A 57,671-nucleotide genomic window follows, 5' to 3' on the forward strand; every position below is an offset into this window, starting at 1 on the left:
TTTTAATCATAAAATCTGCAAGTTTTCTGCTATGAAGATAAGAAAACTTGCAGATTTAGCAAAGATATTCGCAAACTAATTTGCTGAATATCAGAAATTAAAACGAATTTTAAGGGACGACTATATAAGACGATTATGAAGCGTTTTTTAGTGGCACTATTCTTGCTGGCAGTGACAGGTTCGTTCAGCATGAGTGCCCAGTCGCTGACCGTATTCCTCGGCAATGGGGGGACTCTGTCGGCAGATCTGGCAAATGCGAAGATCACGTTTGGCAGCAATAGCACGATGACCCTGTGGAATGGGACCTCGGAGTCGACCGTATCTATCAACAATGTGACAAAAATCACATTCGATCTCACAACTTCGATGCCCACTGTGGCGAATTTCGGAGCCAATCAGCTGAGCATTTTCCCCAATCCGGCGGAAGATGTTATCAGGTTCCAAGGTTTGCCGATGGGCGTATCGGTAGTTTCGATTTACCGTTTGGACGGTATGCTTGTATTTTCCGGTGAGGTGGATGCCAAGTCGCCAATGCTCAATGTAGGTGGTTTGGCCGCAGGCTCCTATTTGGTGCGCGCCAATGGTCTAACGTCTAAACTCGTGAAGCGATGAAAAAGCTCTTTTCTATCTTGTTGGCATCGGTCTTAGTTGGTCTGGTGTCTTTTATGTTTGCCCAAGACTATCTGAGGATTCACAAGTCTGATGGCACGCAGGATGTGGTGGACGTATCCGTGATAGACAATATCACTTTCTCGGCAGACGGTGCTACCATGCACCTGAACAAGCTGGACGGCTCCGTCGTGGACTATGCGACCAATACAGTGGATAGCCTTTCTTTCCTGCAAGTGACTTCGACAGAGGTGTCGGTGATTTACGATGGCAACACGGTAACGGTAGTCAATCCCTTTGAAACCAAAGGTGTTACCGTGACGGTAAATGGTGCTGATGTAGTCGTGAATTCTACTCTCACAGACGAGTCACTCGTGTGCCGGCTCTCGGGAAGTACGGCCGATGGCTCGTTCAAGATCTACAGCAGCAGCCTCTTCAATCTCTATCTCGATGGTGTATCCATTACGAACGGTGATGGCCCGGCTATCAACTCTCAGTCTGATGTGGAGTGTATTGTCAATTTGGTAAACGGAACGGCCAATACGCTTACTGACGGTGCCACTTATGCTACCAGCACAGAGGATCAGAAGGGAACTTTCTTCAGTGAAGGAGAGATTATCTTAGTCGGGTCCGGAAGTCTGACAGTACAAGGCAATAATAATCATGCCGTTTGTTCTGATACGGCTGTTGAAATCTCGGATGGTACGCTTATTGTGTCAGGTGCTACCAACGATGCCATCCATACTGTTTATTACTATCAAGGAGGAGGCTCCGTGACGCTCAGTTCTACGGCAGATGGGATTGATGCCGATGAGACTGTGGAGGTTAGTGGCGGTATGCTCAAGGTAAACGCTCCCTCGCACGATGTCAAGGGCGTTAAGGCGGGTACTGACATTAAGATTACTTCCGGTACGATAGATGTGACCGTGACAGGCAATCAGTCCAAAGGATTCAAATCAGGTCAGGCTACAACGATCTCCGGAGGAACCATTACATTTACAACTTCGGGTGGTGTAGTCTTGGAGGCGGATGGATCTGGTTACGATCCTTCATACTGTACTGCCATCAAAGCAGACACAGATGTTACCATTTCAGGAGGTAAAGTTACGATCATCTCTACGGGTGTTGCCGGTAAGGGTATCTCTCCTGATGGAAGTTTCACGATGACAGGTGGTGAGCTTGGTATCACCCTCTCGGGCGGTGGTTCTACCTATACGGATCCCGACGGCGTACTCGATTCGTACTCTGCCACCGGTATTTCGCCTGATGGAAACTGCTACCTATACGGCGGTACGATTACGGTGAGCAGCTCTGGCGCTGCCGGTAAGTGTATCTCGGTAGATGGCGATCTTATAATCGGCGAATCCGTTAGCTCGACCGGTCCTACGATTAATGCCAGTACGACAGGTGATCAGTTTTATGTATCCGGCTCCGGAAACAATACCGACTATGCCAATGCTAAGGCAATCAAGAGTGATGCCAATGTGACCGTCAATAGCGGCACCATCGTTATCACCACTACCAAAGAAGGTGGTGAGGGGCTCGAGAGTAAGGCCGTAATGACTATAAATGGTGGTAACCTCGATATCCAAACCTATGATGACTGCATCAATGCCTCTTCGTCAGTCGTAATCACAGGTGGACGCATTTATTGTTATGCATCGAACAACGATGCCATCGATTCGAATGGTACGATCAGTATCAGTGGTGGTCTCATTGTTGCTTCCGGTGCAGGTGCACCAGAGGCAGGTATCGACTGTGACAACAATCAGTTTACCATCACAGGTGGCACTATCATAGGCATAGGAGGTGCCACGAGCAGTCCAACTGCCAGCGTGAGCACACAGCGATCAGTTGTCTACAAGGGTACGGCTTCCAATGGTCAGCTTGTTGCGGTGCTTAACTCTTCGGGGCAGCCCGTCCTTGTTTATAAGATCCCTCGTGCCTACAGCAATGTCGTTCTCCTCTTTAGCAATCCCAGTCTCGCCAATGGTTCTTATGCCCTCTATAAGGGTGGCACAATCACGGGAGCTACCGATGAATTCAACGGATGGTACGAGGGAGGTACCTATAGTGGTGGTACGCAGGCTACCACCTTCACAATCAATGGTATGGTAACCACTGTCGGCAATACCGGCGGTGGTGGTTGGTAATCACCATTTATTCGCATCATGGCTAAGAGGGGTGTCTGAACGTAGGTGTTCCGGCACTCCCTCTTTTTCGTATGCAATTGCGCGGATTGGCTTTTCTATAGATATTTCTTTATAAAGGATACTTCTGTCCTCAATAAAGGACATTTGTGTCCGCAGTAGAGGACAGAAATGTCCTTAGTAAAGGATAGCCCTTTTCTTTCAAACAAAGCCAAAGAGACTGTATCGAAATATCCGTTTCGATACAGTCTCTTATCATTTAAGAGCAGATGATTCTATTGATTGTGGATTCTGTTTTTGGTTATCGTGCTTAAAGAGAGATGATGCATTTGCGCGGGTAGATTGGTCTGTCCGGACGTTGGATCCAGACCACAATCATATAGGTGCCACTCTTGAGATCGAGAGCTTGCCTTAGAGGTTTACCATCTAAGAAGTGGCGGCACCATCGTTTCGTGGCATTGCCATTGATATACTTGACGGCATGTCCCGATAGCAGATATAGGACGCTACCGCAAAGAGACCCCTGGGGAAGAGCGTTTATTTCGGTTGCTATTCTCTTGGGATCTAAATAGCTGGGGCCGTTACCTTCGGCTTCTTCAGCAGGGGGCACTTCCAGTTGGGTCGTGTCAGCGTTAGTTGATTGCGAATTGATATAGCCTGGTGTGGCATATCCCGCGGATTGGAGCCCTCCTGCCCAGTTAGTCGAGTCCGACGCCGGTTGCTCGAAAGAGATGCGTTCAAGTGCTACGCCTCGTCTGGTCACATTGCCTGTCCCCAGCATTTGGGGCGTGTACACTACTTCTTCGAGAGGCTGCGTGTCATTGATAGCAAACAAACCGATGGTAAAACCTTTATTTGCCAATTGCGGGAGGTTCTCCATTGTCACTACATTCTGGGCTTGAGGATAGAAATCTGTTACGCCTGCTGCGGTTTTGGTCAGAACGATATATTCGCCCGGTCGGAGTGTATCAACTGCCGTCGGTAGGGGGATAATGGAGGGGTATTGACCATTCATGCGTAGACCGATGGCGAATTTGCTGAGCACGACAGGTTGGTCAGAGGGGTTGTACAATTCAATGTATTCACTGGCATCGACCAATGGGTTTGCCATCAACTCGTTGAGGGTGGGTTGTCCCAACAAGGTAGGATCCTCTTCTTCTTCCTCTTCTGTGGGAGGATTGGCACCGGGCATAACGCTGAGGTTATCGAATGTGAAGGCTTTGGCGCGGCTCTTGGTGTAAAAACAGTCAATGCCCAGCCCGCCAAGTTCGAAGGGAGATTCTTTGTCGAATGCGGACTGACCAATGTGGACTATCTGATCAGCGGTTTCTTCTTCTCCGCGGAGCCATAGATTCCAGCCCTTCCCCGTCTCATAGGTGGTGTGGAAAGTTATCTTGGATTTCTGCCCCAATGGATATGCGCTTCCGTCAATGAGGAGGTCAGCACGGACTATCTGGCTTGCACCTGACGGCAAAATGGTGAGGCGTACATCCACGAGATCCACACCCTTGGAGCCACTTCCCCAGCGCAGTGCTACGTAGTCGAACTCTGTGTCGCTCACTTCGTTATAGCAGTAGAGGTAACAGTAGAGATAATTATTGGCCGTGGGGCGGAAATCCAATTTGACATATCCACGCCAAGTCATGCTCTGCGAATATGGGACGGAGACAGCTATTCGCGATTCGTTCACATCTTCGGGGTTTTCGACGTAAAGCCTGAGTTGTTTTTTGAGGATGGTGAAGTCCTCTATTTGTCCTCGCCAAGGTGGCGAAGTGAGTTGGGTAATCTCGTCAAAGTCCTCACTCCATTGAGCCAAAAGGGGTGGACATATCACGCTCAACAGGCATATCCATACGAATAGTCGTCGTATCATGTATTACTGGATGATGTATTATTTATCTTAAGTGTGGTTTTTCCGTACTTTTGTACGTTGTTATTGCGCGATATGCATATTGTGCCATCGTGCTTGCGGCGGACAAAGGTAATGAGTTAAAGAATGAGGTGCAGAGAGTTTTCCTTTTGTTTCTAATTTTTTTGCTTGCCGAAAACCGAGAAGACGTTGCAAATGTTCAATAGAAAACAATAGACAGCAAAAATGAAAATAGCGATTGTAGGTGCGAGTGGAGCTGTAGGACAAGAGTTCCTACGAGTATTGTCGCAGAGAGACTTCCCCGTGGATGAGCTATACCTCTTCGGTTCTTCTCGGAGTGCAGGTACTTCCTATTCTTTCAAGGGGAAGGAGTACGTAGTCCGCAAGCTGAAGGACAACGATGATTTCAAGGGTATAGATATTGCTTTCTGTTCGGCCGGCGGTGATACTTCCATCTCATTTGCCGATACCATTACGCGTCATGGTACGCTGATGATAGACAATTCCAGTGCATTCCGTATGGAGGAGGATGTGCCTCTTGTCGTTCCTGAGGTCAATGGTGATGATGCGCTTGTTCACCCTCGCAATATCATCTCCAATCCCAATTGTACTACGATCCAGCTTGTCGTAGCTCTCCAGCCAATAGAGAAGTTATCCCACATCAAGCGTGTACATGTGGCTACCTACCAAGCAGCCAGTGGAGCGGGTGCGTTGGGAATGGCCGAATTGGAACAGCAGGCTGCTCAGTTGGCACATGGCGAGAATCCTACGGTCGATAAGTTTGCTTATCAATTGATGTATAATCTGATTCCTCAGATCGATGTCTTTATGGACAACGACTATACCAAGGAGGAGATGAAGATGCATCGTGAGACCAAGCGCATCATGCATAGCGATGTGTTGGTGAGCGCCACTTGTGTGCGAGTACCTGTCATGAGGGCACATTCGGAGGCTGTGTGGGTAGAGACCGAGCGACCGATCAGCCCGCAGGAGGCACGGAAAGCTTTTGCCAATGCCTCGGGAGTCTTACTCTGTGATGAGCCTGCAAAGCGACAGTATCCAATGCCTTTGTATGGAACAGAGCAGGATCCAGTAATCGTGGGACGCATCAGAGAGGATCTGGCCAATCCCAATGGCTTGACTTTCTGGTGTGTGTCGGATCAGATCCGTAAAGGTGCAGCACTCAATGCTGTTCAGATAGCCGAGTATCTCATCGCTAAAGGACATTTCGACCGCTAATAGCAGTAAGTCACACAAAGCATTATAAAAAGCGAACGAGACTGTGTCACGGAACTTAGCGTCCGAGCACAGTCTCGTTTCTTTTTATATGTTGAAAACGGTTAATTGCTTAATAGATGTCCTTCAGAAAGAGAAAAGGCTGCCATCCGAGAAAATACGGAAGAGGCAGCCTCGTAGGTTCTTTTCTATAGTAAATAGTCCTTAGGTATTGAGAAGATCTTTCGGCTTACCGGACGCAAAAGTCGGACAAAACCGACACACTACCAAGTAAATAAACATGTTGTTCAACAATGTTTACTATCCCCAGATAGCCGAAACAAACTCTCAATCCTCCGGCTTTATAATCTGAAAGAGACACCAACCAAAACAAAAGGTGTAGCCCAACCGGCAGAGACCTCTGAGAACAGTGCAAAATCGCGCTGTATGTAGAAACGAGCTCCGAGATGAAGACCATAGACAAAGCCCGTGTCATTGCCGAAATATCCTCCGAGTGTCTGACCGATGTAACCGTCAACACTTGATGCCAATTGGTAGTGGAAATCAAGCTTTGTAGCCAAAATCACTGCCGATAAGTTGTACTCTGTACCATAATAGCCTAAGCGACCTCCTGTGGTGAAGGCTCCTTTGCCACCGGCGATACCGGTCAAAATTCCGGCTTCCAAATCAGCCGTGGGCATAAAAGCCGCCGAGCCATGGTGAGAACCGATACCCATGCCGATATTAACCAATAAATCTCCTTTGCGAATAGCACTCTGTGCATTCATTGTGAAGATGCCGGCCAAAATGATGACCATGCTGAGAATTACCTTTTTCATACTGTTTTCGTTTTTAGTCGTTTGACAGTTTCCTCTAATTTTTTTATTTGTTTATCCTGATTTTTGATTGTAGTCAGTAGGGCTTTCAACTCTTCGTTCTCAATGGTGGAGGGGTAGCGCGCCTCCACTCGAAGCAGAAAGTCACTGAGTACATTCATGTAATTATTGAAAGCATCGTAGGGCGTATCGTATGGGCTGAAATTACCTGCATCGCCTCCACGCGTCTTCATGTAGTAGAAGTGGTCGGCACTCTGCAGATAGAGCCAGTCTTGCAGCAGACGTTGGTCGTCTATCATACGTACTCGCTCGCCCCATTGTTCGAGTTTGTCGCGTGCCCCCTGTTGCAGCACATTGCCAAGCCATGTAGCCACGTCTTTCTCTTCACCGGTCCAGCTGATAGGATAGACGGCAGAGAATTTGGCCACAGGTTGATAGGTGTCTATCAATTCCGATGGAGTGGCGAAGCTCACAATTTCGCTCTTGGCTGCCAGTACGGGGAGTGCGCGGAAGAAGTCGAATATCCCTGTCTCCTGCGGATGCAGCGAACCGAGAACTTCGTAGTTCATGAAGAGATTGAATATCTGCTCCTCTTCGGGAGTCTCGCCTATCCAGCGTATCATCTTGTCAGCCGTCAGCGGGAATTCGTTCCAGTCGTAGCGCGAGAATAAGGCACTAATGGCATCGCTTAGACGGGGATTGCGCAGCAGCAAAGTCAAGTCCGGAGCGGATGCCGCTTTGTACAGATAGTTCGGACTCTTCCAACCGAGGATGTGCTTGGCACCCTCCGTCAGCATAACACGGAAACCCATCTCGGCTACTTGGGTAGCGATCTCATCGGAGAATATCAGTTCTGTGTTGCGTAATACTCTCGGCTTAAGGCCGAAGAGTTCCTCCATGCGACGACTGTGTATCATCGTTTGGTTGTAAAACTCCTCTACATCATATAGCGATGACAGAGAGTGGGCATAGGTTTCGGCCAGAAACTCTACTTGTCCTGTCGCTGCCAAGTCGCGGAATGAATCCAGAACTTCCGGTGAATAGGATTCGAGCTGTTCGAGAGCCGTGCCTGAAATGGAGAATGAGACCCTGAATGAGGGATGCTCCGCAATGATTTCTTTCATCAGACGGTTGGCCGGCAGATAGCACTTTTGCGTTATCTGCCTCATGATCTCCTCATTGCGGAAATCATCGTAGTAGTAGTGATCATTCCCGATGTCGAAGAATCGGTATCGCTTCAGCCTGAATGGCTGATGTAGCTGGAAGTATAGGCAGATATGTTTCATCGTTCTGTTATTTTATTATATATGTCACGTACCTTCTGTCCTGCAGTTTCCCATTTGATGTTGTTCACCTCACGCAGTCCCTCGTCGCGTAGGAAAGTATGGAGTTCGGGATAGGCGATGAGGGCATACATGGCGTCGGCCAAGGCATCGATGTCCCAATAGTCCACTTTGATAGCATAGTCGAGAATCTCCGCGCAACCACTTTGCTTAGAGATAATGGATGGCACTCCGCACTGCATGGCCTCCAAAGGAGAGATGCCGAAAGGCTCCGATACCGAGGGCATCACATAGACATCGCTGGCCTTGAATACTTCGTACACTTGATTGCCTTTCATAAATCCGGTGAAGTGGAAACGGTGAGCAATTTTATGTCGTGCTGCCAACCTGATCATCTCGTTCATCATATCTCCGTTGCCGGCCATGACGAAGCGGATATTCTCGGTGTGTTTCAACACCTTGGCAGCAGCCTCGACGAAGTATTCGGGACCCTTCTGCATGGTGATGCGTCCGAGGAAAGTGATCACTTTCTCTTTTACGCCACGCCGATCCGGGAGTGCCAAGATGGCAGGAGCCAAAGGTTCTACAGCATTGTGTACGGTCGTGACCTTGTCCGGGTTTTGTCCATACTTCTCAATGACGGTACGCCGTGTCAGATTGCTTACTGTGATGATATGGTCTGCATGATTCATGCCGTCCTTCTCAATGGCGAATACTTGCGGATTGACGTTACCACGGCTGCGGTCGAAGTCAGTGGCATGTACGTGTATGACGAGGGGTTTGCCTGTGATGGTTTTGGCATGTATGCCGGCGGGGTAGGTGAGCCAGTCGTGTGAATGGATGACGTCGCAGGGGATCGTTCGAGCGATGACGCCGGCGACGATGGAGTAGTTGTTGATTTCTTCGAGCAGATTGTCTGGATAGCGCCCCGAGAACTCTATACAGCCCAGCGCATCTGTATGCTTGTGACTGAAGTCGGCATATATATGGTTGCGTAGCTCGTTGTATGTCTGTCGGCCCATACGATTACCCAGTAGTTGCTCCACCTCTCCTTCGTTTACCGACTTGTAGACCACCGGTGTGCAGTTGGCACCGATGATGTGGAGGAAACTTTGATCTTCGTCGCCCCAAGGCTTGGGGATGACGAAGGTAATGTCCATGTCCGGCTGCATAGCCATACCCCTTGTGAGGCCGTAGCTCGCCGTACCCAATCCTCCGAGAATGTGTGGGGGAAACTCCCATCCGAACATCAATGCCTTCATATTTTCCACTTCGTATAGCTGTACATATGATGAGTATCTGGGTGCATGCCGTGTTCGGTCTGGTTGAGTAGCTCTTTGGCTCTCAGTATTTCTCCCACGCTCATGGCGAAAGATATGGCTCCACGACCTGTGAACGGCGGATTGCCGTCGAACAGCTCCGAGATAGTGCCTACACCATGCATCTGCAACTCTTCTTCCATCCCGATGAGCATCCTTTCCAAGAATGCCACTCCGCTGTTCCCGTATAGTCGCAGGTAGGCTTCTGTGTATTGACCTAAGAGCCAGGGCCAAGCCGACCCATTATAATAAGCCAATTCACGATCCTCTTGTTTGCCTTGACAGTGGGGCTGGTAGCCCTCGCTTTTGGGACTTAGAGTGCGAATGCCCTTAGGGGTGAGGAGTTCGCGGGTGGTAATCTCCAAAACATGCAACTGCTGGCGTCTCTGTAGTGGTGTGTAGGGTAGAGAGGCTGCAAAGAGCATATTGGGGCGGACGCTCCAGTCTTGTGGCTTGCCGTCCTGTACGTAGTCGAAGAGATAATTGTAGCAGTTGAGGAAAACATCGGGGAATGATTGCTCTATGCGGGAGATCAGGCTGTCTGTCTCTGGTCTTGCTCCGTTGAGTTCGCGATCGAAGCAGAGCGCATTGTACCATAGCGCATTCAGCTCCACAAGATAGCCTTCGCGAGGGATAACGGCACGTCCGTTCAGCTTCGCATCCATCCAACCCAGAGGTTCGCCATTGCCGGTGGCATACAGTAATCCGTTCTCACGAACGCGTACCGTTGGGTGTTGATTGGAGAGATAGTAGTCTGCCACCTCTCGAACGAATGCTCCGAACCTACGCGCTTCCTCTATACCGTTTCTGCGGGCATACTGTTGCACCACCCATATAGCCCAAGAACCTATGTCCTGTTCGTGTAGCCCTTGTATCGTGCCACAATGCTCCTGCTCCTGCATGAAGCGTTGCATAACAGGTACTATCGTGTTCATGATGCGCTCGAATCGCTCGGGAGCATCTACGCATAGTGTACATCCGGGTAGTGCAACGAGTAAGTCGCGAGCACGCACACCAAACCACGGATAGCCTGCAAGCAGGTAGCCGTCTTCAGGGGTGGGGCGATAGTAAAGCTGGTGAGCTGCATTCCTGAGACAACTGAAGAAGTCTTCCCTGGGAATACGCTCTTTCACCTCCTTGGCAAAGGTCGTTCGCAGCGTGTTGGGATTGGCTTCTTCAAGACCGGCAGCAAAGTAGAGAGATTCACCTTTCTTAATAGGTATCTCGAATATCCCCGGCATATACAGATCTTCCGTGCACTCGTATCCTCTTTCCCTTTCTTTGGCGTATTCAAAATCCTTGTACCAGCATCCCCCTTCAATGTATTGCGGTTCCTTACTGAACTGCATGAAGAGGTGAGGATAACCGTTGTATAAGCTGACGCCAATGCCGTTGCGAGCAGGGACATGATCGCGATTGATCTGACCGTTCTCATGCGTCAGAGCACGTACACTCCTAAAAGCCAACAGTGGGCGGAAGCGAAGCAGCGTATCGCTATTGGCTTCTATCAGGGTATATTTGATGATGGCGCGGTTGATGTAGTGGCAGAATACCTGCTCGCGTTTGAGGATGACGCCACCAACGCGGAATACCGTCGCAGGCACTACATCTACATTGTGTTCGCGTATGTATTTGTGCCCGTTCGGGCTGATGACGCCCCCTTTGTAGTGGTGGACAGCTACGTTGAATTCAGCTCCGTGTTGAACGATGGTCAGGTCTAACGAAGAGAGCAATACACGATTCTGATCGCCCAGTTCGGGGATGGGCACGACCAATAGGCCATGATACTTGCGTGTATTGCAGCCTACTATAGTCGAACTTGCATAAGCTCCTTTTCGGTTGGTGCGGATGTATTCACGCTGTAGCGATTCGTCCAGATTCGCCAAGAGCGTTTTGTCGAATTTGAGATAACTCATCGTCTCTACTTTCTCTCCTCTACGGACTGTTGTTTTCGCTAATGTAGCAATAAATCTGAGACATGATGCCGTATCCGTTACTATAATGACATCGTTTACATGCGGTTCATGTGGTAGAATCGCTTCTCCAAAGAGGAAGCTTGGGGACGGGATTAGTCGATGAGGAGGATGTTGTTTCGGTTGAGACGGATGCGTCCTTCGTTTTCGAGGGCTTTGAGAAGGCGGGAGACAACTACGCGAGAGCTGTTCAGATCGTTGGCGATCTCCTGATGCGTCTGGGTAATGGTCTTGGATCCGTTTATCTTGCTTTTCTCCAAGAGATAATTGTATAGTCGCTCGTCCATTTTGAGGAATGCGATGCTGTCGATGGCGGTGAGCATCTCCTGCAGGCGATTGTTGTAGCTCTCGAAGACAAAGGCTCGCCACGACTTATAACGCCCCAACCATTCCTCCATCTTGCCTATAGGGATCATCGCCACGAGTCCGTCGTTCTCTGCCACGGCACGTATCTGGCTCTTCTTGTAGCCCATGCAGCAGGCCAGTGTCATCGCACAAGTGTCGCCTTTCTCCAAGAAATAGAGGAGCAGTTCGCCTGCATCGAAGTCTTCGCGCATGATCCGTATGGCTCCGCTTATCAGCAGGGGCATTGTCTTGATGTACTTACCTATGTCGATGAGGATATCGCCTTCGTGAAATTCTACGAGTTGGGCTGTCGAGGCTATTTCCTCCACGAGCGCTTTTTCGAATATACCGCCATAGGTCTTATAGATGAGTTCTTCCATGCGTGAATCTCTTCTGTTATCTAATGTAAATGTAGGGCGAATAATCCGTTTTTCCTCGTTCGCCTATCTGAACAGAAAGAGGGGAAGCCCGAAATTTCATTCCGGCTTCCCCTCTCTTGTCGTTTGTTGATTGGTCTCTGTCGAGATCCGATGTTACTTCATGATCTTCAAAGAATGTCTGCTGCCATTGCCCTCTACAAGGAGGATATAGGCTCCGGATGCAAGAGCATATACGTCCATAGAGAAGACAGAGGTGCCGGCTACCGCCTGCTTGGCTGTGGCTGCTACTTCTTCGCCTGCTACGTTGTACAACTTTACTTGGTATTGTCCGGAAACGGGTACGCTCAGTGAGATAGCCAGTTCAGAGTGGTTGGCATTGAACCATGCACGCAGCGGTTGGGCTTCAGCAGCAATGGCTTCGATACCGGTCTCGTGCATGCAAGTGAATTTGAACGGATCGGGTTCGCCGATGAACGGATAAGTTTCTTTGCGGCCGCTGTTGTCAGCAGCCGAGATGTAGTACTCCACTTTGTCGTTCTTGTTCAGACCGGTGAAGCTATAGGTGTAATGACCGGCACTCTCAAGCGTCATATCTGCAGCTACAAAACTGCCTGCACCGTTGATGCGGTAGTAGCATTGTACGGGAGAGATGGTCGCTCCGGCGCAAGAGATCACATCGGCTTCGATCTTGAAGTTGGGGCCTGCTTGTTCGCCGAGCATGGGGTAATGCTTGATGTAGAGGAGACCTTTGTCAGCTACTTCGTGCGTGCGGCAGTGCAGGGCATCTGTGCCGAGCCAGGGAGTTGCCGATGCACCTTTGACACCAATGATTTCGTAGCCGGGCATTGCCTTCTTGTACACTTCGAGGGCGGCGTTGTCCACCGTTGTGTTACCGCTGATGGGTACGAATACGCGTCCGTTGAGGATGAGCGAGTTGGTGTACGGCTGCTCGTTGGTCACTTCCGAGCGATACACTTCGTACTTCGTGCCCCAGGGAGAAGTCTTGGCGGCAAAGTAGGCAGCCATATCCTCTACGGCCTGGTACTGTGCGTGAGAAGTGGGCACCTTGCGGATCAAGATCTTGTTCGGAGCCAAATACTTGCCCCAGCAGTCCACGTGATCGATATAGGTGTTGTTGGGGTCTTGTACTACGTCGTGATTCGTGATGCCGAGGTAGTCTTTCATCTTCTGATTGACCTGAGCTTCTGACAGAGAAGAGTTCTCTGTGTAGGCGATGTGCGATTGCACTGCTGTGCCATAGCCGTCTGTCATATAGTTACCACCTGTTTGGTTGAGCTTCATACCGAACATTTCGATGCCGAGATACTGAGCTTCGTATTTGGGGAAGTCATCGTCTTGAGGACGGGGGCGGTTGTAAATGAAGTCCACGAGCCCTACTTTGTTGGTGTCATACATCATGAACCAGCCGGTGTAGTCGCGCGTCCAGTAGGAGTTGGTGGGAGCGATGATGAAGTCGCAGTTGCTCAGGTTTACACCGTTCTGTGTGTACTGGTTGGTCACTGTGGTCTTCTGAGTTTCGTTGGCCACGATGGTAATTACCTTGTCTTTCTTGGCCAATTCTTTGATCAGATCCATGGGGATACCAAACGGATATCGTACCAAGACAGCCTCAGCACGTTCGTATTCGGCGATGGCACGGACCGGACCTGCCGGCGGGTTGGTTTCCTGGAAAGCGCGTTGCATTTCTTCCGTTGCAAGCATGACGGTCTTCCCATTTACCTGGGTCTGAGTCTGGGCGATTACGGGCAGTTGGAGTAGTCCCAATGCCAGCATCATTGCTTTAGCTTGTAAGAGCTTTTTCATTGTGATACGTATTATATTATGTGTTAGAACATTTTTTTTCGTAGCGATGACCCTGGGTCAGGCCTTCCGCTTTGGCCATTTTTTATGATACGAAGGGGAAAGCTGCGCGTAAAATTATAAGAAATCATGAGACGGTATTATCGGAGGTGCTATTTTTTCGCGGGCATGAGGTAGTCTCGCTTCAGAGTCTCCCCTCGTCGGCAAAGCTGTAGTAGGCCCCGTCGTCGCCTATGATGAGGTGGTCGTTGAGCCGGAAGCCGATCAATTGTGCTGCCTGCTCCACTCTGCGGGTGAGCGCAATGTCCTGCTCGCTCGGCTGTAAGGAGCCGGAAGGGTGGTTGTGAGCCAAGATGATGGCCGATGCCAGATGTGAGATGGCTTTGTGCATGATGAGTCGCACATCCACCGAGGTCTCCGATATGCCTCCGCGACTGAGGTTTTCTGTGGCTATTACTCTGCCTGCCTGATTGAGTAGCAGCACCCACATCTCTTCCTGTGGCAGGTCGGTGAGGTAGGGACTGATGGCGCGGTAGGCTGCGCGGCTGCTATTTACTATCTCTTTGCGTGGCATTTCGCGGGCAGGTGTCCTGCGAGCGAGTTCCATGGCTGCCATGATGGTGACAGCCTTGGCGGGTCCCATGCCTCGGAATGGCTGGGTCAGCTCGTGGAGTTCGCATTTGGCCAAGCGTGGCAAGCTATGGTCCATTCGTGCCAATATCTCTTGTGCAAGCTGGACTGCTGTTTGTCTGTCGTTGCCCGAACCGATAAGGATGGCGAGTAGCTCGGCATCCGACAGGCTGCGAGCACCAAGCCGCATCATCTTTTCGCGCGGTCGGTCGGCTTCGTCCAGTTCTTTGATGGTCATTTTCTTCATATAGGTAGTCGTGTCAATAGCTCTCGGACAGAGGGCAAAAATACTTGTTTTGGCTTCTGTGCAAAATATCCATCTCCACAATAAACGGACAAAAAATAGCTACTCTTGCCAATGATATTCTTGCAGGGCGCTGTTGTTATGGATAGCCTTTGAGACTGATACTGTATAGATAGTTGTGATAAACCTTCTTCCAGAAACTAGGTTTGCAAGTCTTGATAGCCTTTGAGACTGATACTGTATAGATAGCCCGCTCAAACGAGCAGGTGCAGAATGAATGGGTGAGGTCTTGATAGCCTTTGAGACTGATACTGTATAGATAGACCCTCAGGGAGGGGATGTGGGCGAGAGAGGAACTACAGGTCTTGATAGCCTTTGAGACTGATACTGTATAGATAGGGAAATAAAGGCCTATTTTTCACCGCTGGTGAAGTTGTCTTGATAGCCTTTGAGACTGATACTGTATAGATAGTACAGACAGATGACTCTTGAAGAATGCTCTGAGTTGTCTTGATAGCCTTTGAGACTGATACTGTATAGATAGATTTGTAGAGATAAGCAAACGAGTGCTACACTCTGTCTTGATAGCCTTTGAGACTGATACTGTATAGATAGTTTAATAATATGATATCCGGTTTCCAGAAGAAATACGGTCTTGATAGCCTTTGAGACTGATACTGTATAGATAGGAGTTGATTATCAATAAGTTAAAGAGCGCCTGATTGGGCAACTGACTGATAACAAGCCTATTGGTTTTCTTCGAAAATGGAGGGGTAAAAATGTTCATGTATGAACGTTCAGCCTCTCCCGACAGGCTTTATCTCATTCTGTGACAAAGATATATAAAGTTTTTGATCATTCGAAAAAAGAGAAAATAAAATTGCCAAATTCTCGATTTTCGAATTATGCGAAAAATGCCCCTTGATTATCAAGGAGTTACAATGATCTAAAAGGTCGTTTCTTCGAAAATGACAGGCAAAAACAACCAATTCTCCATATTTCGAAAAACAGACAAAAGCATGTGAGGCAGTAACTGCCTGATAATCAATAAATAGAGTGGCAGGAAGCCTTTCGAGATTATTCGAAAATGAAAACAGGGTGTAGGTGATGTCTTTAGAGTGTTTTCTGATGTTCGTTTCTTCGCTTTTTGTGTGCCAAAAAAAGTTTTCAACAACGAAGACTTCTTTAGATTCATTCTAATTAAGCAGCCTTTTGGGGACTCTGTCGATGGGCGAAACGGAGATGAACAATGAGCCTTTTTGCTTTTGATGATGACCTTTAGGCTTCTCAGATGTCATCTTTATAATTCCTACATTCAATCTTTATAAAGATCACCATGTAAACTTTACGTTATTGGAAATGATAATTATAAAGGTTACATCTCAAAAACCTAATTATTACAGGTCTCAAAAGCCGTATCGGGGCGTAAGAAAATAAGAAGCACCCGTTGAGTTCGCAGCAGAACTCAATGGGTGCTTGATGCTAATTGCTATGACTTGGGAGGGTTTGCTACGTCCTATTCGTCATCTGAAAAACAACGAATAATGGGAGATCGAAAGAAAAAGGAGAGGGACACAGCCATAGCTGCTGTTCTTGAGATTGCGATTCATCGTTGCTTCCATTTACTACGTATTGTTTTTCGATCTTACTCGTCGGTGCGCCTTGATATTCAGTTGTTTATGTGTAGTGGCACGGTCGATCGGTGCACAAAAGTAGCAAAAAGGAAGCACTTCTCCTCCTCCTCGCTGATTAGGGGCATATCACAGAGCCTGTAGGCGTTTCCGTACGATCACGAACAAATAAGTGCTATTTTTGTCGTGCTTTCGCCGTTGGAGGTCTTCTCTTGCGCTGAAAGCTCCTTTTATGGAAAAAATCACAACAATAAAAAAAACAGGTCGCATCGCTCTCGGCTCTTTCTCTCTCTCATGTGAGAAACCGTTGGTTTCGTGTCGGAGGGATAGCTTTGGGGGTGCGTGGTGGCATCATAACTATAGAATGATATGCAGTGGCTGAATGAATTGCTATTCGGTACGGGGGTGGGACACTCCATTCTCTTGGTGGCCGTTACCATTGCCTTGGGTATTTGGTTGGGCAAGGTCAAGATCTTCGGGGTTTCTCTCGGTGTTACTTTCGTCCTTTTCGTCGGGATCATTCTGGGGCATTTCGGCATGCATCTGAATCACGATGTACAGCATTTTTTCAAGGAGTTTGGTCTCATCCTCTTTGTCTATTCCGTGGGTATGCAGGTGGGGCCCGGCTTCTTCTCTTCGCTCCGTAAGGGCGGGCTCATGCTCAATATGCTGGCGGTGGGAGTGGTGTCGTTGGGAGTCGTTACGTCCATTGTGCTGCATTTCGTGACGGGGCTCCCCATGTCCACGATGGTGGGCATCCTCTCGGGTGCCGTGACCAATACGCCGGGCCTCGGCGCTGCCGAGCAGACCCTTCACGACTTGACGGGGGCAAGCGATCCGACGATCACCCTCGGCTATGCTGTGGCTTATCCTCTGGGGGTGGTGGGCATCATCACTTCCATGCTGATCATCCGTGCGATCTTCCGTATCAATATGGACCGCGAGAAAGAGGTGCTGGACCATCTGGAGCAAGAGGATGAGACGCAGGCCATGGCGCTGTCGCTGGTGGTGAAGAATCCGGCTGTCTTCTCCAAGACGCTGGGCGAAGTGCATCAGCTGCTCAAGAAACACGACTACGTGATCTCGCGCACGATGGACTCACGCACGAACAATATCTCACCGGCTCATTCCGATACCGTGCTCCACGAAGACGACCGCATCTTTGTCATTACCAATCCACAGAATGCTCCGATGATCATCAACTTCATCGGGACGGAGGTGCAGATGGATCGCAAGCAGTGGATCCCGAACGAAACCAACCTGATCAGTCGCCGATTCATCGTCACAAAGTCCGAACTGAACGGGCGCAAGCTCGGCTCCTTGCAGCTACGCAAGCTGCACGGCATGAATGTGACGCGTGTGAACCGTGCCGGCGTGGAGATGGTGGCTTCTGCTTCCCTGCCCTTGCAGGTGGGCGACCGCATCACCGTAGTCGGTAGCGAAGTGGGCATGCAGAAGGTGGAGGAACTGATCGGTAACTCGGTGAAGCGTCTGAACGAACCGAATCTGATCGCCATATTTGTTGGAATAGGACTGGGTATCCTCTTGGGTTCCATTCCCATCATCTTGCCCGGCATACCACAGCCGGTGAAGTTAGGTTTGGCAGGCGGCCCCCTCGTGGTGGCTATCCTGCTCAGTCGCTTCGGCTATCGCTATAAGTTGGTTACTTATACGACACCGAGCGCCAACCTGATGCTCAGAGAGGTCGGTATCGCCATCTTCCTTGCCTGTGTAGGCATCGGAGCGGGTGACGGTTTCGTGGATACAATAGTCAATAAAGGCGGTTTTACATGGGTGGGCTATGGTATCCTGATCACCCTGCTGCCACTACTCATTATCGGATTTACAGCTCGTAAGGGATGCAAGGTGAACTTCCTCACCCTCATGGGATTGATGGCCGGTAGTATGACCGACCCACCCGCACTCGCCTATGCCACCAATACGGGCAATCATGATAGCTCCGCCGTGGGCTATGCCACGGTCTATCCGCTTACGATGTTTCTGAGGGTACTCACAGCCCAGTTGCTCATCCTCTTCTTCTGCTCGTGACGAGGGTGATTTAAGTCGATAGCTATGGAGGCAAACAGCTTGCGGGAAGAGGAGCTCATCGTATTCGGCGAGCACAATGTGCGTGCCGGGGGGCTGACCATCGGTCGATTGGTCGCTCATTTCGATTGGACGGACTACTTCGCAGCCGTGGGCATCATCGGCACTTATCCTGCCATCCTCTATACCCATGAGGAGGCCGATGTCTTGTACGAGTCTGTCACGGCGCTTCTTGGCGGATGGATAGCTGCTGCCGATCCGACGATCGACTTCTCTCTGCTCTTCGAGGACGGTGCTGACGGTAAGCCGGTGGGCGATCTGGAGATCGTTCTTACAACGCAGTGGAGCGATGCGGATGCTGCTCCATCCCGCTTGTCGATGTATAGATTAGGCTGTCGTCTGCTCAAAGCCGGTGCCACTTGGTTGGCCGAGCAGGAAGCCTACGGCAGTCGTGTCGTATGTGACGAAAAAGAAATCAGCCGCCAACCTTCGGGAGAAGGCTTGCGGCTGACAGGACGTTGGACGCTACGGGTCGAGGAGTCCGAGGCTTAGCAGCTTTCCATCCCGCAGGAACAGCCCTCGGGATCCAGTTCGATAGTAGCGTGACGTATGCCGTGCGCGCTGCATTTCTCCCTAACGGATTCTTTCATTTCGAAGACAGCCATCGGCGAAGCAAAGTCTTCGGGGCAGTAAACGATGTGTATGGTCATCACGTGCGTTTGGCCGTCGAGCGTCCACAGATGGATGTCGTGCACGCTCCGTATGCGGGGTAGTGCCAATATCTCTTTCTTCAGCCCTTCCATATCGATTTCGTCCGGTACTCCTTGTAGTAGTACTCTGAAGGTGTCGCGCAGATTGCCATATACATTATATAGTATCCATGCCGTGATGCAGAGCGAGAGAATGGGGTCGAGGATGGGCAGATCGACAAATAGCATGACGATGCTGACCACGAGGACGGCTGCCCAACCGAGCACGTCTTCCATGAGATGGAGCATGACGGCTCGTTCGTTCAGCGAGGAGCTGCCTTTGAGCCTGAGAGCTGCGATGCCATTGACCGCCAGCCCGAATATGGCGAGCAGTAGCATGCCGCCTGCTTTGGGTTCGCCAGGGTCGGAAAGGCGTTGTACGGCAGCCATGATGACGAAGACGGAGCCGACAAGGAGAATGAGTGAGATCAGCAAGGCTCCGAGGAGAGAGAAGCGTTTGTAGCCATAGCTGAAAGAGGCGTCGCGTCCTTTCTCCGACAGCTTCTGCAGGCGCCATGCGACACCGAGCGAAATGGAGTCGCCGAAGTCATGCAGCGCATCGGACAGGATGGCAACGCTGCCGGTGAAGAGACCGCCTACCAACTCTACGATGGCAAAGAAGAGGTTCATGGCGAAAGCAAAGAGTAAATTGCCTCCGCTGTCCCTGTGATGGTGGTGATGGTGCCCGTGTCCATGGTGATGTCCGTGGTGCTTGTGATCCGAATGGCAAGCATGGGCATGTGTTAGTGTTTCCATAACTACTGTTTGTTTTTTGATCTGATGTCTTTGATAGCTTCATGGATGAAAGCTGATGATTGCAAAGGTCTTCTTTTGTCGTCATTTATGCAAAAATCAGTATATTCACCGAGGTATTTTATCAAACTTCTTATTATGATGCGACGCAAAGACAGAGAGAAGAGTCGTGAGTTTGGTCTGGCTGTGATCGACAGCACCGCATACGGCGTCCTCACCGTTGTGGGGACTGATCAGGAACCCTATGCCATACCGCTTTCCATCGTTCGGGACGGAGACAACCTCTATTTTCATTCAGCCCGTGCGGGGCAGAAGGTGGATTTGTTTGCACCGGAACCACTCGTTTGCATTGCGTTTGTCGGTAGGGTAGAAGTGCCGGATCGGTACAACCAAGCACAATTGGACGATCTCTCGGCAGGACCTTTGTCCGGTTCTATGCTCAGCCGCATCTTCACAACAGAGTTTGAGAGTGCTATCGTGCGAGGCCATGTGGTACGTGTCGTAAACGTAGAAGAACAGATCTATGCGCTGCGTCTGATCTGTGAGAAATATACTCCGACGAAGATGTCTCTGTTCGATGCCGCCATTCAGAGCGGACTGCCTCATACAGCTATCTACCGCGTCCCGATAGAAACGATCACAGCCAAGCAAAAGCTCGTCCACGCGGACTGATGCCCTATTGTCTATCTGACGCTTTTCCCCTGCGCTGCGCTTGCGTCAGGAATCTAAATGGCTTGATTCTTTTGCAAAATGACAGACCTAATTGATTTGTTTCTTATATTTGAGGCGGCCAATTTTTTGACCAGTGTTTAAGGAAAGAAGACATGCCACTCGGGCATGTCTTTGTTTACCATCCAATATCTATTATCGCATCAAAATGGTTTTGTCAGAAAAAGCAAAGTATCACGTTGACCTTGAGCATCGCTATGGTGCTCACAACTATCATCCGCTTGAGGTCGTTCTATCCCGTGGGCAAGGAGCCTATGTATGGGATGTTGACGGAAAGCGTTATTTCGATTTCCTTTCGGCTTATAGTGCCGTCAATCAAGGACACTGCCACCCTAAGATCGTAACAGCTCTGAAGGAGCAGGCCGAGAAGATCTGCCTCACTTCGCGTGCATTCTACAATGATTGTTTGGGTGAATATGAAGAGTTCATGCACCACTACTTCGGTTACGACAAGATGTTGCCGATGAACTCCGGTGCCGAAGCTGTGGAGACAGCCCTCAAGCTGGCTCGCCGCTGGGGCTATCGCGTCAAAGGTATTCCCGAGGGAAAAGCTGTTATCATCGTCTGTGATGGCAACTTCCATGGCCGCACCATCAGTATCGTATCTATGAGCTCAGATCCGGACAGCTACACGGACTATGGTCCTTATACGCCCGGCTTTGTGCGCATTCCTTATAATGATATCCCCGCCTTGGAGAAAGCGTTGCAAGAGCACAAAGATCATGTGGCCGCTTTCATGGCCGAGCCTATCCAAGGTGAGGCCGGCGTCTTTGTTCCCGATGACGGATATATCGGCCGTGCGGCAGAGCTGTGTCGTCAGTACAATGTGCTCTTCGTAGCCGATGAGGTGCAGACCGGTATCGCCCGTACAGGACGTATGCTCTGCTGCGACCATGACAATGTGCGCCCCGATATTGTAGTCCTCGGTAAGGCTATATCCGGTGGTGTGCTGCCGGTGAGCTGCGTATTGGCCGATGACGAGATCATGCTCACCATCAAGCCGGGTGAGCACGGCTCCACATTCGGTGGTTTTCCCCTTGCTTGTAAGGTGGCCATCGCAGCCCTCACAGTGGTGAAGGAAGAGCGTCTGGCAGAGAAAGCCGAAGAGTTGGGGCAGTATTTCCGTGGAGAACTGCTCAAGATCCAAAGCCCGCTCTTGAAGTTGGTGCGCGGACGTGGTATGCTCAATGCCATTGTCATCGAGCCGCACAATGGACATGAAGCATGGGACGTATGCGAAGCGATGGCCGCGCGCGGTCTGCTGGCCAAGCCCACGCATCGCCATATCATCCGCTTGGCACCGCCTCTATGCATCACGCGTGAGGAGCTGGCCGAAGCAGTGGAGATCATCAAAGAGTCAATCAAGATTCTGGAATAATCCTATGGCATTGATTCGCAAACAGGCTACCAATCGCGTCCTCATGGTGCGTCCGGCTCTCTTCGGCTACAATGCGGAGACAGCCACGAACAACAGTTTCCAGAAGGAGACGGGAGTCCCCGAAGCGGTAGCGCGTGAGGCTAAGAAAGAGTTTGACAGCTACGTGAATCTCTTACGCGACCACGGCGTGGATGTCTGGGTCATTCAGGACTCGAAGACGCCGCATACGCCGGACTCCATATTTCCGAACAATTGGTTCAGTACACATATCACCGGAGAGTTGGTGTTGTATCCCATGTACGCCCCCAACCGCCAGCAGGAGCGCAAGCTGCCTATTCTGGCCACTGTGGGTGAGATGGAAGGTGTGGAACGCATCATCAATCTATCAGGCTACGAGCGAGACAACTGCTTCCTCGAAGGAACGGGCAGTATGGTCTTGGACAGGGTGAATCGCATCGCTTATTGCTGTGTATCCGAACGTACCCATATGAAAGTGCTGGAAGAGTTCTGTTCGGAACTTGATTACCGAGGGCTGATGTTCTCCGCCACGGATGCTGCCGGCGCCCCCATCTATCATACCAATGTGATGATGTGCGTGGCCACGGATTATGCAGTTATCTGTCTGGAGTGCATCCGCGACGAGGAAGAGCGCCGTGCAGTGGAGGAGAGCCTGACCACGACGGGACACCGCATCGTCGCTATTACCAACGAGCAGGTGGAGCACTTCGCCGGTAATATGTTGGAGCTGCGAAGCGAAGCCGGAGAATCGCTGCTGATCATGAGTGCCGAGGCTCGCCGCTCACTGACCGAGGAACAGGTGGCTCTCATCGAACAGTACAGCACGATCGTGGCCCCCGAGCTATCTGTTATAGAAAAGAATGGAGGCGGATCGGCTCGCTGCATGCTGGCCGAGATCTTTTTGCCCCAAGCTGAGTAAGCGTGTCTGGCAGTCTTTTGCTCGATACATTACTAATCATACATAAACAAAGAAAAAGATGAATAATTCACATTTCAGTTTTGCCAAGCCGGCCAATGAACCGGTTTATAGCTATGCACCTGGTACGCCGGAAAGAAAAAAACTCAAGGAAGAGCTCCAACGTCAGCTCTCCACACCCATAGAAATTCCCATCATAATCGGAGGCAAAGAAATCCGCACGGGAGACATAGGCTCCGTCGTGATGCCACACAATCATGGCGTGCAGATCGCCACCTATCACAAGGTAGGAGAGAAGGAAGTGCTGCAGGCCATCGAAGCTGCCGAGAAGGCTCGTCAGGACTGGAGTCGTCTGCCTTGGACGGAGCGTGCTTCGGTGATGTTGCGCATAGCCGAGCTGGTAGCAACTAAGTATCGCTACGAGCTGGCCGCCTCGGTTATGCTCGGGCAGAGTAAAAATCCCATGCAGGCCGAGATTGATGCTCCTTGCGAGCTGATCGACTTCTTGCGCTTCGGTGCTTACTACGCCGGACAGATCTATGCCGACCAGCCCATCAGCGACAAAGGCATCCTCAATCGTGTCGAATATCGCTCTCTGGAGGGATTCATTTTGGCCGTCACGCCTTTCAACTTCACCAGTATTGCATCTAATCTCAACCTTGCGCCGGCCATGATGGGTAATACATCCATCTGGAAGCCTTCTACGACTGCTCTTCACAGCAACTACCTCTTGATGAAGATTTTCAAAGAGGCAGGTTTGCCCGACGGAGTCGTAAACTTCCTGCCCGGACAAGGCAGTCTGATCGGCCGTGTGGCTACTGCCAGCGAACATTTGGCCGGCTTCCATTTCACGGGTTCGACCGGTACTTTCAATACGCTGTGGAAGAGTATCGCCGGCAATATCGACCGCTATCGCAACTATCCTCGCATCGTCGGTGAGACCGGTGGCAAGAACTTCGTCATGGTTCACCCCTCTGCCGAGGCTCGCGAAGTGGCTACGGCTCTGGTGCGCGGTGCATTCGAATACCAAGGCCAGAAGTGCTCTGCAGCCAGCCGTGCCTATATCCCGCGCTCTCTCTGGGGCAGTGTCAAGGAGATCATGGGCGACATGCTTGACAAGATCAAGATGGGGGATGTGATGCAGTTCGACAACTTCGTCAATGCTGTTATTGACGAGACTTCTTTCGACAACATCATGAAGTACGTAGATGCTGCCAAGCGCGATGCCGATGCACGGATCGTATTCGGTGGTGAGGGCGATAAGAGTGTGGGCTACTTCATCCGGCCGACCGTTATTGAGACGACCAATCCCCGCTATGCTACTATGACCGACGAACTCTTCGGCCCCGTGCTGACGGTGTACGTTTACGAAGACAAGGACTTTGCCGATACACTGCGTCTGTGCGACGGCACGAGCCAGTATGCGCTCACCGGCTCCATCTTCTCGCACGACCGCTATGCCATCGAGCAGGCACTGGATGCACTGCGCTTCTCGGCGGGCAACTTCTACATCAACGACAAACCCACCGGAGCAGTCGTGGGGCAGCAGCCTTTCGGCGGTGCGCGTGCCAGCGGCACGAACGACAAGGCCGGCGGTCCGCTCAACCTGATGCGCTGGTGCAATCCCCGCACGATCAAGGAAACCTTCGTGCCTCCCACGGACTATCCTTATCCGTTCTTGGCTGAGGACTAAAGCTCACTCTTAGGAAAGAGTTGTACATTACGTTTCCAATGGCCGAGGGGCTGTGTCATAACTTCGGTTATGCCATGGCCCCTTTTCTTTTTGATAATAGGGCAAATCATCCTTTCTTTGCTCATACTCAATCTTTAATAATGATGACAACGAACAGAAAGAAGTGGCTCGCAATGCTCATCCTCTTGCTGACGATGGCGGGAGGAACTGTGTCCGCACAGACCGTTTATGAACGTGAGCAGTACATCACCGAGGTCAAAGACCAAGTGGTCACATACCGAGTGGCTAAGACTCACATCCCGCTTTCGGGCGAGGTCAAGCTCATCGAGAATGCGCGCAAGTACATCATCGTCACTTTTCGGGACGGAATTATGGACGGGCCGTATCGGGAGTATCTCCACGGAGAGCTCGTCGCCAAAGCCACGTACCGTGAGGGACGCAAGAAGGGGCTGTACGAAGAATACTACGGCGGTAGCAAAGGTGGCATTCGCAAGCGGGCCACTTATGCCAATGGTGAGATGAACGGCAAGGTCACTACCTTCTTCTCCAATGGCCGCACGGAGCGCGAGAGCAATTACATCAAAGGAAAAAAGGAGGGCGAAGAGCGGGTCTATTCGCCCGAAGGCAGGGAAATAGCCATCAAGCACTACAAAGGCGACGAACTCCACGGCTCGTATGAGGAGACGGCCGACGAGGGCAACGGCATGAACGTTCGCATTCGCCGCACATACGACAGGGGCAAAATCCACGGCATGGAAATCACCGAAATCATCGACGCCCAAGGCAAGTTGCAATACCGAATCGAATGCCGCTACGAGCAGGGCAAAATGAAAGACCGCAAGCAAATCCCCATGACGAAGAGCTGATCGTCGTCTGGTATACAAAGCGGAATATCCTTCTCTTTGTGCCGAGATAAAGGCGAATAGTGTTATGCGCCGAATGCATCTCACGTATGGTGTCAAAAAACGAGGCGCCAAAAGTTTTTCGATTATGCGCCAATTCTCCCAAAAATATGCACCAAAAAGAAAAAGAAATGGCGCCATTTTTCACGGATTTTGGTGCATGTTTTCATCGTTTTCTTACACGTAAATTGAAAATAATGAAACGATTCGCTGGTTGATTTTACTCGTAACCATTAACTACAGAGGTTATTATGCCCTCAATGATTATGTATTGTCTTCCTTGTGTATGACGCTTGATGGAGGTAGTCTCGTCTCTATCCACATGAAATGACAAGGGAAATTCTCATTCTTTCAACGTCCTCTCCCTTTGTCTTTTATCATAGTGAGGCTGAAGTAGGCGGAGAAATGCGGGTGGCTTCGTTTTTAGGATTGGAGGTTTTTTACGTACTTTGGCTGTGTTTTCGAACCAGTATTACTCGGATTGATATGCAACTAAAGAATTTTTACCGGAAGCATCCCATCATCAGCACGCTGTTGCTCGTGATCGCGGCCTCCATTTTCATCTTTGTGGGGACGATGTTTGCTTTGGACATTTATACGAGGCACAATAGTTCTATCATCATGCCCGAATTGCGAGGCAAGGGGCTGAAAGAGGCTGAGCGACTCCTCGCGGAGCACGACCTCCGCTACGAGATCGTGGACTCTGTCTATGATGCTTCCTTGGCGCCCGGGGTCGTGGTGGAGATGGTGCCGAGCAGTGGCAATACCGTCAAGCCCGGGCGCATTATCTTCCTCTCTATTACTGCACGCGATGCCCGCAAGGGTATCATCCCCGATCTCAAGGATATGTCCGGTCGTCAGGCCATGGCCGTTCTGAAGGGGTTGGGATTCGAACGCATCACCGAGCGATATGTGTCGGGCGATTACGTCAATCTGGCCGACGGCGTAGAGCTGGCCGATGGCCGCAGCGTTCCGGCCGGCACGCGTCTGCCGATCACCACGCCGCTGGTACTGCGCATCGTCAATGGCTATGGCCCGCTGCTGGGTGATTCGCTCTTAATAGACGAATCCACTCCCTATGGCGCACAGGCCGACAGTCTGGGCGAAAAGAACGAGGATGAGCATAGCGAATCGTGGTGGTAATCTAAGGAGGAGGACTCTGGCATGAGCGACGAGCTGCGCTATCAGATGACCGAGGAGATGGCCGAGCTATTCGAAGAGGATGGGCTCGAAGACATCTCGGATGGCGGAATAGAGCTGGACGAAGACCGCTACGAGCACTTCCGTACGGTAGCCGACCCGGGGCAGACGCTTATCCGCATCGACAAATTTCTTGTCGATCGGATGAACAACGCCACTCGCAGCCGTATCCAACAAGCAGCCGAGGCGGGAGCCATCTTTGTCAACGGGCTGCCCGTCCGAAGCAATTACCGCATCAAACCCGGCGACGTGGTGACGCTGGAGCTTCTGCGCCCCCGTCGCGAGTTGGAGATCATACCCGAAGATATTCCCCTCGATATTGTGTACGAGGACGATGTCCTGCTCGTCGTCAATAAGCCTGCCGGCCTTGTCGTGCATCCCGGTCATGGCAACTACACGGGTACGCTCGTCAATGCCTTGGCTTACTATCTGCGCGACGATCCCGAATACGACCCCATGGACCCGCGACTGGGACTGGTGCACCGCATTGACAAGGACACGAGCGGTCTGCTCGTCGTGGCCAAACGGGAAGAAGCCAAGTCCGATCTCTGCAAGCAATTCTACTACAAGACTACGCATCGCTCCTACCGCGCATTGGTATGGGGGCGCTTTGACTATCCCATCGGCACGGTCACGGGCAATATTGGACGTGACCTGAAAGATCGTTTGCAGATGGCAGTTTTTCCTCCCGACGGGGACATAGGCAAGCCTGCCGTCACGCACTACGAGGTGCTGGAAGAGTTGGCCTACGTGAGCTGGATAGAGTGTCGGCTGGAGACGGGGCGTACGCATCAGATCCGTGCACACATGAAGCATATCGGCCACACGCTCTTTGCGGATGAACGATATGGCGGCGACCAAATCCTGCGAGGCAACAACACGGCCAATTACCGCCGATTCGTGCAGAACTGTCTCGCCACTTGTCCGCGTCAGGCTCTCCATGCCAAGACGCTCGGCTTCCGTCATCCCATTACGGGAGAGGAGATGCGGTTCGACTCCGACCTGCCTGCCGATCTCACGGCTTTGCTTGAGCGCTGGCGCACGTACATCACTTATGCGTCCGAAGGACGTGAATACTATTGACGAGCGCCCTTGCGCTGCTCCCATTACCTCATCTATCAAACAAGAATTTCTCCATACAGTATTAAATATATAGCATGATGAAAAAACCTTTTGTCGCTGTCGTAGCAGGCGGCTATTCGGGAGAACACTCCGTCTCGCTCAAGAGCGCAGCCGGCATTCTCTCATGGCTCGGACAAGATCCCTTCGCCACTTTTCTCGTACTCATCGAGCAAGAAGGGTGGTCGGTGCAGATAGCCGATGGCAAGCGAGTCCCTTTGGATAAGAATGATTTCAGCTTCGAAAACGAAGGAGAGCGCATCCGATTCGACTATGCATACATTACTATACACGGCACACCCGGGGAGAACGGGCTCTTGCAGGGCTATCTGGATATGATAGGCATCCCTTATAGCACGGGTGACACGCTTGTCGAGTCCCTAACCTTTAATAAATATGTGTGCAATCGCTTCTTGTCCGGCTTCGGCATCCGCATTGCGGACTCTGTGCGTCTGACCGAGAGTGCCGTCTTGCCCGATGCGGAAGGGCTGATCGTGCGCTTGGGACTGCCACTTTTCGTCAAGCCTAATGTGGGCGGCTCCAGCATTGCCACGACTAAGGTGGCTCAGCCCGACAAACTCCTGCCGGCTATTGCACAGGCCTTTGTCGAGGGTAAAGAGGTGATGGTGGAGCGTCTGATCATCGGGACGGAAGTGACCTGCGGAGCTTTCCGCCGAGAGGGCAAGATCGTGGCACTTCCGGTAACGGAGGTGGTGGCGTACAACGAATTCTTCGACTTCGACGCCAAGTACAACGGTGCTGTCGAGGAAATCACGCCCGCGCGCATCAGTGATGATCTGACCGTCGCGATACAGCGACTCACGACAGCGATATATGAGCACCTCAACGCCTGCGGCATTATCCGCGTGGACTACATCATCGAAGCCGACGGAGTGCCCACGCTCTTGGAGGTGAATACCACCCCGGGCATGACGCCCACGAGCTTTATCCCGCAGCAGGTGCGAGCTGCAGGAATGGAGATGAAAGAGGTTCTTTGTTCTATCATTCAGGAGGGATTGTCCCACTGATAACAAACGATCAACAGCATGACAATGACAGATACGACAGCTTTCAACGATATAAGACCCTATCTCAATGAAGAGATCCCTGCCGTAGTGGAGCGCTTGCTCTCCTCAGATGAGTTTCGCCACACCTTTGGTAAAATAATGCGGGATTATAAACCCGAAGCATTAGAGCAGATGATGCGGCAGAGTACTACCATCGAGGAGTTCAAGAGTTCATTCGGTTATTCGGCTGTGCAGGCAGTGGCCAAGGCTTCGACTTTCAGTCTTTCGCTCAGCGGCAGGAGCAGGATACCCGAGAATAAGGCTTATACTTTTATCTCCAATCACCGTGACATCGTTTTGGATTCTGCCTTTCTCAATGTCCTACTTGCCGATATCCAATACAAGATGCCGCAAGTAGCCATCGGCGACAACTTGCTGTCACGTCCCTGGGTGGAGGACTTTGTGCGCCTCAATGGTAGTTTCATTGTTCGTCGCGGTGTGAATATGCGCGAACTGATCGCTCAGTCCCAAAAGCTTTCGGCCTACATCCGCCACACGATAACGACCACGGGCGACTCCATCTGGATAGCCCAGCGCGAAGGACGTGCCAAGGATGCCGACGACAGGACGCAGAGCAGTGTGCTCAAGATGCTGGCCATGAGTGGCGGCAACTGGGGAGCACAGAGCCTCGCAGAGCTGCAGATCGTGCCGCTTTCGCTCAGTTACGAATACGATCCTTGCGACTATCTGAAGGCTCGTGAGATGCTTCGCAAGAAACGCAACCCCGGCTATAAAAAAGCTCCCGGGGAAGATATGCTCAACATGCAGACCGGTATATTCGGCTACAAGGGGCGTGTGCATTTTACAATAGGTACGCCGCTTGCCGATTTGATCGGCTCCGTTTCGCCTGATCTGCCACAAGTGCAGCAGTTTGCAGAGGTGGCACGTCTGATCGATCTGGAGATTCATCGTCGCTATCGTCTCTATCCGGGCAATTATGTAGCGTGGGATATGCTTGACGGCGTGGATCATGCCGGAACGCATTACAGCCCAGAAGAGCGAGAAACTTTCTTGAACTATCTGTCGGGACAAGTCGAAAAGATAGAAATGGAAGATAAGGATGTGGACACACTGACGCGACTCATCCTCACCATGTACGCCAATCCTGCTAAAGCATACTACGCTGCTCAGGCCGTTTAGTCGGTTTGCTTGGATGCTGTAGGAGCCGTCGTTTTATATTTGAGGGCTGTGCCACACCTTGTCGAATGCCTCGACGGGGTGGGGCACAGCTTTTATTTTTCTCCTGTTCTTAGCGCAGCGAGGAGATTGTAAAGCCTTTTCTTATTTGAATTTTGAGGTGGTGAATTTGTGTATCTTTATATAAAAACCTATATTTGGGGTAAATAAGTTTTTCCAACGGGAAATCTCTTGTGGTTTCCCATAGTTCTCATTTAAAAACAAAGAAAGTATGAAGAAGTATTTCGCAGAGCTTTTGGGCACGATGGTGCTCGTCCTGATGGGTTGCGGTAGTGCAGTCATAGCAGGTGGAGCCGCAGGAGCAGTTGGCACAGGAGTTGGTACGCTCGGTGTAGCCCTTGCTTTTGGTTTGTCTGTAGTGGCCATGGCTTATGCCATCGGTGGAATCTCCGGCTGCCATATCAATCCCGCCATCACATTGGGTATGTTCTTGTCCGGCAGAATGAATGGCAAGGACGCCGGTATGTACATGCTTTTCCAATTTATTGGAGCCGTTGTCGGTTCGGCCATTCTCTATGCCATCGCTTCGCCTATGGGGCTGACTGCTACGGGTTCCAACGGATTTGATCCCGCTTTGATGCTGCCCGCCTTTATAGCAGAGTTGGTGTTCACTTGTATTTTTGTTCTTGTTGTATTGGGTGCAACCTCTCGCAGTGGCAATAGTACAGTAGCCGGATTGGCCATCGGTCTCACACTGGTGCTCATTCACATTGTCTGCATCCCCATCACGGGAACGTCTGTTAACCCGGCACGTAGTTTCGGACCCGCCCTCTTTGCAGGTGCCGAGGCTCTGAGCCAGTTGTGGCTCTTCATCGTAGCTCCGTTCGTGGGAGCAGCTTGTGCTGCTTTCATTTGGAATGCTATCAGCACGCCGGAACAGCGATAAGCCGAGACGAGCGAATTGTTTTCTCTGAGATAGAAGAGGGCATGTCGAAATAAAAATTTTGGCATGCCCTCTTTCTCTGTTTGTAAGGAAAAGTGAAATGCAAAGGAGGCGTATTGGCCGATGGTAATCTTACGCCAATCTTGGCACAGAAGGAGGTGTTCTCACACCATGATGCAACCTTTGGGGAACTCCTTTCTCGGAGCTTCAACAAGATGTTATAAACACTTTCTCAGACTTTATTGGGAGGGGGAGGAAGATTTATCAGAAAAGGTTTGAAAGTTCCAAACGCATTACCTACTTTTGTCGGAGTAATCTCTTACTATTATTTTTAGTGTTCTCTATGAAGACCCAAGAAATTATGGCAATGCTGGAGGCTAAACACCCCGGCGAAAGCGAATTCCTCCAAGCAGTGAAGGAAGTTCTTCTCTCAGTAGAAGAAGTGTACAACCAACATCCCGAGTTCGAAAAGAACGGTATCATTGAGCGTATCGTAGAGCCGGACCGCGTATTCACCTTCCGAGTACCCTGGGTAGACGACCAAGGTAAGGTACAGGTAAACATCGGTTATCGCGTTCAGTTCAATAACGCCATCGGCCCGTACAAGGGAGGTATCCGTTTCCATCCTTCTGTGAATCTTTCAATCTTGAAGTTCCTCGGTTTCGAGCAGATGTTCAAGAACGCACTTACTACACTCCCCATGGGTGGTGGTAAGGGTGGTGCTGACTTCGCACCCAAGGGCAAGAGCGAAGGCGAAATCATGCGTTTCTGCCAGAGCTTCATGACCGAATTGTGGCGCAACATCGGCCCCGACACAGATATCCCCGCAGGTGATATCGGCGTAGGTGGTCGCGAAGTAGGCTACATGTTCGGTATGTACAAGAAGCTTGCTCGTGAGCATACGGGAACGCTTACCGGTAAGGGCTTTGAGTTCGGCGGTTCTCGCCTGCGTCCCGAGTCTACTGGTTTCGGTGCTGTTTACTTCGTACAGAACATGTGTCGTCAGAACGGCGTAGACTATAAGGGCAAGACTTTGGCTATCTCCGGTTTCGGTAACGTAGCATGGGGTGTTGCTCAGAAGGCTACCGAGCTGGGCATGAAGGTAGTTACTATCTCAGGTCCTGACGGATACGTTTACGACCCCGATGGTATCAACACGCCCGAAAAGTTCCAGTGCATGCTCGACCTGCGTGACAGTGGCAACGACGTTGTTTCTGACTACGTGAAGAGATTCCCCAATGCACAGTTCTTCGCCGGTAAGAAACCTTGGGAGCAGAAGGTAGACTTCGCTATGCCTTGCGCTACACAGAACGAAATGAACCTCGAAGATGCCAAGATGCTGCATAAGAACGGTGTGATCCTTGTAGCCGAAACTTCTAACATGGGTTGTACGGCCGAAGCAGGCGAATATTATGTAGAGCAGAAGATTCTCTTCGGTCCCGGTAAGGCTGTAAACGCAGGTGGTGTTTCTTGTTCAGGTCTCGAAATGACGCAGAACGCTATGCACCTCGTTTGGACTAACGAAGAAGTGGATAAGTGGCTGCACCAGATCATGAACGACATCCACGAACAGTGCGTTACTTACGGTAAGGAAGGCGACTACATCAACTACGTGAAGGGTGCTAATATCGCTGGCTTCATGAAGGTTGCCAAGGCTATGGTAGCTCAGGGCGTATGCTAATCCTTTGCTAATCGGCATCCGGTCGCTCGCTATGAGCGTTCCGGTTACCAACCGAGAAGGTGTGCCAAAACGTAGATTTTGGCGCACCTTCTTTTTTATACCTATACGGAATCGGCCTAAGTCTCTCTTGTCAATTGCGACCTGAAGTGGTGCAAAGGCGCAACTCCAAACAGAGAATACTACGACCACTATGCTCAGTTCGCTTGGTCAAGGCCCAAAGGCCTGATCGCCAACGCTAATACCATAAAGAACAGAAGTGTCCTTCACTGAGGACATTTCTGTCTTTCTCGAAGGATGTTTTTATCCTTTATTGTGGACACATTCGATTGCAGGGCCGTTCCTCTTGCAAACCTCGTCTCACTATCGTCCTTTGATCTCCCTCTCACCCTCCTCAATGCTTTGCTTCATCAAACTATATACGATGGTAGCACCTTTCTTTATACTTGGCGTTACTCTGCCTCTTCTTCGAGGGGGAGAAAGTCGTATATTTGTGTATTGACACGTATTCTAAACAGCCTCATAAATGGATATTGAAGAATTAAAAAGCAGACTTGAAACCAATGGATTAGGGCATTGTTTTGATAAATTGAAACTACACGTACGTAATTCAATCAGACTGCATCTGAATGCAACAGACGAAAACTGTATGGCAGTTGGTCGGACCAAAATAGTTGGAAGACCGGACTTGCCAAAAGATATACCATGAGTGACAGAAACAAACATCAAAGTGAGCCGAGAAAAGAAATATTTCTTTTTCTATAGCAAGAAAAAGGAAACGATTACCAAACCTCTCTCTTTTATCGCGCAAATCAATCTTTCCGAAGTGTCTCCTTTCGATCAAGACGGTTTATTGCCCCAAACGGGTATTTTATATTTCTTCTACACCTCAGAACAAGATGCATGGGGCTACAGTCATAAAGATAAAAATAGGTTCAAGATTATTTATTGGGATGGCGATTTTTCAGAGCTTAGAAGGATAGATTTCCCTAAAGACTTACCGGTCTATTCTCGTTTCAATCCATGTTCTGTAGACGTTAAGTCCGAAATCAGTCTTCCCTCCCATGAACATGAGATTTATAACAGCCTTTCTGATGTAGACAAAGATATATTTTGGGAGAAAATTAAGGGTGATGACGAGCTAATAAACAAGCTATTAGGCTATTCGGATAATATCCAAGGCGAAATGGAAATAGATTGTGAGCACTTATACAATTGGCCTGGAAATAACATTGTAAACTATAATGCCAAAAAGGCAGCCATCTTTAGATCGGAAGCAGCCAAGTGGCGACTTCTTTTGCAGATTGACAGTGATGAGACCAGTGAAATGATGTGGGGAGACTGTGGACGACTTTATTTTTGGGTTAAGAAAGAGGCAATGCTAAACAAACAATTTGATAAAACCTGGTTCTTTTTACAGTGCTACTAAAAGCTGATCCTTGAATTTTATCTCTTGGAAGGAAATTGTTTATATTTGTGCATGCTGTAGCGTGGTTTGGAGTGTTCTCTATAATAACTAATAATAGAAAAGAAATATGATACCAGATTTTCAGACTTTGATGCTTCCGTTTCTGAAATGCGTTTCAGATGGGAAGGAATACAAAGTTAGAGATGTCCTTGAGCGTTTGGCGACGGAATTTGCAGTTACTAACGAAGAACGGAAAGAGCTTTTGTCCAGTGGCACTCAGGCAATCTTTGACAATCGTGTCGGTTGGGCAAAAACATATCTAAAGAAAGCGGGCTTGCTCGATTCCCCCAGTCGAGCCATCGTAGTAATAACGGATCTTGGTAGGCAAGTCCTTTCGGAAGGAATTAGCCGAATTGACACAAGATATTTGAGGCGATTCCCATCGTACTTAGAGTTTCAGAAGGCGTCTCGAAAAGATAATGAAACTGAAGAAGAGGCTACCGATGCAGAAAATAATATGCAGACTCCTGAAGAAAATCTCGACAAGGCATATCAGAGGATTAGAAGATCGCTTGCCTCCGAACTACTTAATAGGGTCATCGAACTGTCGCCTGCTTTTTTTGAAAGACTTGTTGTCGAGCTCTTAGTCAGAATGGGGTATGGCGGTTCGATCAAAGAAGCTGGAAAAGCAGTGGGGAAAAGTGGAGATGAAGGAATAGACGGAACCATCAAAGAAGATAAATTGGGTCTCGATATTATCTATATCCAAGCCAAACGCTGGAAGCCGGGGAATGTCGTCGGCAGGCCCGAACTTCAGCGCTTTGTAGGAGCTCTTGCCGGACAAGGTGCTAAAAAAGGAATTTTCATAACGACTTCAAGTTTTACCAAAGAGGCGTTGGGCTATATACCGAAAAATGAAACAAAGATTGTTTTGATCGATGGTGAACAGTTGGCCCAACTGATGATCGATTATAATCTTGGTTGCACTACTCAGCAGATTTACGAATTGAAAAAGCTTGATAGTGATTACTTCGGTGAGGAATGATCGCCCAATCTTTTCTACGTGATTTTGCTCTCCGCCTATATTTCTGGTGAAAATTGGTATATTTGTATGTTGCTGGTCGGTCAGTAATGTTGAAATTGAATAATAACCCTCGGTTTAAAATGCGATGACGAAAATAGACATTGTTGCAAAAAATATTAAAGAAATACTTCCCTTAATGGATGACACTTTTACGTCACATGATGTAATTAAGGCGCTTATTACAAAAGACAAGGTAAAATGGGATGAGTTTGTTGAGGCCTATGCGAAAAGCGGAAGAGAAAAGAAACAAAAAGAACAAATTGCCGTTCAGCAAATCGGATGTTATTTAGGACGGAATGCAAAGAATTTGAATCTTTCCAATGAGGGGAAAGAGAAAAATCATAAAATACCAGGATTAGAAGGACATAATCCGCGAGAAGCAACCAAATGGTCTAAGCAGAAAGGAGATAAATGAACAACTATTCTAAGCAATTGCATACCATGTAATGCTTATTGCGATAAGGGCTGCCGATTGTGGCGGCCCTTCTTTTTTCTCTTTGTCTGTATTTGCTTGTGTTTTGGTGCGATGTCTTTATCTTTGTTACGATCGGAAAGCGGCACTACTCCCCGCTACGGGGCTGCGGCTTTCTGGTCGATACACAACTAAAGAGCTTGCATTATGGAACAAAAGATTTGTCAGAGCTGCGGCATGCCGCTCAAGAAAGACCCCAATCTCGGTGGAACGAACGCTGACGGTACGCTGAGTAAGCTTTATTGTAGCTTTTGCTATCAGAACGGAGCGTTTACAGATAACTGTACTGATGTCAAAGAATTCCAAGAAAAGTGCCGCCGGATCATGATCTCGCATGGCCATTCGCGCTTTACGGCTTGGCTCTTTACCCGTGGTATGAAGCGTCTCAGTCGTTGGAAAAAATAGAAAGAGTCCGACGAAAAGCCCCATGTTCTCCATTGTCTAATAATCCCTTTGATATAATCCTTTTGCAATATGAAGAAAAGACAACAGTTGATGCTGGCATTGGCTTGGTCGCTGGCCATGCTCCCCGCGGGAATGCAGATGGCATATGCGCAGAGCCAAGCAGCAACTTCGGTAGAAAACACCCAAAACATCAATCCGATGCAAAAACGTGCAGCTTTCAGGCAAGAAATGCTAAGTGAACTGACCGATAAGTTGGTTGAGCGCTATGGCGAAAGTGTGCGTCTCCGTGCCGAAAGAGGCGTATCGCAAGTGGGAGCCCTCTGGCGAGTGGGGGATGGTGATATAGAGGCTTTCCGCACATTTGTCATGGACAACTTTGTGCCCACCCTCGAAGGACAACGCCGTATGTATCGCACGCTGGAGCGCAATCTGGAGATACTCCACGGCTATTACAACAAGATCGATCTTTCCCTCAAAGAGCCTCTCCACCTCAAAGGGCCTGAGATCACCCCCCTGGATATGATATTCGGAGGGTACAGCCCTTCGGCACATTTGAGCGATGACCTCTATGCCAATAAGGTGGGACTCATCGCTGCACTGAATTTCCCTTATTATCCCTTAGCCGAGAAGATGGAGTTCGGAAGCAAGTGGAGTAGGGAAGAATGGGCCTTTGCCCGTATGGGTGACCGCTTTACGTCGCGAGTGCCTGCCGAGGTGTTGCAGCATGTGTCCGAAACGATGACGCGTGGCGATGCTTACATATCCGACTATAATATATGTATGGGCTATCTGCAGCGTGCCGATGGTTCCACGCTCTTCCCCCGTGATATGAAGCTGATCACGCACTGGGGGTTGCGCGACGAGATCAAGAGTAACTATGCCGATGCACAGAACGGACAGGAGAAGCAGCGGATGATCTATGCTGTCATGAAGCGGATTATCGACCAGAGCATCCCGATCGAAGTGATCAACAAGAACGACTATCAATGGGATCCGCACTCCAATACGCTCTACAGAGCCGATGGTACGACGCTGAAGGGGCATGCCGAACCCGATACGCGATACGGGCATCTCTTGGCCAATTTCCATGCGATGAAGGCCTTGGATGAATATATGCCGCAGCTGCCCGATCAGATTCTCCGTGCATTCGAAGGCGATATGGAGATCCCGCAGCAGGATGTTAAGCAGTTATTCGAATCCTTATTATCCTCGCCGCAGGTGAAGAAAGTAGCCGCTCTCATCAGTAAACGATTAGGACGTCAGTTGGAGCCTTACGATATCTGGTACAATGGTTTTCGTGCTCAATCCGGGATGCCCGAGAGCGAATTGGACAAGATCACCGCGGCCAAGTATCCCACACCCGAAGCGCTGAAAGCCGACTTGCCTAATATCTTGCGTAAACTTGGTTTCGATAGTGCTGATGCCGAGCGCATAGCTTCGTTGGTGATGGTGGATCCGTCGCGTGGTGCCGGTCATGCCGCGGGTTCGATGATGCGTAACGACTACGCACATCTGCGCACCCGCATTGCCGATACGGGGATGGACTATAAGGGCTACAACATTGCCGTACACGAGTTTGGACACAATACGGAGCAGACCATCACGATGAACGATGTGGACTACTATATGCTCACCGGTGTGCCCAATACATCCTTTACCGAAGCCATCGCTTTTCTTTTCCAAGCGCGCGACTTGGAATTGCTCGGAGTCAGCAAGCCCGATGCGCAACAGGTGTACAACCAGGCATTGACCAACTTCTGGAATTCGTATGAAATCATGGGTGTAGCACTTGTGGATATGGCCGTGTGGGAGTGGATGTATGCACATCCCACTGCTACTGCCGGCGAGCTCAAGCAAGCAGTCATACAAGCGGCACGTGAGGTGTGGAATAAGTATTACGCCGGCATCTTGGGCGGTAAGGACGAGACTATTTTGGGCATTTATTCCCACATGATCGACTATCCGCTCTATCTCCCCAACTATCCGATGGGGCATATTATCGACTTCCAGATCGGTCAACATATCGCCGATAAATCCTTGGCAGCAGAGATCAAGCGTATGCTTACACAGGGACGCATCATACCGCAGCTATGGATGCAGAATGCTGTAGGCTCGCCGATCTCAGTCACTCCTCTCCTTAAAGCTGTGGACGAAGCCCTCGCGCATATCAAGTAAACCCTCTTGTCTCTCAACAGCTGAGAGACGAATCAGCAAACACCCGTGTAGAGAGGAGCAGTTCGCTGCTCCTCTCTACACGGGTGTTTGCTGTTAATGAAAAGACAAAGAAGTGAGTAGACGCATCATTTTTCTGTAGCAGGGAGTGGATATCGCTCAGCCTATCTGCATCATAGGTCTTTTATCCGCTTTTGTATCTCTATTGCCTTTTGTTTCGCCATGTTAGCTTCCTCATTTTTCCCTTCTGCATCTAATAGTGGATGACGAGCCTCAAGAGCATCGAGCCATTTCTCCCATGCAGCTTTGTGTTCCGGATTATCATCCGTTACGGCTCTAAATATAGCGCAAGCATCATATAGCAAATCAATTTTCTCCTGACCTCCTTTCATCTTTTTTGCGAATTCCAAGAAAGCACACCCTCGATAGAATTTTAGATTTATTTCCTTCTTCTCTTCTAACGCCACCTTCGCCTGATTGTTCACGTCTTGCTGCGATTGATATATACCCTTTTTATCTGCGTTGGTTTCTTGTTCTATTAAAGCATCCAATATCTTATCCCACAGAATATATGTATCAACATCAGTAATTCCATTTTGTAGTCCCAATAGTTTTTCATGGACATTCTCTAAGTCATCAATAGCCTTATCGTTTTCGTATCTGCTATACCCGATAGCTACATATAGACGGCAAATCTTTTCTCTATCTATTCCCTGAATAACATCGTTTTCCAAAAAAAACTCGTATATATCACGAAGCACTCCCAATACCTTTGTCTTGTCATCTGGCTTTAAATTGCCAAAGGCAGTCTGGCCTAATTGGCTGTTTATTTCGTCCAAAATACCATTAGATTTGAATAGTCTCCTAAGCACTTCTTTGTTAGTAATAAGCTCTTGAATATCCTTTAACAGATGAGCTAAATTGGTATTATATATTTTCGAATTGTTATTGCGAGACACCTCTATCATAAGTTTTTCAAACTTGGCACGTTCTTCATGAGTAAGATTCAAATACATGTTGTTTTTGGAGTACAACGATGCCATTGTTTCGAAAAAAACAATCTTATCTTCCCACTCCTTTTTATATTTGGAGAAGTCTATTCCCGATTCTTCTTTTTCATAGAGTTTTTGGTATAGTTCATGCATAAACATATCAGCTCCGTTACTATATTGGCATTGTCTCAACCCATTTAGTTCGCCTTTTTCGAAGGCCTCTTTTACCTTGTCCGGTAGCTGATCATGGGTGACCCAGTATAGCCCACTATTGAAAGTTGAAATATTACGCATTCGTTCGAGAATTGGATCGTCACCACTATATCCAATAACGATCCATGGTCTATCCGAAATAATACGTCCAAAGATAATATTTACAGAAGTTTTAACCCTCTCCATTTGGTCTTTTGTGTGAAGATGGTAGAGGCCGTGTCTCTGTCCATGAAAATAGAAAATAGAACCCGTTTCAAACCCAGAGGTACCTAAATCTTCTTCATGTATTAAGGTCATATCGTATGTCGGAGGAAATTTATTCAGCACAGCCAATGCCTGAAGAATAAGATCATCGAAGTTCGTAGTTAAAATAAAGTCAATATACTCATCTGCATACAATTTTGCCAAATACATATGGGCGGTATTGATCCAAGAGTTATCAATATAGTCCTTAAACAAACGTCTTCTTTGATCATCAGTGAGGACACTCATCAAAGCAGGATATTCGACAGATTTATCCTTATGATGTGGATATATCTTTTTAACATCTTCTACGACACCTTTTGCAAGGGGGATACCTCCGGAGACAGAAAAGCCTGCTCCGATGAGAAAAATCGGCTTTTTCCCATTGTCCTTACACTCCTTAAGTCTGTGAGCCAATTCTTCAAGCGTAAAAGTGTCGACATTGGTTGATCCTTGCGATTTATCCTCCGCCATCTTCGTCGAGTTGTTAAATTTCTGCACAAATATACGACAAGTTGCAAATGGGAAGTTACAAGGCATGATTTTACCGACCTAATCTCTGGAATAGCATGAAGAGAGTTCCCCTTTACTGTTATCGTGCGCCTTGATAGCCTTTGAGACTGATACTGTATAGATAGTTAACAAATTGTGCGACGAGCGGCCCCCATACAAGTCTTGATAGCCTTTGAGACTGATACTGTATAGATAGATATTCCCTGATGACACAATGTCATCAGAGGAAAAGGTCTTGATAGCCTTTGAGACTGATACTGTATAGATAGATTGAGTGTATGATTGCTGTTTGATATTCAGGTGGTTATAAGATAGCCTTTGAGACTGATACTGTATAGATAGATTGAGGCAGTGACGAAATCACTGCTTCCTGCTCAGGTCTTGATAGCCTTTGAGACTGATACTGTATAGATAGACCATTTTGACTATTTAGATAGTGATATATTACTATCTAGTCTTGATAGCCTTTGAGACTGATACTGTATAGATAGTGAGGACCTCCTATTCGTTTGCAAGGACTCAAACGGTCTTGATAGCCTTTGAGACTGATACTGTATAGATAGTTATTATTAAGACCAAGCAACCCTACACCGAGTTTATGTCTTGATAGCCTTTGAGACTGATACTGTATAGATAGCGCTGTAGGGACTGCGGAGAATGGGCCCTGTACGGCGTCTTGATAGCCTTTGAGACTGATACTGTATAGATAGATTAAATATGGCAATAGCACAAGGAAAAACTATTTGTCTTGATAGCCTTTGAGACTGATACTGTATAGATAGAATTTTTTACGGTCGATGACCGTAGAGCAATTTAAGTGTCTTGATAGCCTTTGAGACTGATACTGTATAGATAGAGCAGTTTAAGTCCAACTTTGACTGCTCAAAAATTAGGTCTTGATAGCCTTTGAGACTGATACTGTATAGATAGACGTTGATTATCAATAAGTTAAAGAGCACCTGAGTGGGCAACTGACTGATAACAAACCTATTGGTTTTCTTCGAAAATCGAGGGGTCAAAATGTTCATGCACGAACATTTATCCACTCGCAATAGGCCTTATCTCATTCTGTGACAAAGATATACAAAGTTTCTAAACATTCGAAAGAAATGAAAAAAAGTTTCCATTTTCTCAATTTTCGAATTCTGCGAAAACTGCCCATTGATAATCAGGCAGTTACAAATGCCTAAAAGGCTGTTTATTCGAAAATAATGAAGCCGACAGGGATTTTTCTCGTATTTCGAAAAACAGCAAAAAGGGAGAAAAGCAGTAATGCGTTGAAAATCAAAGAGTAAAGTCTTGCAAGGTCTTTCGACATTATTCGAAAATGAAAACTCGGCTCCGCGCGTTCTTCGTGCCGGTATTTTACTGAAGCAATTCGAGTGAGCCGATCGGGGCTGTCGGAGCAGTCCGATCGGTCGGAACCATCTTTTCGCATGACTGTCGACCGATGGTATCTTCTCCCCGCAAACAGCCGGCGATGCGACGTAGATGAACGAAGAGTCGAAACAATCCGAATCTGACTTTCCAAAGAGTTTCGATGAGCGCTAAAAATGCCGATTCTGCCTATCGTACGTGTACGAAAGCTCGAGAAACACTGTTTCGAGCTCTACGTACGAGTACGCGAACATGAAAACTGCGTTTTTGGGCTTTGCGTACAAGTACGCGAATATGAAAACGTCGTTTTTTACCTCTGCGTACAAGTATGAAAGCGCGAAAAATCTTGTTTTTGGCTCTTCGTACTAAGTGTTTGTCGATGAATCGGAGCAATCGGATTCATCGTAACAATTTTGAGAACAGGGCGAAAGCAGAAGTTTCCCGACAATCGGAGTCATCATAATAATCATGTGTGAGAAGGCTGTCCTGCCCAATGGGTGTGTGCACCTGGCTATCCCCGCATTTACGGATTCGATCACTGATATGTGTGAGAAGGTTGTCCTGCCCAATGGGTGTGTGCATAAGAGTTTTTACATGTTTTGTATATAGTTTTTGTTTATATTTGCTACCGGGTGGTATTCGGAAGACTCCATCCGCGTTTACGTTCGTTTTTGCGGGCAAAATATGACGAAGTATTGTAGCAGAATCCGATAGTTATATGATAAAGGTTTTCTTGGATACTGAGTTTGCCAATCTGCACGATCAGGCCACACTCCTCTCTCTCGCACTGGTGGATGAGAGGGGAGATGCTTTCTATTCTATATTGCCATCGGCAGAAGGCGAGGCCCTTTCTCCTTTTGTCCGTGAACATGTGCTCCCTGTTCTGGAGAAATTGCCTCAGATGAATGAAGGGAGGCTGACATCATTTCGTGGTAGTAGGCAAGAAGTCGTGGTACCACTTACCAGTTGGTTGGAAAATCGAGGCGATGTAGTACAAGTGTGGGCGGACGTAGCTTACCATGATTGGCAACAATTTTGTTCGCTTTTCGGGGGAGTACAGTCGCTGCCAACTTGTATTCATTACATACCGATGGATCTGGCTACACTTTTGTGGGTGCGAGGAGTGAATCCCGACAGCGTACGCAGTAGTCTGATTGCACAGGAATTTCTTCCTGAAGGTTATGTACCGCATAATGCTCTTTCTGATGCATACCTTGGTATGCTTATTCTAAAAAAATACCAATCTGATGTGTGATAAAAATAGCAGCTGCCATATTTTCATATTCCCGTTTCAGTGGGATTATATCGGTCGCAAAGTGTCCCCAAAGGAACACATTCCCTACAATGATAGAGCGGATATACGAGCCTTTGACCGATTATACTCGGAAGTAAGCCCCCTGAAGCGTAGCTATTTCAAAATAGGACAATCGGCAAAATACTACAACGAATATGTTTACTTTCATCCTTTCGCCCGTAAAGCGCTCTACGGGACGGAGGAGAATGAGTCAGTCTATTACTACGAGCTGGATGCTGCAGATGGGGTGTACTCAATAAATATTCGCACGGCTAAATTCTCCAAGACTTATGATCTGACGTTGGACCGTGTGTCTGTCCATGTATTCGATACCGGTGTCGGCATTGTTTCATTCTCTCTGAAGAACACCAAGTACACGGATGAAGAAGATATTCTCCGCATCAATGATTTTGGGCGTCGTCTATATCCTCAGTTTTTAACAGAAGATAATCGTTTGGGTGCCAAGAATCGTTTTTTGGCCGATTCTATTTCGGGACATATCGGGTCGCTCAATTTCTATGAGGATTTTCGACAATATGAGGAGAGCATTGAGCATCGAAGTGCATTCTTATCTCCCGATCATATCCGTCAAGTTTTTGGATACAGCCCCACGGATCAGGTAGGCGACCCATGGTGCAAGTTTGTCTTTAGAGATGAAGACGAACGTGCAGGTACCATCCGTATATCGCCCATAATGGATGATCGGATGTATTTTTTGAGTTACTATTACAATAAGGAATTGTCAGATAAAATAAAAGAATGCAAGCGATCCCGAAGTTTCAGAGACCGAATTGGCAGTTTATGCCGAGGAGGCAACCAACCTAAGTATGCCTACGAAGTAGGATCTAAGAAGGACTTTTGGTCACGCTATATGTTTGGAGACGGTCTGGACCTTGGCATCGCTAACGGAGATATGCAGTTGTCGGAAACGCAAAGATGTACTTATGCTCGATGGGTAGAGTCGGGGACTCTGATTGGTATCACTCGAGATTCATCCGTTTATCTCACCAATTGGGATCTAATTGAAACACACTTTACCAGTATGTACTATCAGATGGCTATTCTTTGTTTGGTGCAGCGAGCAAGCGTATTGCGCTTCAGCGGAGAAATAGCCAATCTGACAGAGGAGATTTTGGGGAAGAAAAAGAAGGTCGGAAAGCATATCAAGGGGTTGTATGAAAATTATATCCGCTTCCTCAATCAAATCTTTTTCAGGGAAGTAACGTCTCAGATACAGGGAATAGAAATGTATGAGATGTTTCAGAGGAATATGAACATAGAGCGAGATGTAAAGGCCTTGGATGAAGAGATGGCAGAGCTCTTCAACTATTTGGAGATTGATGAGCAGGGAAAACTGAACAAGGTGGCGAATGTGTATCTGCCACTCGCTTTGCTGACGGGGCTGTTCGGGATCAATACGTTTGCAGATGACGGCTGGTTCAAATGGCTTTTTGCTTTCGGAGGAAATGGAATGACATGGAGTATAGGGGATACATTCACGACAGTCATCATAGCGATGTGTTTGTACTTCCCCATTAGATATCATATAAAAAACAGAAAATAAAAAAGGAGGTCATTTATGTGTGTGGTAAGTAGCGTTTGCAGCTGTGTGTGTAGCTGTTGCTGTATATGCATATGCTGTTGTATTTTCATTATTGCTGTTGCCGTCATTCTAATTGTGTTCTTTGATCGGTGTATTAAGCTGAAAATGACGGATTTGGAATGGAATAAAAGATTAGAGCTGGAAAAATTGCGTTCCGAGAATTCTCGCAAAAAAGGTAGTACATCCGACGACAAGGAAGCAGGTCCGGATAAAAATAAAACGACAAATGAAGAGAATTGAATTTAAGCTGAGGCAGCATACCCCTATAATCCACTTTCAGGCAAAGGATAACGGGGCTACGTTGAGGGCTTCGGAAGTAAAGTCGAAGTTGGATAGATATATCATTTCGAAGATAGGATCTGGCAAGGTTGAGCAAAAGGGATGGCATATCCCCGGACAAAAGTCTGCTCTACACTACAAACTATCTTTTCATGTTGAAGGAAGTATCAAGTATTTCCTGCCGATGAATAATGTAGCTGAAAAGTTCCGAAATGCTTTCCTGGTAGAAGCAAATAAAAAATTGTCTCTACCGATCGAAATGCTTTCTCCTTCTCCCTATTTTGCCAATGAAGATAAACTGAAAAAACCTGGATCCGGGGATAATAAATGGGATGAAGTGCGTTTGGCAACTCAAATAGAAGGTGATATTTATGGGGAGATCTTATGCCAAAACGAGGAGTTGAGCAAAATGATAGAATCGCATTTGCAATCTTTCTTCTTGCTGCACAACTTTGGAGCAAGGCAAAGCAAAGGTTTTGGTAGCTATACGGTGCGTTTGTTGAATGACAAACCCATAAATGAGGACAAAAAAAGTATTGCTCAGAAGATGTACGATCTGCGTGTGGACAACTGTTTGAAAAGCCGCGTAGATGTTCACCACCAATTAAGCCAAATACAGCGGTTTCATCATAAACTTAAGACTGCTGCTAATGGACAGTATTCCGAATTGCGACAATACTTCCATGAAAAGGCGATAGAGTGGGAAAAACCATTGGTACGTGAGATGGTTGGATTAGGAAAGGAGAAAGGAACCAAATCCTATATCACTATGTATGTCCGTGCCTTATTGGGGCTTCATGGGCAATTTGAATTTCCTCAGCTGAATCGCCGAGTCAAAGTTTCGAATCAAGTGGCTAACCCTCCGATTGAGCGTTTTGCTTCTCCTATTATTTATAAGCCAATAGGAGACATCATATACCTGATTTTGAAAGATATTCCGGATGAAATGTTCGATATGGAGTTTGTCCTCTCTACGGAAATGCGGGAGAAACGAGTGCGAACGCCGAAAAAGGCGACTTTCGACTTCGAAGATTTTATGGCATATGTTCAAGATAAAAACATAAAAAACACCGAAGAATTGTTATGACAACATACACAGCCATTACCATAGGACCGATCTACAGAACCATTATGAAAGCTCGTAGTACAAAAGCATTTTGGACTGCCAGCTATATGTTTTCTTGGATCATGAAACGCTTGGTAGAAGAACTATCAAAAAAGAATATTTCTATTATTTCTCCGTATGCCGATACCTCGAAAACAATCAAAAAGGTCGGACTATATCCCGATCGGCTTTTTGCAGTGGGAAAGGTAGACAACATCAAGGATATCATTTCCAAAATTGAAGATGAACTTGTCAAGAAGTTCATGAAAATCCCGGACACCGAATGGGAAGAACACGAGATAAAAGAGTTCTTATCGAGCTACATCAAGGTGTCGTCGATCACAATAGATTCGGATAAAAAAGAAGGGCTACTCTTAGAACTCAATAAGTATTTAGATACCCAAGAATTGAATCAAGTAGCTGTGTCTTTTTCTTCAAATGACTACTTGACAAAATTTTTGGAGTCAAAAAACAATCCATTTATTGTGGGGGATTTTGGTAAAGAGGAACGGGCTTTTGAGTCGATTTCAGAAATAGCTGTCTCCGGTTACTTAAGTGATGAGGAAGTGCGTAGCTACCTGAATGAGACGCAAGAAGTTAATTATCCAAAATTATCGGCCGAAAGAGAAGACTTCCTCAACTGCTATAAGTATATGGCTATTGTGAAAGCTGATGGAGATAACTTCGGAAAATATATCAGCAAGCTCGACACGGTAGAAAAAATGCAGAGTTTTTCCAAGCATTTCTTCGATTTTTCTGAAGAAGCAGCGAAGAAGTTGTTTACGATGAGGGCTAAACCCATCTACATCGGTGGCGATGATCTCTTCTTCTTTACACCGGTGAGAATGCCTTTGTTAGAAAAAGATATTTTCGATTTGATCGAGACAGTGGAGCAATCCTTCCATGGTTTTCGTGAAAAATTAGGAGAGAATAGTCTTTCCATGTCGTATGGTGTCAGCATCCTCTACTACAAGAGTCCTATGTCTGAGGCAATGGAAGTAGCCGATGCCATGTTGAGAAAGGCGAAAGATGGTGAAAACAAGGATCGTGTGGCTGTCTCTATCCAAAAGCATAGTGGGCAGAAGATAGAGTTTCTTCTACCCTGTAAGCATACCGTAAGTGTTGCATCCGGGCAACAAACGCTGTATAATGCAGCCCGCGATCTCATGAAGCGCACTGTAAGTAATCCCTCTATGATCAAAGGGCTTATCTATTGGATAGATGAAATGTACGAACCCATCATCTCCAAAGTTGCCGGAGATGCAGAGCGGTTGAAAGCCGTCTTTGAGAACTTTTTCGATGAGGATGTGCACAAGGACAATTGTTTTCTCGATGATGTCAGAGAGTTTATAGTCTGTATGCATAGCTCAGGAGAAGTTTCTGATGTGAAAGTACAGAAGGAGCTACTGCACGGAATCTTGCGTTATTGTCAGTTTGTAAATGCTAAAGACGAGAAGTAATATGCCTACTTATTTAGTCAAACTTACGCCCATAGACAAGTTCTTCTTTGGGCAGAAAAATACTTTCGAGAAAGACAACGTCAATTATTTTGTCCGTTCCTCTCACTTCCCACAGCAGACGGCTTTGCTCGGATTGCTGCGTTATCAACTTTTGTGTCATGCAGATAAAAGCGTATTCGACAATAATAAGATTGTAAATAGTAAGGCTGCGAAGGAATTGATTGGAGAAAAGAGTTTTTCTCCTGAGGAGCCCTCTGTGGATAACTTTGGACTGATCGAATCTCTTTCTCCTGTGTTTTTGATGGATAAGGAGACCGGAGAGATGTACCTCCCTGCCGGTTTGCGGTATCAAGAAAAAGAAAAAGAAAAGGGTAAATACGAACCTTTACATCTCAAAAAGGAGGGCAGTGTAGTCTTACTTGAGGACTATGACACTAAGAAAGGAGTTTATAGCCGTTGGATTTCGGATCGAATACAGAGTGATACCATTGCTGAGGATGATTTCTTTAAGGAAGATACTCGTGTCGGTATTCGCAAGAACTACACAGGCGGAACAGAGGATGATGCTTTCTTCTGCGAAACTTTCTACCATTTCGCCAATTATGTTGGAGGAGATCTGAAAGAGGGGAACGAAGGCACTGCCCATAGTAATTGCGAGAAAGAATTGAAGAAGGTGCATGATTATTGCTTTGCATTCCGATTTCGGGCTAAAGAAGAAGTCCGTTTTGAAAAGAGCAAGATAGTGCATTTGGGAGGAGAGCGCCAGCCTTTCCTCATGGAAGTAACAAAGGAAGAGAATACAGATCTGCTACCTCTTAAGGATTTTTCTTTTGCGAAAGACAGATCTCTGTATATGGTTTTGCTGCTGTCAGATGCATGCATTCCTTCTGAAATAGCAAAAGAAGCGCTCTTTGCGATTACCGAAGTAAAGGATTTTGCTTGTCTCTTAACTCAAACAGATGGAGACCGTCGTTTCTATAATCGATTCGGAAAAAGGGTAAAAGGACACAAGGAGGTCAAGACGAAAGATGTGCATTTGACCCACGAAAGGGAGCTATACATAGCCGGATCGCTCTTCTACTTCGAAGACTATGAAGCCGCAGACAAATTCTGCCAGAGAGTAATCTCTTCTCATTTTCATACAATCGGCTATAACTACACAACAATCATCGAACCAGACAACAAACAAAAAACAAGATAGTATATGAAAACAGCTGCTTATCTAATTCGCTGCCTTACCAATCTCCACGTAGGTAAGGGAGGTGCCAACTACGATGTCGTAGACAATAGTGTACAACGAGATGTGACAACGGGATTGCCGTGCATTTTCTCATCCAGCCTTAAAGGAGCACTCAGACAGTTCTGCGCCTCAAACGATCTGCTAAAGGAGGATCTTGATTACATCTTTGGTCCTCGGACAGAAACTAAAAAGCCAGAGAACAAAAAGAAAAATGAAGGGCAGGATGATAAAAAGGAAGACAAGAATAATGACAAGGAAAAAGACAACGGAATAGGGCATTTCTCCTTTTTTCAAGCTAATCTGTGGGCTTTTCCCATTCGATCGGATAAAGAGGCGAGAGGTTACACTTTGGCGACAAATGCCAATTTGCAAGAAACAATCACCTCACTTGCAAATGCACTAAAAGTAAAACCGGACTATCCCAAGGCAGGAGTTTCTCCCGAAGCTAAAGAAAAAGAAGTTGTCGAAGAAGTGAAACAATTACCCGTGATAGCCCGTAATTGCTTGGAAAACGGCGAAAGCAAAAATCTTTGGTACGAAGAAGTAGTACCGTCTGAGTCATGCTTTGTGTTCTTTGTTTCTTACGATGATGAGAAAAAGTTTGAAACGTTCGATAAGATTATTCAGTCAAAGCCAGTGCAGATAGGAGCTAATGGATCTATCGGATATGGTTTCTGTTCAATCAAAAATATCTCGAAGTATGATGAGCAATAAAGATGTTCAGAGACATATCCCCAAAGCAATGGACGCAATTGAAAAAGTCGGCATTGCTAAAGGGAATAGGATAGAAAAGGTGCACGAGGGGTATATCAACTCTTTGGGTGCGAACATTATTCAGTCGGGGCTTCTTCCCACTCTCATATTTTACAACAAGGAAAAAAGAGAGCTTTGGTTGAAAGCTCTGTACTATATGTGGTGCGAATCTGAACCGCAAGATTTGAGTAATCCCACGGCGATTATCCGAGAGATCATTGGCAAAAAAGGGGGCAAGTTGAGCGAGATAAAACTCAACCCTTCCGATGAAAGAAAGATTCTCGAGTATGCCGTTGCGCTTAAATTGGCAGCACGGACATTTGTTTTCGTAGAGCCTGATAAGAGTAAGGAAGGAGGTGAATGATGAACTACGGACTGTGGTATTATCGTCGTTATTTTGATACGTTGGAGTTGGACAACAATGGAGAATTGAAAGATACTTCCCAATTCAATGCAGGTGGAGCTGACCAGTTGAAAAATGTGCGTACCCTTCCATCTCTTGATGACCCTTTTGAGAAGGTGTTTGATGCGACTTCATCTCAGGTACAGGCTTTTGATTTTGAGTTGAAGACGACCTATCCAGGGCTATTGTGCGGAGTGGGTTACCATCATGAAATCAATAAAAAGGAAGGTTCAAAAGCTTCCGATAGAGAAGAGAAAAAGGAGTCGGGAGAGTTTTACCAACTGGGTATGTACTTCGATCACACGACCGGCATGCCGGTTATTCCGGGTTCTTCAATAAAAGGTGCTTTGCGTTCGGCTGTCAAGAATTGGGATTTTCTCACCGGTAAATTCTTCAACACTCTTTCCTGTGAGGAGAAAAATTCCGCGGAGGAAAGATTACAGAAGGAATTTATAAACTCCGTATTCGAGGGTAAAGGTCAGTCGATATACGAGCGTGATATATTCTTCGATGCAGTGCCTATAGGAATTGAAAAAGGAGGAATATTGTTCGGTGATGACTACATCACACCTCACGAAAAGCCCCTGCGCAATCCTGTTCCGATTCGTTTTCTAAGGGTAAATCCCGGAGTAACATACCGGTTCCGTTTTATACTGAAAGACACTAAGGTATTAGTCGGCGGGAAGGAAATACTCTTTTCGGCAGAACAAAAGCGAGATCTTTTCAAAGAAATAATCCTCACCTTCGGTTTAGGAGCGAAGACCAATGTCGGATATGGACGATTCTGCGAGTGTAAGTAAACAGAGAAGAATCGGTCTCTTTATCTTAATCAAAAATTACCCGGGCGTATAGTTCGGGTAATTTCTATTGTACCGAAGGATTAGGTACTCCACATCCCTTTATCATCGTTATGACATCTATCGTCAAAGAGTCATTGCCGACTTTCCTATCCGAGTTTTCTGCATTTCATTTCAGAGTAAGGTTTGAAGCACAGAAGGCGGTTAATTTTAATAGTAAGTGGTATTTTCTTCCTCGTTTTGCTTTGGGGAATGCTCTCAAGAAGAGTCCGCATTATGCTTACCTCTATTCGGAGATATTCAAGCCCCAGGAGGATGCTGAGGGAGGGGCGCGGAAAGCGCTGCTTTCGACCTCTCGTTTGATCATCAGAGCAGATAAACCTTTTAGACGCGGATTTGCAGCCGGAGAACCTCTTGATTTGTACATAACGATCGTAGCCAGGGACGTCTCTTTGGTTGATGATTTTCTGAAATTCCTGCCCGAATGGCAAGACTACAACTTCTTTCGTGAATCATCTCTGGCCTACCGCTCCTATCAGCTATTCAATCCGGAGACTGATAAGTATGAGAATAGCCTGCGGACTGAATCCTCCCGTTTGACAATCGATTTCTTCTTGCGGCATGCACCCTACTGGGAGGACCTGCTGTGCATACGCTTCCTCTCGCCCACAAGTGTCAAGATAGATCAGGTCTTGACCGACGAGATTCCTTATTCACGTTTGATGAATCGTCTTTCGCGGAGACTATACGAATTACACTCGGCTTACCTCCATGCAGGAGGAGAATCCAAACCATACGTTTATGCCGAGAGTGACAACTTATTACTTGCACAGGTGAGTATGCCCCGCAAGCCTACCATCAAGGATAATCGCCACTATGATATGGCCGGAATGTTGGGGCAATTATTCTATCGTGTGCCTTACGATCCTGTGGCTGCCATCATGCTTGCCATAGCACATTGGGTACACGTGGGCAATCATACGATTTCGGGTAATGGGCAGATCAGTGCCTCTGGAGGTAGTACTCGGTTGTATGATATGTGGTTGTCCTTGCTGGAGAAGGATAGGGCAATACCGTTGGAAGAAGCGGAGCGTGATGGTCTGATCGCATCGCTTTGTGCCCAGAACTATGTCCCTGCACCTTATAGATCGCTACACATCCCGAAGTCGGACGGAGGCTTTCGAGAGCTTAATATTCCGTCGAAGTTGGACTTGTATTTACAGAAGAGTCTTGCCCAAGTGTTGTATCCCGTTGTGGATGCTTTGTTGATCCCGCAGAACTATGCTTATCGCAAAGGCAAAGGTGCAGTAGCAGCCATTAAACAGGTCGAGCATCTTCGTCGCACATTGGACGACAGCTACACTATTGTTCGTTGTGACATTGATGACTTCTTCGATACGATTCCTCTTGCTGCCCTTATGGAGCAGTTGCAAGACTTGACAGGCGATCCTTTGTTGGCAAGGATGGTCGATTTGTGGATGCGTTCGGGGACAGTGGACAAGAAGCTGCAGTATCGTCCCAATTCGCTCGGCATACCTCAGGGAAGTCCGCTTGCTCCCATGCTTTCCAATCTCTATCTGACGGAGACCGATCGCTATATCGCACGCAATATCACTACAGAATTTGTACGCTATGCAGATGATCTGTTGCTGTTTTTACCCGAAAAAGTACACCCATTGACTTGTCTGCAATCATTGAACGACCACTTGTCAGTTAGGAAGAAACTCCGGTTGAACAAAGATTTTGTTGTTTCAGACATACGGGCTTCATTCAGCTTCTTAGGGATAACCTTCCGATCGGACGGCGGTAGAGAGATGAGTCGAGAAAAGACCGACGCAGTCGAACGTAAGATTGCGACTGCCCTTTATCGCGATACTGAGTCTTTTAGTGCATTGGCCGAAACCATCCGGGGGATGTCCAATTATTACCAAAAACTCGTCTCCAAAGTCGATCTTGAGATAGTCGACCGGATCGCGACAGAGGTGTACGCATCCTATATTGTCTCGCATGAAGGAACGCAGGAACGGAAACGTATCGTGGAGCAGCTCGTACGTATTGGTTTTTTGAATCAACAAGCAGCTGCAACCCGACTACAAACAGCTGTCCGCAAAAAAGCTACATCGATAGCCGATCTCCCCAAACCTAAAAAGGTGGAGGATATGCTACAGGAACAACGCAGGGGGCAGCTGCAAAAGAAGGAAGAAGTATTCGACCTCGTGGTTGATGAGCCGGGAGCCTTTGTGGGCATCAGTCGTAATCATGTAGTCGTGAAAAAGTTTGGCCGGATTATCAGCAAGCAACCGGCAGCACAGATTGAACAAATCAGCATTGTAAGCGAAGGAGTCTCGTTTAGTAGCAATGTCACGAAGTATTGTCGCAAGAAAAGTATTCGTGTCGTCTTTTACAACGCTGTAGGAGAGGCTTATGCCACGCTCAACGGTATGGACACTATCCTGCCTTCGGTAATGGAGTCGCAGATGGAGCTGGATGAGAGGCGGAGTCGACTTTTTATAGATTTACTTGTGCGAAACAAGATCCGGAACCAAGGCAAACTGCTTCGATACTATTACAAGTATTACCGAAAAGAGGAGGCACTGGAACGGGCATTGGCGCAAGCCATCGACGAACTCAAACAGTTGGAAGCGGAAGAGTGGGGCGGTAAGACGTTGCGGGACTACAGACAGAATGCCATGTTGCATGAAGCACGGTGTTCACGGATCTATTGGCAGGTCTATGCTTTGCTTGTAAACCGTGCCGGATATCCATTCGATAGTAGAGAGCATCAAGGAGCTACTGATCTTGTAAACCAAATGCTCAACTATGGATATGCCATCTTGCAGAGTTACGTCATGAAGACGATCGATATTTGGCAACTCAATCCCAATATCGGTATCCTACACAGCACACAGGACAATAGACCTGCCCTCTGCTTTGATCTGATGGAGCAGTACCGTTCTTTCGTGGTGGATCGTAGTATTTTGGCCTTGCTGTCCAAGGGTGAGGAGGTGGGACAGAACGACAAAGGACTACTTGATATGCAGACGCGTACGCGTATTATTTCCAAGATCAATGAACGGTGGTTTGCCTCCGAGTATTACCGTTCGGGCGAAAAAGTGTTTTCTGAGATTATGAAGTTGCAGACTCGCGATGTGCGAGACTTTTGCCTTGGCAAGATTGCGCATTTAAAATTCTATACCCCCAAATGGTAAGAGGAGGACAAGCAGATGAAAGATAAGAAAGTGCTTATTGCCTACGATATTAGTGCCAATAAACGTAGGCGAAAGGTGGCCGACAGTCTTGAGAGGTGTGGGATGCGTATCAATAAATCAGTTTTCATCTGTACACTCAGTTGCGAATTAGATCTGCCCGATTTAGTGGAGATGGTTACGTCTCTGATAGATCGTAGAGATCATGTTTTCTTTCTGCCCTTGTGTAAGGGATGCTATGAAGCAGCGTGGTCTGTAGGGGCTGGGACTGCAGCACCTCGGAGTCGGCGGAAAAGAAAAACCCGACTGATCGGGTAGTTTTCAGTACGGCAGCAAAGGCTGTGCGACAACAATCGCGCAGCCTTTGTTGTCTTTTTACTTGAGGAAGAGAAGGAGGTATGTAGCGGCTCCGCCTATGTATCCGAGCAAGGCCAAGAGCGAGAAGCGTTTCAGATAGTAGCCGAAGCTAATCTTCTCCAATCCCATGACGGTAACGCCTGTGGCCGATCCGATGATCAGCAGGCTGCCGCCGGTGACCGCGCAGTAGGAGAGAAAAGTCCAGAACGAACCATCTGCCACAAAAGGTGAACCGGCTATGGACGAAATATCATACATCCCCATCACAGCGGCTACCAAAGCAACGTTGTCCACCAACGATGAGGTTAGCCCGATCATAAAACTGATGAGCGACGTGTTGCTGGTAAGTGCGCTCAGATCTTTGCCGAAAGAGGCGAGTACGCCCGATGTCTCGAGTGCTCCCACTGCCATCAGGATACCGAGGAAGTAGAGGATAGTCGTCAGGTCTACATCCGGCAGTAGTCTTACGATGGACAGCTTCTCCCGCTCTTGGATTGTATGCAGATTCTTGTACATGAGATCAGTATAGAGCCATAGGATGACCACACCGATCAAGATGCCGATAAACGGCGGAATGCCGAAAGCAATCTGATAGACCGGTATTAGCACAAGGGAGGAGACCCCGAGCCAGAATATGAAATGCCTATGTGCAGCCGGTATCAGGCGGAAGTAATCATCACTCTCTACGATCGACCTCGTTTCTCTCAGCGTCACTTTATTCTTGAATAGGAAGAAGTGGGCGGCAATAAGAGGCAGCAGCATATTGATAAGAGCCGGAACAAAGAGATGCAGGACTTGATGTGCCACACTTATCCGTCCATTAGTCCACAGCAAGAGGGTGGTGACATCACCGATAGGAGACCACGAACCACCGGCATTGCATGAGATGATGATCATACAGGCATACTTGAGCCTGTCGGTCTTGTCCGGTACCAACTTCCCGAGAATGGCAATAAGCACGATGGCGGCAGCCAAATTGTCCAATAGGGCAGAGAAGAAAAACGAAGAGATGCAGAAAAACCACAGCAGTGATCGCTTGTTGTTCGTCTTCACGTGTCGGGTTACGGCCTCGAATCCGCCATGTTTGTCCACGATATTGATCAGAAGCATGGAGCACATGACGAAGAAAAGCGTCTCACAGACATTGCCCAAATGCTCCTGCAGACTGTTGCGAATAAACATATCTGCAGAGGCTTTGGATGGTTCCTGTCCGGCAGCAATTATGGCCGCTGCCTGCCCGTTGTCCGCTGATATTGCCTGAGCATCAATCATTAGGATGCCCCAGAGAGCCACGCACATAAAGAGGGCAATGGCTGTCTTATTGACCCTAATCACATCCTCCAAGGCAATCGCAACGATGCCCAGGAGGAAGATTAGCGGAAGAAGTTTAAAAATCATGGTTGTGCCTGAATGGCAACCTTGAAGGAGTAACCCTTAGTTCCGTCTGCCGAAGAAGCGGAGAAGGTAGAGGAAGAGGTTGATAAAGTCGAGATAGAGCGCCAATGCTCCCATCAATGCAACCTTGCGAGCTACGTCGCCCTTGTCCACTCCTTGTGTCTGAGCCAGCATCTGTTTGATCTTATTGACGTCAAATGCCGTGAGACCGGTGAAGATAATCACTCCAATGATGGAAATGATGAAGCCCATGGCATCCGAACGCAAGAACATATTGACCACTGTGGCCAAGATGAGACCGATCAAAAGCATGAAGAAGATGCTACCCCAGCGGCTCAAGTCTTTCTTGGTCGTGTATCCCCACAGCGCCATAGCACCAAACATGCCGGCTGCAATGAAGAAGGTCGTAGCGATGCTTGTGGCCGTGTACACGATGAAGATACTGCTGAGCGTAACCCCATTGAGCAGGGAGTAGCCTGTAAAGAGTAGGGATGCCGTGAAGAACGACATCTTACCGATACGAGCCGATAGGATGAATACCAAAGCCAATTCAGCTATGATCAATCCCCAAAGCAGACCCGGGTTCATTATGATCGTATAGATGAACGAGCTCTTGGCTACGAGCATGGCTGTAAGAGCCGTAATGCCGAGGGCGCCAAACATCCATGCAAAGACATGGCGCATCGTGGTAGCTTGGAGGGTGCTATCCACATAGATGGTGGATTGGTTATCCAATTCGTTGTAGTTCATATTGTCTTGATTGTTTTTTGTTAGTACTCTGTGTTGTTATTCTACATCGGGCAATGGCTCGATAACCTCGCCGCCATTGACTATCTCTGCGTCATAGTCCATCACGCAGGGTTGAAAGTTTTGTGGGAATTCGAATCGTTCGTCCATGAGGTATCCCAGCTTGGGATCGGCATAGACGCGTTTGAGGAACTCGGCAAATATAGGTAGCGCCGATGCTGCACCCTGTCCTTGTGCCATGGAGTCGAAGTGCACCGAGCGATCTTCACCGCCTACCCAGCAGCCCGCAACGAGTGAAGGAGTGAAGCCGACGAACCAACCATCGCTATTATTCTGTGTGGTACCGGTCTTACCTCCCATATCGGTCTTGATGTTGTAGCGGTATTTCAGACGGCTACCCGTGCCTCCTTCTACTACAGACTTCAGCATATAGAGCATCTTGTAAGCTGCATCGGCAGGCAATACTTCTACCATGTTGGGTGTGAACTGAGCCACTACGTTGCCATACTGATCTTCTATGCGCGTTATGGGGAGGGGATTGACTCGAATACCTTTGTTTACAAAAGCCGTATAAGCACTTACCATCTCCTGTACCGATACGTCCGGCGTACCCAGACAGATGGAGAGACTCGGATCCAAGTATCCGTTCAGACCATAAGACCTCAGCAGACGAACGAAGGTATAGGGCGAAGTCCTGCCCATAAGGTAGGCCGTCACCCAGTTGGATGAGTTCTGCAGTCCCCATCGGATGCTTACCATCTCTCCCACGCGTCTCGCTCCGGCATTCTTGGGGGTCCACGGCCTGCCCGATTCGGTGTACAGCGTCTGTGCTACGTGCAACATTTCATCGCAGGGCGATATGCCCTCTATCATCGAGAGGGAGTAGAGGAACGGCTTGATGGTAGAGCCCACCTGACGGCGTCCCTGACTCACCATGTCGTACTGGAAGTTGCGGAAGTTGATGCCGCCCACATAGGCTTTTATGTGGCCGTTATGCGGACTCATTGCCATGAAGCCTGTGCGGAGAATACCTTTGAGATACTTGATGGAATCCAAGGGAGACATGACCGTGTCGATCGTACCGCGCCAGCTCCATACCTGCATCTTTCTCTTCTCGCGGAACGACGCTCGGATGTTCGACTCGGATATGCCGGCCTTCTTCATCTCGCGCCAGCGGTCGCTCTGCCTCATGGCACGTGAGAGGATTTTCTGTTGTTCGTCTTGAGAGATATTGCGGGAGAAAGGAGCATAGCTGCGTCCGCGCTTTTCTCGGTCGAATATGGGTTGCAGTACCTCCTTCATCTGTTTTTCCACAGCTTCTTCGGCATACTGCTGCATCTTCAGGTCGATGGTCGTATAGATCTTGAGACCGTCGGTATATATATTGTAGTACGAGCCGTCAGATTTCTTGTTCTTGTTGCACCAACCATAGATCGGGTCGTTCTCCCACGCTACCGAATCGGCACGGTATTGATCCACTTGCCACTCGAAGTAGTTTTTGCGCTCGGGCTTTTTGGCC

At 48.1% G+C, this 57,671-nt stretch carries 44 protein-coding genes, 1 pseudogene and 2 CRISPR repeat arrays (1 of these 47 running past the window's edge); of the genes and pseudogenes, 32 read left to right on the forward strand and 13 right to left on the reverse strand.

The genetic code is table 11. The features are described from left to right. Positions 1-135: 135 nt before the first annotated feature. Positions 136-612, forward strand: coding sequence for a T9SS type A sorting domain-containing protein (locus C7382_RS02715; protein ID WP_116678785.1), 477 nt, complete (start codon positions 136-138; stop codon positions 610-612). Then, on the forward strand, positions 609-2,762 hold the full coding sequence (locus C7382_RS02720; RefSeq protein WP_116678786.1) for a carbohydrate-binding domain-containing protein: 2,154 nt from the start codon (positions 609-611) through the stop codon (positions 2,760-2,762). The genes C7382_RS02715 and C7382_RS02720 overlap by 4 nt, the downstream gene beginning before the upstream one ends. A gap of 307 nt (positions 2,763-3,069) precedes the next feature. On the opposite strand, the gene C7382_RS02725 is transcribed toward C7382_RS02720, so the two are convergent. Beyond that, complete coding sequence (locus C7382_RS02725; protein ID WP_116678787.1) at positions 3,070-4,632, reverse strand: lamin tail domain-containing protein; 1,563 nt, start codon at positions 4,630-4,632, stop codon at positions 3,070-3,072. 222 nt (positions 4,633-4,854) lie between these two features. On the opposite strand from C7382_RS02725, the gene C7382_RS02730 reads away from it, so the two are divergent. Then, on the forward strand, positions 4,855-5,868 hold the full coding sequence (locus C7382_RS02730; RefSeq protein ID WP_116678788.1) for an aspartate-semialdehyde dehydrogenase: 1,014 nt from the start codon (positions 4,855-4,857) through the stop codon (positions 5,866-5,868). A 338-nt stretch (positions 5,869-6,206) separates the two neighbouring features. On the opposite strand, the gene C7382_RS02735 is transcribed toward C7382_RS02730, so the two are convergent. The 7 genes from C7382_RS02735 to radC all read right to left on the reverse strand — a co-directional run bounded on the left by C7382_RS02735 (position 6,207) and on the right by radC (position 14,678). Beyond that, a complete protein-coding gene (locus C7382_RS02735) occupies positions 6,207-6,683 on the reverse strand; it encodes a hypothetical protein (RefSeq protein WP_116678789.1) in 477 nt (158 codons plus the stop codon). Continuing rightward, complete coding sequence (locus C7382_RS02740; RefSeq protein ID WP_116678790.1) at positions 6,680-7,966, reverse strand: glycoside hydrolase family 57 protein; 1,287 nt, start codon at positions 7,964-7,966, stop codon at positions 6,680-6,682. Before C7382_RS02740 ends, C7382_RS02735 begins: the two co-directional genes overlap by 4 nt. Beyond that, positions 7,963-9,225 (reverse strand): glycosyltransferase, encoded by a 1,263-nt coding sequence (locus C7382_RS02745; RefSeq protein WP_116678791.1) that lies wholly within the window; start codon positions 9,223-9,225, stop codon positions 7,963-7,965. Before C7382_RS02745 ends, C7382_RS02740 begins: the two co-directional genes overlap by 4 nt. Next, the gene (locus C7382_RS02750) at positions 9,222-11,198 is read right to left on the reverse strand and encodes a glycogen debranching enzyme N-terminal domain-containing protein (protein WP_116678792.1); all 1,977 of its coding nucleotides are present in this window, start codon (positions 11,196-11,198) and stop codon (positions 9,222-9,224) included. Before C7382_RS02750 ends, C7382_RS02745 begins: the two co-directional genes overlap by 4 nt. A gap of 152 nt (positions 11,199-11,350) precedes the next feature. Continuing rightward, positions 11,351-11,980, reverse strand: coding sequence for a Crp/Fnr family transcriptional regulator (locus C7382_RS02755; protein ID WP_116678793.1), 630 nt, complete (start codon positions 11,978-11,980; stop codon positions 11,351-11,353). Between the two features lie 153 nt (positions 11,981-12,133). After that, positions 12,134-13,804, reverse strand: coding sequence for an agmatine deiminase family protein (locus C7382_RS02760; protein ID WP_116678794.1), 1,671 nt, complete (start codon positions 13,802-13,804; stop codon positions 12,134-12,136). Between the two features lie 181 nt (positions 13,805-13,985). Beyond that, a complete protein-coding gene (gene radC / locus C7382_RS02765) occupies positions 13,986-14,678 on the reverse strand; it encodes a RadC family protein (protein WP_116678795.1) in 693 nt (230 codons plus the stop codon). Positions 14,679-14,814: 136 nt separating this feature from the next. Next, positions 14,815-15,364: direct repeats of the CRISPR family, unit length 37 nt; unit sequence GTCTTGATAGCCTTTGAGACTGATACTGTATAGATAG. Positions 15,365-16,675: 1,311 nt separating this feature from the next. On the opposite strand from radC, the gene C7382_RS02775 reads away from it, so the two are divergent. Together C7382_RS02775 and C7382_RS02780 are read left to right on the forward strand one after the other, a co-directional pair. Then, positions 16,676-18,355 (forward strand): putative transporter, encoded by a 1,680-nt coding sequence (locus C7382_RS02775; protein WP_116678797.1) that lies wholly within the window; start codon positions 16,676-16,678, stop codon positions 18,353-18,355. 24 nt (positions 18,356-18,379) lie between these two features. Next, the gene (locus C7382_RS02780; protein ID WP_116678798.1) at positions 18,380-18,904 is read left to right on the forward strand and encodes a hypothetical protein; all 525 of its coding nucleotides are present in this window, start codon (positions 18,380-18,382) and stop codon (positions 18,902-18,904) included. On the opposite strand, the gene C7382_RS02785 is transcribed toward C7382_RS02780, so the two are convergent. After that, complete coding sequence (locus C7382_RS02785) at positions 18,901-19,857, reverse strand: cation diffusion facilitator family transporter (RefSeq protein WP_116678799.1); 957 nt, start codon at positions 19,855-19,857, stop codon at positions 18,901-18,903. The two genes, C7382_RS02780 and C7382_RS02785, sit on opposite strands and share 4 nt — an antisense overlap. Before the next feature lie 135 nt (positions 19,858-19,992). Here C7382_RS02785 and C7382_RS02790 point away from each other — a divergent pair, with 135 nt between their 5' ends. The 17 genes and pseudogenes from C7382_RS02790 to C7382_RS02870 all read left to right on the forward strand — a co-directional run bounded on the left by C7382_RS02790 (position 19,993) and on the right by C7382_RS02870 (position 38,178). After that, positions 19,993-20,526, forward strand: coding sequence for a pyridoxamine 5'-phosphate oxidase family protein (locus C7382_RS02790; protein ID WP_243405637.1), 534 nt, complete (start codon positions 19,993-19,995; stop codon positions 20,524-20,526). Positions 20,527-20,731: 205 nt separating this feature from the next. Further along, a complete protein-coding gene (gene rocD, locus C7382_RS02795) occupies positions 20,732-21,961 on the forward strand; it encodes an ornithine--oxo-acid transaminase (RefSeq protein WP_116678800.1) in 1,230 nt (409 codons plus the stop codon). Positions 21,962-21,965: 4 nt separating this feature from the next. Further along, positions 21,966-22,898: a citrulline utilization hydrolase CtlX gene (ctlX, locus tag C7382_RS02800; protein ID WP_116678801.1), complete on the forward strand. Its 933-nt coding sequence runs from the start codon at positions 21,966-21,968 to the stop codon at positions 22,896-22,898. A 58-nt stretch (positions 22,899-22,956) separates the two neighbouring features. After that, the gene (gene pruA, locus C7382_RS02805) at positions 22,957-24,588 is read left to right on the forward strand and encodes an L-glutamate gamma-semialdehyde dehydrogenase (protein ID WP_116678802.1); all 1,632 of its coding nucleotides are present in this window, start codon (positions 22,957-22,959) and stop codon (positions 24,586-24,588) included. A gap of 140 nt (positions 24,589-24,728) precedes the next feature. Further along, positions 24,729-25,454: a toxin-antitoxin system YwqK family antitoxin gene (locus C7382_RS02810; protein WP_133241528.1), complete on the forward strand. Its 726-nt coding sequence runs from the start codon at positions 24,729-24,731 to the stop codon at positions 25,452-25,454. Between the two features lie 522 nt (positions 25,455-25,976). Then, on the forward strand, positions 25,977-26,633 hold the full coding sequence (locus C7382_RS02815; protein ID WP_116678804.1) for a PASTA domain-containing protein: 657 nt from the start codon (positions 25,977-25,979) through the stop codon (positions 26,631-26,633). A gap of 21 nt (positions 26,634-26,654) precedes the next feature. Then, a complete protein-coding gene (locus tag C7382_RS02820) occupies positions 26,655-27,773 on the forward strand; it encodes an RluA family pseudouridine synthase (protein ID WP_116678805.1) in 1,119 nt (372 codons plus the stop codon). 77 nt (positions 27,774-27,850) lie between these two features. Further along, positions 27,851-28,837: a D-alanine--D-alanine ligase gene (locus C7382_RS02825; protein WP_116678926.1), complete on the forward strand. Its 987-nt coding sequence runs from the start codon at positions 27,851-27,853 to the stop codon at positions 28,835-28,837. 18 nt (positions 28,838-28,855) lie between these two features. Beyond that, positions 28,856-30,016 (forward strand): 1-acyl-sn-glycerol-3-phosphate acyltransferase, encoded by a 1,161-nt coding sequence (locus tag C7382_RS02830; protein ID WP_116678806.1) that lies wholly within the window; start codon positions 28,856-28,858, stop codon positions 30,014-30,016. A 265-nt stretch (positions 30,017-30,281) separates the two neighbouring features. Beyond that, positions 30,282-30,959 (forward strand): annotated as a pseudogene (locus C7382_RS02835) (MIP family channel protein); the annotation flags it as partial. A gap of 340 nt (positions 30,960-31,299) precedes the next feature. Further along, the gene (gene gdhA, locus C7382_RS02840; RefSeq protein ID WP_116678808.1) at positions 31,300-32,637 is read left to right on the forward strand and encodes an NADP-specific glutamate dehydrogenase; all 1,338 of its coding nucleotides are present in this window, start codon (positions 31,300-31,302) and stop codon (positions 32,635-32,637) included. Positions 32,638-33,160: 523 nt separating this feature from the next. Beyond that, the gene (locus C7382_RS02845) at positions 33,161-33,343 is read left to right on the forward strand and encodes a hypothetical protein (protein WP_116678809.1); all 183 of its coding nucleotides are present in this window, start codon (positions 33,161-33,163) and stop codon (positions 33,341-33,343) included. Further along, on the forward strand, positions 33,344-34,063 hold the full coding sequence (locus tag C7382_RS02850; RefSeq protein WP_116678810.1) for a YwqG family protein: 720 nt from the start codon (positions 33,344-33,346) through the stop codon (positions 34,061-34,063). Between the two features lie 106 nt (positions 34,064-34,169). Further along, entirely contained in the window at positions 34,170-35,087 is a 918-nt protein-coding gene (locus C7382_RS02855; RefSeq protein ID WP_116678811.1) for a restriction endonuclease, read from the forward strand. Between the two features lie 124 nt (positions 35,088-35,211). Next, positions 35,212-35,541: a hypothetical protein gene (locus C7382_RS02860; protein WP_116678812.1), complete on the forward strand. Its 330-nt coding sequence runs from the start codon at positions 35,212-35,214 to the stop codon at positions 35,539-35,541. A 204-nt stretch (positions 35,542-35,745) separates the two neighbouring features. After that, positions 35,746-36,003, forward strand: coding sequence for a zinc ribbon domain-containing protein (locus C7382_RS02865; protein ID WP_116678813.1), 258 nt, complete (start codon positions 35,746-35,748; stop codon positions 36,001-36,003). A gap of 69 nt (positions 36,004-36,072) precedes the next feature. Next, positions 36,073-38,178, forward strand: coding sequence for a hypothetical protein (locus C7382_RS02870; protein WP_116678814.1), 2,106 nt, complete (start codon positions 36,073-36,075; stop codon positions 38,176-38,178). A gap of 170 nt (positions 38,179-38,348) precedes the next feature. Here the strand turns inward: C7382_RS02870 and C7382_RS02875 are convergent, their stop codons facing one another. Then, positions 38,349-40,097, reverse strand: a complete 1,749-nt coding sequence (locus C7382_RS02875) for an SIR2 family protein (protein WP_116678815.1) — start codon at positions 40,095-40,097, stop codon at positions 38,349-38,351. A gap of 127 nt (positions 40,098-40,224) precedes the next feature. After that, positions 40,225-41,066: direct repeats of the CRISPR family, unit length 37 nt; unit sequence GTCTTGATAGCCTTTGAGACTGATACTGTATAGATAG. Between the two features lie 1,165 nt (positions 41,067-42,231). On the opposite strand from C7382_RS02875, the gene C7382_RS02880 reads away from it, so the two are divergent. From C7382_RS02880 to cas2, 10 genes are all read left to right on the forward strand, one after another. Then, positions 42,232-42,768: a 3'-5' exonuclease family protein gene (locus C7382_RS02880; protein ID WP_116678816.1), complete on the forward strand. Its 537-nt coding sequence runs from the start codon at positions 42,232-42,234 to the stop codon at positions 42,766-42,768. Further along, positions 42,761-44,371, forward strand: coding sequence for a hypothetical protein (locus C7382_RS02885; protein ID WP_116678817.1), 1,611 nt, complete (start codon positions 42,761-42,763; stop codon positions 44,369-44,371). Before C7382_RS02880 ends, C7382_RS02885 begins: the two co-directional genes overlap by 8 nt. 265 nt (positions 44,372-44,636) lie before the next feature. Then, complete coding sequence (locus C7382_RS02890) at positions 44,637-45,776, forward strand: hypothetical protein (protein WP_116678818.1); 1,140 nt, start codon at positions 44,637-44,639, stop codon at positions 45,774-45,776. Beyond that, the gene (cas10, locus tag C7382_RS02895) at positions 45,773-47,254 is read left to right on the forward strand and encodes a type III-B CRISPR-associated protein Cas10/Cmr2 (RefSeq protein WP_116678819.1); all 1,482 of its coding nucleotides are present in this window, start codon (positions 45,773-45,775) and stop codon (positions 47,252-47,254) included. Before C7382_RS02890 ends, cas10 begins: the two co-directional genes overlap by 4 nt. Position 47,255: 1 nt before the next feature. Beyond that, positions 47,256-48,455, forward strand: a complete 1,200-nt coding sequence (gene cmr3, locus C7382_RS02900) for a type III-B CRISPR module-associated protein Cmr3 (protein ID WP_116678820.1) — start codon at positions 47,256-47,258, stop codon at positions 48,453-48,455. A gap of 3 nt (positions 48,456-48,458) precedes the next feature. After that, the gene (gene cmr4 / locus C7382_RS02905) at positions 48,459-49,208 is read left to right on the forward strand and encodes a type III-B CRISPR module RAMP protein Cmr4 (protein WP_116678821.1); all 750 of its coding nucleotides are present in this window, start codon (positions 48,459-48,461) and stop codon (positions 49,206-49,208) included. Continuing rightward, on the forward strand, positions 49,195-49,611 hold the full coding sequence (locus tag C7382_RS02910; RefSeq protein WP_243405639.1) for a type III-B CRISPR module-associated protein Cmr5: 417 nt from the start codon (positions 49,195-49,197) through the stop codon (positions 49,609-49,611). Before cmr4 ends, C7382_RS02910 begins: the two co-directional genes overlap by 14 nt. Continuing rightward, the gene (gene cmr6 / locus C7382_RS02915) at positions 49,608-50,450 is read left to right on the forward strand and encodes a type III-B CRISPR module RAMP protein Cmr6 (protein ID WP_243405640.1); all 843 of its coding nucleotides are present in this window, start codon (positions 49,608-49,610) and stop codon (positions 50,448-50,450) included. Before C7382_RS02910 ends, cmr6 begins: the two co-directional genes overlap by 4 nt. 110 nt (positions 50,451-50,560) lie before the next feature. Next, positions 50,561-53,656 (forward strand): CRISPR-associated endonuclease Cas1, encoded by a 3,096-nt coding sequence (gene cas1 / locus C7382_RS02920; RefSeq protein WP_116678822.1) that lies wholly within the window; start codon positions 50,561-50,563, stop codon positions 53,654-53,656. Between the two features lie 15 nt (positions 53,657-53,671). Beyond that, positions 53,672-53,971, forward strand: a complete 300-nt coding sequence (gene cas2, locus C7382_RS02925) for a CRISPR-associated endonuclease Cas2 (RefSeq protein ID WP_116678823.1) — start codon at positions 53,672-53,674, stop codon at positions 53,969-53,971. A 57-nt stretch (positions 53,972-54,028) separates the two neighbouring features. On the opposite strand, the gene nhaD is transcribed toward cas2, so the two are convergent. The 3 genes in view from nhaD to C7382_RS02940 are tightly spaced (at most 39 nt apart) and all read right to left on the reverse strand, a layout consistent with a single transcriptional unit that may run on beyond the window. Then, on the reverse strand, positions 54,029-55,405 hold the full coding sequence (gene nhaD / locus C7382_RS02930) for a sodium:proton antiporter NhaD (protein WP_116678929.1): 1,377 nt from the start codon (positions 55,403-55,405) through the stop codon (positions 54,029-54,031). 39 nt (positions 55,406-55,444) lie between these two features. Beyond that, positions 55,445-56,155 carry a Bax inhibitor-1/YccA family protein gene (locus C7382_RS02935; protein ID WP_116678824.1) on the reverse strand — a complete coding sequence of 237 codons (711 nt, stop codon included), beginning with the start codon at positions 56,153-56,155 and terminating at the stop codon, positions 55,445-55,447. A gap of 36 nt (positions 56,156-56,191) precedes the next feature. Beyond that, positions 56,192-57,671, reverse strand: the 3' portion of a protein-coding gene (locus C7382_RS02940; protein WP_116678825.1) for a transglycosylase domain-containing protein. Its footprint extends 863 nt past the window's final position; only the last 1,480 of its 2,343 coding nucleotides appear in the window; the start codon falls outside the window, past its right edge; it ends in the stop codon at positions 56,192-56,194.

The sequence above is a fragment of the Porphyromonas loveana genome (genome assembly GCF_003096695.1).
Taxonomy (GTDB): Bacteria; Bacteroidota; Bacteroidia; order Bacteroidales; family Porphyromonadaceae; genus Porphyromonas; species Porphyromonas loveana.

Excerpts from the sequence above, each read along its gene's own strand:
- C7382_RS02740 (WP_116678790.1), bottom strand. The coding sequence starts at position 7,966 with ATGAAACATATCTGCCTATACTTCCAGCTACATCAGCCATTCAGGCTG.
- cas1 (WP_116678822.1), top strand. The coding sequence starts at position 50,561 with ATGACATCTATCGTCAAAGAGTCATTGCCGACTTTCCTATCCGAGTTT.
- C7382_RS02815 (WP_116678804.1), top strand. The coding sequence starts at position 25,977 with ATGCAACTAAAGAATTTTTACCGGAAGCATCCCATCATCAGCACGCTG.
- radC (WP_116678795.1), bottom strand. The coding sequence starts at position 14,678 with ATGAAGAAAATGACCATCAAAGAACTGGACGAAGCCGACCGACCGCGC.
- C7382_RS02935 (WP_116678824.1), bottom strand. The coding sequence starts at position 56,155 with ATGAACTACAACGAATTGGATAACCAATCCACCATCTATGTGGATAGC.
- rocD (WP_116678800.1), top strand. The coding sequence starts at position 20,732 with ATGGTTTTGTCAGAAAAAGCAAAGTATCACGTTGACCTTGAGCATCGC.
- C7382_RS02730 (WP_116678788.1), top strand. The coding sequence starts at position 4,855 with ATGAAAATAGCGATTGTAGGTGCGAGTGGAGCTGTAGGACAAGAGTTC.
- C7382_RS02890 (WP_116678818.1), top strand. The coding sequence starts at position 44,637 with ATGAAGAGAATTGAATTTAAGCTGAGGCAGCATACCCCTATAATCCAC.
- C7382_RS02870 (WP_116678814.1), top strand. The coding sequence starts at position 36,073 with ATGAAGAAAAGACAACAGTTGATGCTGGCATTGGCTTGGTCGCTGGCC.
- C7382_RS02745 (WP_116678791.1), bottom strand. The coding sequence starts at position 9,225 with ATGAAGGCATTGATGTTCGGATGGGAGTTTCCCCCACACATTCTCGGA.
- C7382_RS02760 (WP_116678794.1), bottom strand. The coding sequence starts at position 13,804 with ATGAAAAAGCTCTTACAAGCTAAAGCAATGATGCTGGCATTGGGACTA.
- C7382_RS02880 (WP_116678816.1), top strand. The coding sequence starts at position 42,232 with ATGATAAAGGTTTTCTTGGATACTGAGTTTGCCAATCTGCACGATCAG.
- pruA (WP_116678802.1), top strand. The coding sequence starts at position 22,957 with ATGAATAATTCACATTTCAGTTTTGCCAAGCCGGCCAATGAACCGGTT.
- C7382_RS02715 (WP_116678785.1), top strand. The coding sequence starts at position 136 with ATGAAGCGTTTTTTAGTGGCACTATTCTTGCTGGCAGTGACAGGTTCG.
- C7382_RS02820 (WP_116678805.1), top strand. The coding sequence starts at position 26,655 with ATGAGCGACGAGCTGCGCTATCAGATGACCGAGGAGATGGCCGAGCTA.
- cmr4 (WP_116678821.1), top strand. The coding sequence starts at position 48,459 with ATGAAAACAGCTGCTTATCTAATTCGCTGCCTTACCAATCTCCACGTA.
- C7382_RS02825 (WP_116678926.1), top strand. The coding sequence starts at position 27,851 with ATGAAAAAACCTTTTGTCGCTGTCGTAGCAGGCGGCTATTCGGGAGAA.
- C7382_RS02775 (WP_116678797.1), top strand. The coding sequence starts at position 16,676 with ATGCAGTGGCTGAATGAATTGCTATTCGGTACGGGGGTGGGACACTCC.
- cas10 (WP_116678819.1), top strand. The coding sequence starts at position 45,773 with ATGACAACATACACAGCCATTACCATAGGACCGATCTACAGAACCATT.
- C7382_RS02885 (WP_116678817.1), top strand. The coding sequence starts at position 42,761 with ATGTGTGATAAAAATAGCAGCTGCCATATTTTCATATTCCCGTTTCAG.
- C7382_RS02780 (WP_116678798.1), top strand. The coding sequence starts at position 18,380 with ATGGAGGCAAACAGCTTGCGGGAAGAGGAGCTCATCGTATTCGGCGAG.
- C7382_RS02860 (WP_116678812.1), top strand. The coding sequence starts at position 35,212 with ATGACGAAAATAGACATTGTTGCAAAAAATATTAAAGAAATACTTCCC.
- cmr6 (WP_243405640.1), top strand. The coding sequence starts at position 49,608 with ATGATGAACTACGGACTGTGGTATTATCGTCGTTATTTTGATACGTTG.
- C7382_RS02735 (WP_116678789.1), bottom strand. The coding sequence starts at position 6,683 with ATGAAAAAGGTAATTCTCAGCATGGTCATCATTTTGGCCGGCATCTTC.
- C7382_RS02790 (WP_243405637.1), top strand. The coding sequence starts at position 19,993 with ATGATGCGACGCAAAGACAGAGAGAAGAGTCGTGAGTTTGGTCTGGCT.
- C7382_RS02875 (WP_116678815.1), bottom strand. The coding sequence starts at position 40,097 with ATGGCGGAGGATAAATCGCAAGGATCAACCAATGTCGACACTTTTACG.
- cmr3 (WP_116678820.1), top strand. The coding sequence starts at position 47,256 with ATGCCTACTTATTTAGTCAAACTTACGCCCATAGACAAGTTCTTCTTT.
- C7382_RS02720 (WP_116678786.1), top strand. The coding sequence starts at position 609 with ATGAAAAAGCTCTTTTCTATCTTGTTGGCATCGGTCTTAGTTGGTCTG.
- cas2 (WP_116678823.1), top strand. The coding sequence starts at position 53,672 with ATGAAAGATAAGAAAGTGCTTATTGCCTACGATATTAGTGCCAATAAA.
- C7382_RS02830 (WP_116678806.1), top strand. The coding sequence starts at position 28,856 with ATGACAATGACAGATACGACAGCTTTCAACGATATAAGACCCTATCTC.
- C7382_RS02865 (WP_116678813.1), top strand. The coding sequence starts at position 35,746 with ATGGAACAAAAGATTTGTCAGAGCTGCGGCATGCCGCTCAAGAAAGAC.
- C7382_RS02750 (WP_116678792.1), bottom strand. The coding sequence starts at position 11,198 with ATGAGTTATCTCAAATTCGACAAAACGCTCTTGGCGAATCTGGACGAA.
- C7382_RS02755 (WP_116678793.1), bottom strand. The coding sequence starts at position 11,980 with ATGGAAGAACTCATCTATAAGACCTATGGCGGTATATTCGAAAAAGCG.
- ctlX (WP_116678801.1), top strand. The coding sequence starts at position 21,966 with ATGGCATTGATTCGCAAACAGGCTACCAATCGCGTCCTCATGGTGCGT.
- gdhA (WP_116678808.1), top strand. The coding sequence starts at position 31,300 with ATGAAGACCCAAGAAATTATGGCAATGCTGGAGGCTAAACACCCCGGC.
- C7382_RS02725 (WP_116678787.1), bottom strand. The coding sequence starts at position 4,632 with ATGATACGACGACTATTCGTATGGATATGCCTGTTGAGCGTGATATGT.
- C7382_RS02785 (WP_116678799.1), bottom strand. The coding sequence starts at position 19,857 with ATGGAAACACTAACACATGCCCATGCTTGCCATTCGGATCACAAGCAC.
- C7382_RS02855 (WP_116678811.1), top strand. The coding sequence starts at position 34,170 with ATGATACCAGATTTTCAGACTTTGATGCTTCCGTTTCTGAAATGCGTT.
- C7382_RS02845 (WP_116678809.1), top strand. The coding sequence starts at position 33,161 with ATGGATATTGAAGAATTAAAAAGCAGACTTGAAACCAATGGATTAGGG.
- C7382_RS02910 (WP_243405639.1), top strand. The coding sequence starts at position 49,195 with ATGATGAGCAATAAAGATGTTCAGAGACATATCCCCAAAGCAATGGAC.
- C7382_RS02810 (WP_133241528.1), top strand. The coding sequence starts at position 24,729 with ATGATGACAACGAACAGAAAGAAGTGGCTCGCAATGCTCATCCTCTTG.